We start from the raw sequence: 57,671 nt of genomic DNA, 5'->3' as shown, positions 1-57,671 counted from the left end.
TATCAGAAATCCTGCTGCCAGGATATACAAGCATTAATGGTAAAATTATTAAAAAATCAATCGTGAGAGTATAGCAGGCGATTTAACAAAGGAGAAGTAAACATGACATCGATTACGATTCCAGAGCTTGGAGAAGAGATTGAAAAAATCCTTCTGGTACAGTGGTATAAACAGCCCGGTGATTATGTAACGGTGGGCGATACGCTGGCCAAATTCAACAGTGATGGTATTGAATTTGACCTTTTTTCAGAAACAGAAGGTACGCTTAAAGAGTTATTTGTAACGGAAGACACGTTAGTCAAAATTGGTGATGTCATATGTGAGATGGACTCTGGCAGTTCATCGTCAGCAGAGCCGTCTGCAGAAGAGGAAGAACAAGAAGCTGCTGAAGACGAAAAGCCTTCCGAAAGTGTAACAATCCCAGAGCCAAACAGTGTGAAGGACAGCTCGATTCACTTAATAGACAAGAGTGACAAGCCGGTTTTATTTTCACCAGATGTACAAACGATTCCGGTTACGTCCATTTCCATGACATACAAGGAAGTAAAAGCGCTAATCAGCCATTTGTATGAAAGAGCAGAAGCAGACTTTTTCAAGGAGGGAACAGATTTCTTCCAAGATATTAAACAGATGCTTCGTTCCAGATGGGTATTCATGAATAATGTGAATGTTGTATACGATCACAATATTACAGCCCTATTTCCTTACAGAAAACATTATAAACTAGCGGATGAAGATTTTGACTATAAAAAGCATCTGGATGTGTCCGGTTTCGAAGGTGATGCGATGACTCCGGAAGAAACGGTTAAAAGCTTTGATACAACCGATCACCCTGTATTTCAAAAAATAGCCGCTTTGGATGATGGATCTACAAGTAAAAATCCGCCCGTTTCAAGGATATTTGCGAATACGGCCGCACATTCTTCTAAATCCATTGCCTTTAAATTTAATGAGTATGAGATGCAAAGCTTTGATGTAGTCAATCAAAAAACCGATTTGCAGGGGAAAGGCTTTTTCGTGCCGATCTTCCGTTTAAAAGGAGAGAATGCCTTCGGGACCGATGATCGGACCGCTGTTCATTTATGGCTGGAAAATGGATTGGTGCCAAGTGGATTAAGTGCGGAACGCCAGCACGAATATGAGTATTTGCTTGCACTGCATCAATTAAAGGATTTAGACCATGAAAATTTTGAAAAAGAACTGCCGTCTATCGCAATTGATTCCAAGGCGCTGTTTGAGAAGCTGTTAAACTCTGAAAAAGTAAGAGCGGAAGTAGATACATATGATGAAAAGATGCTGACAGATCCGAATCGAGGCCATTGGGACCTGTGGCCGGTCCTAGATGAAGAAAAGCCTTTAACGATAAAACTGAATGCTGAAATCATGGCCCGAAACCCGAAAATGGATATTCGGGAAGACGGCGTAGTGGGAATTGATTTCGGTACGAAAAGCACTGTAGTCGTCCATCAGGAAAAAAGTGACTTTACGCTTCCGATGCGTGTGGGAGTTGGCTACTTTAACACAGAAGTGCAGGACTGGCATTACGAAAATCCAACCGTCATTGAATTTATTGATTTAGAACATTTCCTAGAGCTTTACCGGGAAAAAGAAGGCAGGCCGGATACGAAATGGCAGGATGTAACGGTTTCCCATACGGCTTTTAATAGTTTAATGAACGGAAAGAGCGACCATTACTACTCTATCTTAAATAATCTTAAGCAATGGGCTGGAGAAAAGAAAAAACATCTGCGTCTAAAAGACAAAAGGGGATATGACGTGGTTCTGCGTTCCTTCTCGGATTTAACAGAGCAGGAAATCAATCCGATTGAGTTATATGCGTACTACCTCGGTTTGTATATTAACAACCAGCATAATGGCATTTATCTGGATTACATTTTGTCTTTCCCGGTCACTTACGAAAAAGCGGTTAGAGAAAAAATTCTAAAGAGCTTCCAGCGCGGATTGAAAAAGACCCTTCCTGTTTCAATTCAGCAGGATGAAGAAGTGATGAAAAAATTCCGCGTGACAAGCGGCGCAAGTGAACCAGCCGCCTACGCCATTTGTGCCTTGCAGGAGTATGGGTTTGAACCGGAAGAGGATGAAAAAACGTATTACGGCGTGTTTGATTTTGGCGGAGGTACGACCGACTTTGACTTTGGTATTTGGCGCGAAGCAGGCCCGAAGGAAACAAGATATGACTATGTGATCGAGCATTTTGCAGCGGGCGGGGACCGTTATTTAGGCGGTGAGAACCTGCTGGAGTTTTTAGCCTTCCAAGTGTTTAAAAACAACCAAAAAATGATGCGTGAATTGAATATCTCTTTTATTCTGCCGGCAGAATGTATAAGGTTCCCGGGAAGTGAGACGCTGATTAATGAGTCGCAGGAGTCCTATTTAAACATGAAGCAGCTGGTGGAAAAATTAAGACCTCTGTGGGAAAAACATGACCAGTATGAAGAGAAGTTCGAAAAAGGGATGATCCGGGCGGACCTGTTTGACAAAACCGGCCAGGCAAAATTGAATGTTGAACTTTTGGTTGATCAAAATGAACTCGAACAGCTTATTGAAGAAAGAATTGAAAAAGGCATTAAAAACTTCTTTGAGTCTTTACGGCGCGCTTTTGCCCGTCCGGAAATCGGCAAAGTCGATAAGGTCAACATCCTGCTTGCAGGAAACTCATGTAAATCGCCAGTAGTAATGAATCTGTTCAACAAATGGATGGAAAAGGAACAACAGAACAGTCAAAACTGGGGCGAGACGTCTGATAATTTATTTGAGGTTTTTCCGCCGCTCGGGACAGAGGCAGCTTATGCAAAACAGGAAGAAAAACATAAAGCGGTGAACCGGGATGTGTTAACCGCTCCGACTGGAAAAACAGGCGTGGCCTTTGGGCTTGTTCAAAGCAGAAAAGGCGGAAGCATCAAAGTAATTGACCGCAATATGGTCAATGATGAATCAAAGTTCAAGTACTTTCTTGGCAGAGGAAAAAAAGGAAAGTTCAAAACGGTCATTGATCAAGAAGAAAAGTATAATACGTGGCATTTGTTTATTGATGCGTCAGAAGAAGATTTTGAAATATACTATACAAGCCTGCCGGAAGCCGGCACCAGCCAGCTCGATATTAAGCAGGCTCAGCGTAAAAAGTTTCGTATTGAGCATGTAGATGATTCCGCTTTTGTGTTCATTCGAACCATAAGCCCGACTGTCATTGAATATGTGGTTGCGCATGAAGATGGGATTTTAAATGGCATTTATTTAAGTGACATTACGAGAGTCGAGTTAAGCTGATCAATTGAATCGTAATTAAAATGTAGAAAAAGCGCAGATATCCATCTGCGCTTTTTCTGTTGTTTCGATTTATACGTCCTTTATGTAATAGGCAGACTCTAAAATGCCGTGCATTTTTATGATGCTGCTACAGCTGCGAAGCCCGCCGCCGGTAAAGAAAGCTTGCCAGGCTATGAATTGATATTGATTTTATGGATCCCGTATAACCATGATTAGTACCAATATTAGTATTAATATTTTGATCAAACTAAATAGGATGATTGGTTGCTTTTAAAACGGTGCATAGACAGAAGGAAGCTCAACTGAATAACGGACCGAGTGTAGCTTTCCACCAAACTCCTATGTTACCCTAAATTTGGGAGGTTTTAATCATGAGAAAGAATCAGCTTACAGCTCTTTGTTTGATCATGTCCTTTCTTTTTTTTACAGCCTGTCAGTCCAACAACACTCAAGAAGCCGAAGAGTCAGACGCCCGTCTGACAGAAGAAGCTCCTGTCCAAGAACGTCCCAGTTCGGAAGGCGGTATTACGTTATCAACCGAAAAAGACCGGTATTCTTCATCAGTTGATACCATTGTAGTAGAAATCCGGAATGAGAGTAAGAAAGAATATATGACGGGCGCTCATGTTTTTCTTGAGAAAAAAGTGGAGGGCACGTGGTATAAAGTTCCAATGAAGGCGGACGTTTTTACAGAAGAAGCAATCCATCATCCTCCGGGCAAATCCTCATCCTTGGCCCTTCAAGTCAGTGACTTAAAGTACGAATTCACACCAGGCAAGTATCGGGCAACGATAAGCGGGCTTGCTGCGCCATTTAAAGTTATAGAATAAAGAACCAATATGGTTCTTTTTTACATGCAATGAGAGAAGGGGGCAGCTAAGATGCTGCACATAAAGAATGCAGAACAACTGTTGAGAAAGCAAATTGGTGAACATACAGATCCAGCAAAGGTGTGGGAGATCTTTAAAGAATTTTCACAGCTGGACGCAGAAAATGAATACGAAAAAGCCATTCTATTTCAATGCGGTGTTTTTGATTTTACGGGAGAAGCGCTTTTTTACTGCGGTTTTGTCCGGCAGTTTGCAAGAGAAGAAGGCGGAGAGCTGGAGCAGCTTCATTGTGAATTTGTTTTTGAACCGGTCCAGGAGCTTAAGGACCTCGAAGCTGAAACTTGGTACTTTGACTCAGAAGGAGATATAGAAGACTTTTTTAAGGAAGTGGAAAGCCTAAAAGAGTTTCAAAAGCCGTTCGAGTATAAACCACTTAAAATTAATATTTATCAAAAGCAGACTTAAGGAATAACAAAGCAGATGGGAATAGAAGTACTTTAGGCGTTTCAAGCTGTAAGTATATCAGGACGACGGAGGACACTTATACGAATATGTAAAGAAAACCTATGGATGTCAAAATCCACAGGCTTTTTTGAATAAAATAATAGTCCGCTAGCTGTTTTGCAGCAGTGCCTTAATCCGAAAAGCAAGCCGGAGGCACAGCGTTTGTTCGGGATCCTTTAAGCTGCGGCCAAGCAGCTCCTCGCATTTTTCCAGCCGGTAAATAACTGTGTTGCGGTGGATAAACAAACGCTTCGCGGTTTCGGACAGCTGGCAGTGTGACTCTAAATAAACTGACAATGTCTGCATTAACAGATCATAATCTTTTTTCGGTTCGTCCACGAGTGCCTGGAATGTATTGTGGTAAAACTGCTTCATTTGCTCGTACGGAATCATCCGCAAAATCTCGGATACTTCTTTTGGCTGGTAGGACTCTATAAATCCAGTGCTGCCGAGCATGGCCCCGTAATAAAGCGCATTTACGGCTTCCTTATGGGCTTCCGGAAGCCGCAGCAGCTGTTCGGCATACGTGCTGATACCAAAAGAAATCGTTTTTTGCAGCAGCGTTCCAACCGATGACTGGACTGCTTTTAAAAAAGAAACGAAGCTTTCTTCACAATTCTTCCAGTTTCCTTTCGCCTCCATCAGAATCACAAACTTATCCTCGGAAGCAAACAGCTGCATGTTTTCCCCTGTTCCCTGTATGTCTTCGTCAATCGTATCGTAAATCAGCTCGGATTCCCATTGGTGCTCGGCAAGAGAAAAACTTTTTTCTGATTGATCTATACGGCCGGCTGCACAGAAATAGCGGTTTTCGTTCGAGAGACCAAACTCTTTCGCACGGTTAAGGATTTCTTCAGACGAAGAAAAAGCCCCGTTCATAAAGTTTGTAAAAAATTCATTGCGAAGCCGTTGTGTTTTTTGTTTGAGCGCATTTTCTTTCATAAGCTCAAATGCAATCACGTTGGCAGCTTGCTCCACTGTTAAAACCGCAGAACGGTCTGTCGGCGGGATAAACCGATGAACAGCAAGATAGCTCGGCTGTTTTTTATGCGTGTAGATCGGAAACAGCGTAAAGGTTTTTTGGATGTCGCTGTCTTGAAGCGAAAAAGCGGTTAAACCGGCTTTTGGCAAATGAGCACCCATGCCGGCAAACAACGAGTAAAACGGATCTCCTAAATGGCCTGTGCTGTAAAACGGTCTCAGCTGGTGATTAAGCAGGGTGACCTGGTCCCCGATTAAGCCGGACAGGCTTTGAAGAATTTTATCGAGCCCCTGCCCGTTCAGAATCAAGTTAGTAAATTGCTGGTGTGTTTTCATCGCCTGGCGAAGTTCGGTTGTCCGCATATCCAAAATACAGCTTAAGGATTGATGAACAATATCTCCAAGGGATGTTTCAAAAGGTATATCAACCAGCGGGATCCCGTATTGATCCGCAAGTTCAACCGCTTCTTCTGGGATGTGATGCAAAAAGCGTTTCGTTTTAATGCCAAGGCCGGCACAGCCCTGCTTGTGCATTTCCTCCAGCAGCTCCGACAGGGAAGAAGGGTTGTCTTTTAAATGAAAAGCCGTCGTAACCAGCAGCTCATTAGGTTTTAAATAAGAAATGATATCAGGCGCGTCCATCATGTTAACCGTATTCACTTCACGGTCCAGTCCTTCCCGTCCTCCGGCCACAATCGCGCCGGAGAAGACAGGGAGATTCAGTAAATCTTTCATGAACATGTTCGTTCTCTCCTTGATGTTTGAATAGTTTGATCTTTTAGTTAGATTAAACAATAAAACGAGAGAACTTTCTACATTTTTATGAATGTTTTTCGTTTATCATTCGATTACAATAAAATCACACAAGAAAAGAGCGGGGGGATGGATATGATCAAAACGGATCCGCCTATCGAAATGAAAACGGCCTATGAAATGACGGAATGGCTGGCTCATTACGGGCAGACCGAAAGAGGCGGTGTTACCCGCCTTTTATACGATCAAAAATGGAAGGAAGCCCAACAGGCGCTTCAAAAAGAAATGGAAGCTGCCGGACTTGTTTCTTATTTTGATGATGCCGGAAATCTTTATGGGCGCCTGGAAGGGGCCGAAAAAACGGACGCTGTGATTTTAACCGGTTCTCATATTGATACAGTGGCAGATGGCGGTAAATATGACGGGGCGTACGGCATTGTGGCCGGTATACTGGCATTGAAGTCACTCTTTAAGCAGTACGGGCAGCCGAAGCAAACGATCGAAGTGGTGTCGCTTTGCGAAGAAGAAGGAAGCCGTTTTCCCCTCACATATTGGGGATCGGGAAACATTACAGGACTGCGGAAAGAGGAGCATATCCAGGAACTGAAAGACTCGTCCGGCACAACGTTTACAGAAGCGATGAATGCGGCGGGATTTGGTCTAGGACACTTCCGCAAAGCAAAACGGGATGATTTGGATTGTTTTATTGAACTTCACATTGAGCAGGGAGAAGTACTGGAGCGGGAAGGAAAAGCAGTGGGCGTTGTCAGCCACATTGTCGGGCAGCGCCGCTATAACGTAACGATTACAGGAGAAAGTAATCATGCAGGCACGACGCCGATGCCGTACCGAAAAGACGCGGTTTACACAGCGGCCGTGCTTACTCAAACGCTGATCGAGCAGGCAAAGAAAACTGACCCGGACCTCGTTGCCACGGTTGGCAGGATGGAGATTAAACCAAACATTCCAAACGTTATTGCCCGTGAAGTCGTGTTTTCAGTCGATATTCGCCATAGTGAGGAACCGCTGCTGGAATCGTTTAGCACTGCTATTTTCGAAACCTTTAAGCAAATCTGTCAGGTGCACCAGACAGGTATTCACATTGAAAACTGGATGAATGAAAAACCGGTGCCGATGTGTCAGAAGCTGAGTGCGCTGTCGACTGACATTTTAAAAAGAGAGCAGATTCCTTACAAAGTGATGACAAGCGGTGCAGGACATGATTCTCAAGTGTTTGGCCAGTATGTGCCGACCTCTTTATTGTTTGTGCCGAGCCACCGGGGAATCAGTCATTCACCGGATGAATATACAAAAGCGGATGACTTGGAACAGGGAGTCCAGCTGTTAATAAAGACGTTATATGAGTTAGCTTACTAAGGAGGAAAACAAGATGACGGGATATCGTGAATTAAATACACCATTACGTACAATCATGACACCGGGACCAGTTGAAGCAGATCCACGGGTGCTTCGTGCCATGAGTACACCGATTCTGGGCCAGTTTGATCCGGCTTTTACTCAAATTATGAATGAAACGATGGATATGCTGCGCCAAGTATTTCAGACAAAAAACCAATGGGCGTTTCCGATCGATGGAACATCCCGCTCGGGCCTTGAAGCGGTATTAACGAGTGTGCTGGCACCAGGAGATAAAGTGTTAATTCCGATCTTTGGGCGGTTTGGCCACCTGCTGACGGAAATTGCAGAGCGCAATGGTGCTGAAATTCATAACATTGAAACAGAGTGGGGCCAGGTATTTGACCAAGATGAAATTATTGAAGCGTTAGAGCGGGTAAAACCGAAAGTATTAGCTGTTGTTCACGGGGAAACATCAACAGGATGCATGCAGCCGCTTGATAAAGTCGGGAAAGCCTGCCGCGAAATGGGCATCATCTCTATCGTAGACGCAGTTGCGACCATTGCCGGAACCGAAGTGAAAGTGGATGAATGGCAGCTTGATGCGGTCATTGGCGGCACGCAAAAGTGTTTTTCCGTACCATCCGGTATGGCGCCGATTACGTACAATGAACGGGTCGAGAAAATTCTGGCTTCTCGCAAGAAAGTGGAAAGAGGCGTACGGACAGCGGAAGATGCAGAAAATGTCCTGCATCCTATTCAAAGCAATTATTTCGATTTAAGCCAGCTGCAGGACTACTGGGGACCACGCCGTCTGAACCACCATACGGAAGCGACGTCTATGCTTTATGCACTTCGAGAAGGCGCCCGTGTTGTGCTTGAAGAAGGCCTTGAAGCGCGTTTTGCCCGCCACCGCCTTCATGAAAAGGCGATTATGGAGGGAATTAAAGCCATGGGGCTGACGCTGTTCAACGATGTGCCATGGAAACTGCCAATGGTTACATGTGTGAACATTCCAGAAGGTATTGACGGAGAAGCTGTCCGGTCTATGCTGCTTGAGCAGTTTGGAATTGAAATTGCCAGCTCGTTCGGTCCGCTCCACGGAAAAATCTGGCGCATTGGCGCAATGGGATACAGCTGCCGGAAAGAAAACGTATTTGCTGTATTATCTGGCCTTGAAGCCGCATTGATCCGAAATGGTGCCGTTGTTCAAAGAGGAGAAGCACTGCAGGCTGCGCTAAATGTGTACGAGACAGCGGCTGCTGAAAAAGTTATGATGTAATAGGAAGCCGGCCCGTATCCATAGTTTGTTTATGGTGGAAGCCGGCTTCTTACTCTTTTGCTTGGAAAAGAAGGTGAAGATATGCGGGAATGGATGAAGGTAAAACATTGGACTGCAGGGATGCAATGGCTGTTTTTTCTTTTTACAAATACAGTCGTCATCCCGATTACGATTGGAAGTGCATTTGAGCTGGGGCAGGGGAAAATAGTAGCGCTCCTTCAGCTTTCTTTTATTTTCACAGGACTCGCTTGTATTGTACAAGCCCTGTTTGGCCATCGCCGTTCGATTATGGAAGGGCAGTCAGGTCTTTGGTGGGGCGTTATTTTAAGTATGTGCTACATAGCACCCGCACAAGGGATTCCTCTCTCAGTGCTGGGAGGCAGTATTTCAGCCGGCATTGTTTTATCTGGTCTGATCACGGTGCTGGTCGGCTTATCCGGCTTATCCGCTCATATCGCCAAATGGTTCAATGCCGGTGTCATGGCCGTCTTTACGTTTTTGCTGGCCGTCCGGCTGAATACTATTTTTTTGAAAGGGATGCTCGGGCTCCCCTTTAGCACTGGCGAAGCTGCGCCGCAGATTGATGTTCCTGTTTTTTTACTGTCATGCGCCATCGTCCTGTTTACGATTTTGCTTAGTGTAAAAGGACATTCCAGCATCAGTCGCTATTCACTTCTGATCAGCATTATCGCCGGCTGGATTGTATATGAAGCACTGTTTTCAGCTTCAGGAGAAACTGCCGGTATGAGCAGCGATCCTGCTTTTGGCTTGTTTCTTCTTGGGGATCTGTCTTTTGATGCGGGTATTATCATGACAGCTGTCATTGCTGGTATGCTGAATCTATCGAATACATTCGGTGCCTTAAAAGGAACCGACTTGATGTATCAGGATGAAACAGGGAACCGGCAGTACCGCCGTTCTTTCACGATTTCAGGTGTGTTTACTATGGTCTCCGGTGTCTTCGGCATGGTGCCATACGCTCCATACGTGTCGTCCATTGGTTTTTTGCATCAAACGCGCATTTTAGAGAGGCTGCCGTTTATTCTTGGAGGTATCTTCTTTATCATCATGGGGATCATTCCGGCGGTGGGCCATTTAATGGCACAAATGCCTTTAAGCGTTGGCAGTGCCGCGCTGCTTGTTGCGTATATGCGCTTGCTGCAAACCGCGCTCGGTTACTTTGCTCAAATCGAGATGACACCGGCCAACCTGTACCGGGTGGCTGCGCCACTGTTTATCGGTATTATTTTTCTATTTTTCCCTACGGAATATTTTCTTTCATTTCCGGCTTTTATACGGCCGCTCGTCAGCAATGGTCTGCTGATCGGGATTTTACTGTCGCTTGTGCTGGAGAACAGCCGCTTTAAGGAACGCAAGCGGAAACAAAGCAGACGTTTCAAACTTATTAAAGGGGAGGCGTATCAAAATGAATGATCAATGGAATGCGTTTGTCGACCAAGAAATCAAGCTTGTACCGACTGGAAAAGGAGCATTGGATGGACGTACCTTTGCGGTCAAAGATGTGTTTTCCATCAAAGGATATACAAGCAGTGCAGGCAATCCAGACTGGCTCCGGACGCACGAGCCGGCGGAGGAAACAGCAGATTCGATTCGAAAGCTGCTTGATGCAGGGGCGGCCCTTACAGGCACTCTTCAGACGGATGAGCTGATGTACAGCTTGAACGGTGAAAATGCGCATTATGGAACGCCGGTGAACCCGAAAGCGCCGGACCGCATTCCAGGCGGCTCATCAAGCGGCTCTGCTGCTGCCGCGGCGGCCGGGCTTGTTGATTTTGCCATTGGAACTGATACAGGAGGCTCGGTCCGCATTCCGTCCTCGTATTGCGGCTTGTATGGCATTCGGCCGACACATGGCGCTGTCGATATAAGCGGCGTGATTCCGCTGGCCAAAAGCTTTGATACAGTCGGCTGGATGGCACAGGATCTAAATTTGCTTGCTCAAGCAGGCGATGTCCTGCTTCCTGCTTCTGATAAAAAGAATCCATTCCAACGTATTTTAATAGAAGAAGAGGCGTGGGCACTGCCGGATATTGAAACGAAAGCGGCATTGCGACGTCTGCTGCCGGCAGCCGAAAAACAAACGGCACATGTGGAGCATGTACGGGTTGCAGAAGAAGGGCTAGCGGCCTGGACGGAAGTGTTCCGGACGATTCAAGCGCTGGAAATTTGGGAAGAACACGGTTCATGGATTACGAAAGAGCAGCCAGTATTCGGGCCGGGTATTGCGGAGCGGTTTCAAATGGCCGGCACCCTAAAGAAAGCGGAGTGCCAAAGCCAGCTCCATAAGCGTAAGGACATTCAGCAGCATATGGACGAACTGTTAAAAGATGATGCGCTTTTAATCATTCCAACGGCGCCAGGTCCTGCCCCGCTTTTGAATTTACATGGGGAAGCTGCGGAACAGTACCGTGCTAAGACCATGCAGCTAACCTGTATCGCGGGTCTTGCCGGCCTGCCTCAGATAACGCTGCCTCTGACAGAAGCCGGCGGCCTGCCAGTTGGATTATCCGTGATCGCTGGAAGACATCAAGACAGGCGGCTGATCCAATGGGCTTCTGCCTTTATCCAAGCATGCAGCGGGGAGGAAAACAAAAGATGAAACTTGCTGCGATTTACAATGAAGGCCACGAAAAAGCAGTACTGATTGAGCAGGAAACGGTGTATTTGATGAGCCATATAAACGAAGCTGCGGGAAAACAGTGGAGTGAAGACCTTCTTCTTCTTCTGCAAAAAGGGGAACTGGATGAGGTAAGGAACTGGTACCAGCAAGAAGGCCGTACTTGGCTTCAAACGCTAAACGGCTTTGCACTGGATGCTGTGTCATTTGCTCCGTTATTCCGCCATCCGGAAAAAGTATTCGGGGTCGGCATGAATTACATGGAAAAAGCATTAGAGTTATCGGGCAAGCCGCCGGAAGAAGAGCCGGTTATTTTTATGAAGCCAAATTCTAGTTTAATTGGTCCAGGTGAAGCGATTCAAATTCCGCCGCAGTCGCCCAATGTATCAGGAGAAGCAGAACTGGCTATCGTGATAGGCAAAACATGCGAAAATGTAGAAGAAGCTGATTTTTGGGATGTAATTGCGGGCTTTACCGCCAGTCTGGATATGACTGCAAAAGATATTCAAAATCAAAATCCCCGTTTTCTTCAGCGGGCAAAAAGCTTTAATACATTTTGCAGCTTTGGCCCGTATTTGATAACTTCGGATGAAGTGCCGGATCTGGCTTCAATCAAAGTTGAAACCGTATTAAATGGTTCTGTCTGCCATGAAAATGTGATTGCCAATATGATGTACTCTCCGGCTTTTATTGTATCGTTTTTCTCAAAAATCATGACGCTTCAGCCAGGGGATACGATTTTAACCGGAACACCAGGGTCGGCTATTATCCGTGAAGGGGATATGATCGAGTGCCGGATCACCGGGTTCCCCCATTTAACAAATCCAGTCAAAAAGCGTAAATAAGAAAATAAAAAAATAAGAAGCTGTTTCAGAAACCGGCGGAAGGGCCGTTTCTGGAACAGCTTTTTTCATTTGACCTGTCAAGAGACATGCCAGGTTCGACCACGCTCCCAACACATCACTTAAGAAGCGGGCTTTCCAGCTTGGAAAGTCTGTAAAGGTGGGGGTTCGTTTCTTATGAAGGGATGGGATCCTGGAGTAAAAGAAAGACGGGCAAGGTTAGGCCTGTTTAAATAAGCAGGGAGAATTCCCTCCTAACAGTTGACCGGGACAGCAGTGGGCATTATTGCTTTCCCGATCCATTCTGTTGATTAGTTTGATCTTTTGGTTCAGGTTTATTAAGTTTGCTGTTGGGGCTGAAGCCTTGGTAAAGAAGCCAGGCTATAACAACAAAAGATACGATAAAAAACATGAGAAAAAAGGTTGTTTGAGTAAAAATGATAACCCCTCCTAAAATTTTCTTTATTAGAATGGTTGCCAATTTAGGGGTGTTTATTCGTAAAAACGTAAAAAAGTCTTTTGCATGTCGGAGGAGGGTACTGACATCAATGAACTGACGCATTCGGACTGCCAGCCGAATTGTGTTTTTTTATTTCAGTAATCATTAGAAGGGAATTAACCTTTTTTAAAATTTTGTATAGATTTACTGGGAAATTAGTCAAGAGGAATATCAAAGACGCGTTGAACGAGAGGATTCGGAAAAAGGACAGTCACTGAGTGGTTTCAATTTCTATAGCGAACCGCCAAGAGTAGAAGTATAGGTTGAGATTCATCAGCCAGTGGCTGAAATAAAAGAAAAAAACTCTGACATTTCTAGAGATGTATAAAAAGGCTATTCATCTACTAGTTTAACGATGATACATGAAGTTTCTCCTCCATCTTCATCATCTTCAATCGTTTCATTTTGGGGGAATGCTGCTTTTCGTATTTCGGTGTTTTATTACACCGCTAATTTTTAGTAAAGCCTGTTCATCCTTGCTGAATGGAAGAGTAGTTTCAACATCTTTATATTAACACAGAGTTTGTTCTACATTCTAAATTCCAATTAAAGGGAAGTCAAAAAGTTTCCGGCACTTTTATATTTTAACTTTAATATAGCGTGTACTTTATTTTCTTCTCGACAGTCTATAGGAAAGTGATGAAACTTCTGGTGATAGTTGGGGATTGGATCATTTGATATTGGTGGCGAGGCAGCTTCACGGGATTTCTCGTTCCGGAGAAATCCTTTAGAGCAGGGGATCGGGCAGTAAGCTGCGGTAATAGAATATAAACAAGAGGAGTGGAGGTGGAAGCGGCGATCTTATGTTTGCAGGAACCATAGTAAAATTTGCGGGTTTTATGGGGAAATCCATGAAATGACCACCTTTTCACCCCTCATCTACTTTATGTTTTTCTTATTCAAAAAGGGGGAGACAGCCTTGGAGATTGGAGAGTGGAAAAAAGTCAAAATCGGTCATGTTACGGTCGTTGGATATGTCAGTCGCATTGGTTATTACCATAGTCAAATTGAGCTAGTAATCGTCGGCAGAATCAAAAACGGCATTATGCAATGGGGAATGCCGACCAGGTTACTATTTGGGGAGCATCGATTAGAACCGGTGGGCACACTGCTGGATGATTTACAGGATAAAACCACACTCATTGATATAGCCCTTATGACGAAAGACAAGGAATGGTTTGAAGAATTGACAGAAGGCTTAAAAAATGGCATATCGAAGAGCAATAATTGAGCAGAAGTGAGCCTGGAAGAATAAAAGTCTGCTGCGCTGAAAAGTTTGAATTAAAGTGGTCGGCCCACATGAAGATACAATTGCAGTGAAACAAGCTGATTATGCATACTATATCTCTTATGAAACCTATCAAACTGAGTATAGGTATTCTGTCAATAACATTATTGACATTTGCCATTTTGGGTACCTTCACTGGAAATTCCGTTTTTAGTGTCTTAGTGAGTAAAAGCAGCTTAGAGAAAAACTATTTAGTAGACAATGAATTTTATGCCCAAAAGCTGGCTGCTACAACAGATTCTCTTTTTAAAAGCATGTTACAAAATCTCCGTATAGAGTCACAAGAAGAGGAACTCCTGACGAAAAATACGCAAACGATCCAACATACACTAAACACCATATTAAATGCTACTCGTTTTTTTAACACAGTTTGGTTTATAGATGAAACAGGTCATGTTGTTGCAACAGCACCGCATATGGATTTGGAAGGCCAAAAGGCGAACAGAGCCGGCGCAAGGGAAGCGCTCAAAAAAAGAGTTCCTTTAATATCTGAACTTTATGCGGGTCTTAATGGTCATCTCATTATGCTCGTTTCTTTTCTGGTTTACGGTGAGAATGGAGTTTATACAGGGTTTCTTGTTGGATCAATCAATTTAGATGAGAATAACAGTCTATCTGATATACTTGGCGAATATCCACAGCATGAAAGCGGTTCATATATGTAGTTGATTCTAAGGGCAACATTATCTATCACTCGGGTCTCAGCAGAATTAGAGAGAGCGTAAAGGATAATGCAGTTATCAAGAAAGTGTTGAAGGGGAAAGGTCGAAGCCGGGAGGTTGTTAACTCAAAAGGTATAACGATGTTAGCTGGCTATACCTCCTCCAATTCATCAGCAGGGCATTGGGGAATTGTATCTCAAACGCCTAAAGAAGCTATTTTGGAACAAATTACTGAGCTGGAAAAAAGTGAGTTTGGTTACTTTTCCGTTTATTGTCTTGGTGTTAACCTACATCTTATTACAGAAACTTGTGAAGCCGCCTCTCTTTAAAGTTACTTCAAAATAAACGATAAACGAGCCGGAGCAGGATCAACATTCTGTTCCGGCCTGTTTTATAGGGATATTTGTTACTTTGCGAATCGCCGAGCGGCTGCTATGCAAAGCGCAACGGCAATATTCACTGCTACAAGTGCCCAGCCAACTTTCTCATGCAGAATGATAGAGGCAAGCAGCAGTCCAAAAAAAGGTTGGAGAAGCTGCAGCTGTCCAACTGCTGCTATGCCTCCCTGCGCAAGGCCTCGATACCAGAAGACGAAGCCGATAAGCATGCTGAATAAAGACACGTAAGCAAGGCTGAAGAGAGCAGGTTGACCGATGCCCGCCCATGAGTCGGGTGTTAAGTAAAATGATAACGGCAACATAAGGGGAAGCGATAGAACGAGCGCCCAGGAGATCACCTGCCAATTCCCCAGCCTGCGCGAGAGCCTGGCTCCCTCTGCATAACCGAGACCGCATACGATAATAGAAGCAAGCATAAAAGCGTCGCCGATCGGTGATGATTCCCCATCTTGAATGAGAGCAAATCCTGCAACCAGAAAGCTGCCTGCTGCGGAAAAGATCCAGAAGGCGGGTCGAGGCCGTTCACCACCCCGAATAACCCCGAAGATTGCTGTTGAGAGCGGAAGAAGCCCAACAAAGACAATGGCATGCGCGGACGTGACATATTGAAGGGCTAACGCAGTGAGAAGCGGAAAACCAACTACCACGCCAAACGCTACCATCACCAGTGGACCTATGTCGATGCTGGCAGGCCGCTGCTGCCGGAAGATGAGAAGGAGAACGCCTGCCAGCACGCCTGCTATTGCGGCGCGGCAGACAGTGAGGAACAACGGATCAAAATCCGCTACAGCTAAGCGTGTCGCAGGCAGCGAGCCACTGAAGATCAGTACGCCCAAAAAACCATTCATCCAGCCATTTGTTGCTTTGTTCATTGCCATTCACTCCAAATCATGTTTCTTCTTGATAGAATTCCTTTAAAGGACTAAACCATTTTTTATAGGTTGTCTTACCAAACCTTTCTTCATGGATTACAATAACTATAAACTGGAATTGACCTTTCATAAATAGCCAGTTTCCTTAAATAAAACCGTGCCAGTAAGGAGGAACTATATAAATGGATATCACGTTTTTTTTAAATCGAAATCTAGATATTCCGCTTTATCAGCAGCTCTATCGGCTTTTAAAAGAAAATATGCACGAGGGACATATTCAAAAAGGAATAAAACTCCCTTCAAAAAGGCTGCTCGCGTCACAGCTTTCTGTTAGTCAAACGACTGTAGAACGGGCTTACGAACAGCTTGCTGCCGAAGGCTATATTGTGAGCAAACCAAGAAGTGGCTGGTTTGCTGATTATGATGGTTCTGATTTTATTCATATTAAAATGCCAAGCACATCATCTATGAAGCCAAAAGCACAAGAAAATGAACAAATGATTGATTTTCACTATGGGAATGTGGATTCCGCTCACTTCCCACTTTCTGCCTGGCGAAAAAGTATGGTCAATAGTTTAGATCAATATGGGCATGTGCTCTATCGTCCGGGAGATGTTTTAGGAGAGCTTGAGTTAAGAACACTCATTGCAGAGCACCTGTATCAATCGCGCGGGGTCCGCTGTCTGCCTGAACAAGTCATCATAGGGGCCGGCAGCCCTGTTTTGATGCATTTCTTGTGCCAAGTCTTCGGCCCGAATAGTACCATAGGGTATGAGGATCCGGGTTCTTCGAGATCGAGAAAGATTTTTGAAGTCAATCATATGAAGATTCTTCCTATACCAGTTGATCATGAAGGACTCTGTATAGAGGAAATCCAAAAAGAGCGGCCAAGCCTTTTATATATAACGCCTTCTCATCAGTTTCCGCTCGGAACAATTATGACGATTAACAGAAGAATTGAACTGCTTAAATGGGCAGCCCAAAACCAAACATTTATTATTGAAGACGATTATGATGGGGAATTTAGATACAGCGGACAGCCGATCCCGTCCTTGCAAGGGCTTGATCAGCATAACCGTGTCATTTACATGGGCACTTTCTCTAAATCCCTTCTTCCTTCACTGCGTATCAGTTATATGATTCTTCCTGCACCTCTTTTGGAAAAAGGCAGTGAAATCACCTCTTTGTATAAGCAAACGGTGTCCTGCCACAGTCAACTGACACTGGCTGAATTTATAAAAAATGGCGGATGGCAAAAACACATCAACAGAATGAGAAAGCTGTACCAAAAAAAAAGGGCCATTTTATTAGAGGCCTTACAAAGCGAATTAGGAAGACACGTAAAGATTCGAGGAGAAAACTCGGGATTGCACATCTTGCTTGACGTAGACTCGCCATTTAGTGAAAAAGAGCTCATAGAGAAAGCAAGAGAGCATGGCGTGAAAATTTATCCTGCATCCGTTTTTTATAAAAAACAACCTCCGACAACTACAGTATTAATTGGATTCGCCGGGGTTTCTAAAGACAACATACGAGAAGGGATAAAAAAACTGAAAGCTGCCTGGGAAATATAAGGGGGCTTTCCGTTTTGATGGTCGTATAACACTGCTACAAAATAAACAAAGTAATAAAAGAATGGTTCTTCCTAATCAACAGTCCGTCTATATTGAATACATTTACTAACCCGGGCTAACATGAAAAGTAATCTTTTCTTAAAAGGGGGGGGTTTTTAGTACAGGCATGTAAAATAGCGTTTAGAATGTGTGCAAATTACCTCCCAAAATAACATCCTCTTTGACCACACTGCGACCACAAAGCATATGACTTCTTATTGTCTCATTTTCACTTTTTTATTTTAGGGATAATGCAGACAGCTTCGTTATTACCGTAGATGCTCATCCTCATTGGTACGAATAGATAGCTTTATTGGAGAATGTGTACAAATCACAGAAAAAAAAACACATATTTACTGATGAATTAAGAGTTTGAATATTGTAAAATCAAACTAAATATCATTGTGTCACAAAAAGTGACATGAGCGAAAGAAGGGACGGTAGATCGTCCGCTGTAAAAGACGAGCATTGAAATAAAGCTGGAGAGCCAGAGATAGGGGAGTGAGCAATGAAACAATTTGATACAATCATTCAAAATGGAAACGTGGTTTTCTCGAATGAGGTGAAAAAAACAAACATTGCGATTAAAGAGGGGAAGATTGCCGCGATCGGCGATACGCTTTCCGGCGAAGCGGAGTACATGATCGATGCAGAAGGCCAATACGTGCTGCCCGGTATGATTGATGTCCATGTCCATTTTAGTGACCCGGGCCGTGAATATTGGGAAGGATTCCATACAGGTTCTCAAATGATGGCTGCAGGAGGCTGCACGACCTATTTTGATATGCCGCTTAATGGGATTCCTTCTACAATTGACAAAGCCGCTCTCTTTGAAAAAGCGGAAAAAGGTAACCAGACGTCCTGGACCGACTTTGCTTTATGGGGTGGACTAGTGCCAGGCAACGAACCACATTTAGCCGAACTTGCAGAAGAAGGTGTGATTGGATTCAAAGCCTTCCTGTCTACAACAGGAAATAAGGAATTTGAAAACGTAGATGACGTAACACTCTTAAGAGGAATGAAAATCATCGCGGGGCTGGGCAAGGTGCTGGCTCTTCATTCTGAAAGCGGACCGATTACCGACTGGCTCAAAGAAGAAAAAGAACGGGCCGGAAAGGTATCAGCAGATGATTACCTGGAAACACGGCCAATAGCGGCTGAAGCAGAAGCGGTACAGCGTGCTCTTTATTATGCAGAAGTAACGGGATGCCCGCTTCATTTCGTTCATATCAGCTCCGCAGAAGCCATTGAGAAAATTGAAGAAGCAAAACGTAAAGGCATGAGTGTAACCGTTGAAACGTGCCCTCACTATTTAATGTTTAATCATCATGCTCTCCAGGAAAAAGGGGCTATTGCGAAATGTGCACCGCCGCTTCGCCTGCCAGAAGAGCAGAAAAAGCTGATTGAGCTTTTGATTGCTGGAAAGTTTGATATGATTTCTTCTGATCATTCACCATGTACAAGTGATTTAAAAGATCCAGCCACGTACAATCTGTTTCAAGCATGGGGCGGTATCAGCGGTGGCCAGTTTTCTTTGCTTTCCATGATGGAGCTTGCCCTGAAGTATAAGATTCCATTTGAACATGTGGCACAGTGGACGGCATCAAATCCGGCAAAACGGTTCGGCCTTTCTTCAAAAGGGGAAATTGCAGAAGGGTATGACGCCGATTTTGTGTTACTGTCTGCCGATGAGCCGTTTACAGTGACAGAAGAGAACTTTCTCGCCAAAAACAAAATCAGCTTGTATATTGGCCACACTTTCCCGTGTACGATCAAGAAAACGATTAACCGCGGACACGTTGTGTATGACCAAGGTACGATCGCGTCAAAGCAGCCAAGCGGGCAATGGATTAAGCCAACACAAGCCGAAGAAAAAGCAGCCAGCTCAGTTAACTGAGCCGGCTGTTTCTTTGTTCTGTTTATATTTATTTTAAAAACGGAGCTATATATCTTCCTCTTTTTACATAATGAAAAAGAAAGTAAGGGGGAAGAGAATTACTACTTCGGGAAAAATTTCTCAGCGGAGAAGTTTACTTTATTTTTGGTAAAAAGCCTACGCGGCAAAGGGATCTTTTGGTATAATGAGATCTTGAGTGTAAGAGAGAAAGAAGGAAGAATGGTCGTGGGGTATACGTATAAAAAACAGCTCTACCGGTTAGAGCGTTCCTATTTAGATTACGTGATGAGTGAAGGGTTTATTCGGTTGACATCGGAAGATGAACAAAACGGACCTGAGTTTCATATTGATCTGCCGAACTCTTTTAAAAGAAAAAAAGCAGGCTTGGAGAAGAAACATATACCTCCTCATATGCGTGTCACAGTCCAAACACTGATTGATACAACGGCTCTCCCGGCGGAAGAAGCCAGCCGCTGAGGGAATTAAAGCGGCAGCGCCAAACAAGCACACGATTCGAATAGCGGATCATGTGCTTGTTTTCGTTTCAAGGAAAATAGTGATCTGTTTCTTTATTCCGCTACCTTTTCAAGATTACCATTTCGCTCCATTTTAAACTTAACAGAAGGAGGAGACTCTTCGGAAAATACGACAAGCTTGCGAGCGCGCTCCATAATCTGCATAAGAGATTCATAATCTTCCTGCATAGAATTATACACTTCTTTCAGCTGATCGAGCTCCTTTGTGACGCTTTCAAGTTCAAGCTGGAGCCGCTTGTTTTCTTCCTGAAGGGAGGCAGTATTTTCTTCAGGTGTCATCGATGACAAATATTGAATGACATCAGCCATCGTCATATAGCTGTCTGAACTGCCGGAAGGAAGAGCTGCGTTTTCTGATTTCATATCTGCCCGCTGTTTGCTTTGAGCGCGCAGCCGCTGCTTTCTTTCTTTTTTGGCTGTTTCCATCGCTTGAATATAATGCTGGCGTACAACGGCATTCCAGCGAAATCCACATGCTGCTCCTGTGCGGTTTAATACTTCTCCTACTTCTTCAAAAGCTTTCAGTTGCGTACTTCCTTCCCGTACATGCTTTAACACCGTATTGGCTAGGAAAAGATCATTGTCTTTTGACCAGGCATCCTGACGAATATTCAATGTAAGTCACTCCATTTCGTTTTCATAGTTATAGTAAAATCTAACTGACTGGCGATAGATATGAAGAGTCTTTCCACTTTGGTGTTAGTTTATTCATAAAAAGGGCAAATTATTCTTCGTACATAAAATATACATAGGAAGAAGCAAAAGAAATGCCTTCGGATGGCGGCTGTTTTTCTAAGAGAAAGAGGCATTATGATGCGTGAAGGCAAGTTTAATGTAAAGCGGATATACATAGGGCTCTTTAGGCTCGGCAATCTCTTTCCATGAAGTGATGTTGACGACAGGGATGGAAATTCCTTTATAGGAGGTGACAGCTAAGGTTCCTTCTATTTCAATCCACATATCCTGTTTCAAGTGCACAGCTCTATCGAATTCTGCTAGAAAGCCGATCAGGCTGGCATCCGCTACGCAGTGTGTAATCAAAAAGCGCGATAAAATAAGCTGATTGGTTTGAAGGCTCTTTTCTTTGAAAACAAAGCCCGTCATTTTGAGCGTACGACCATTGTACTTTTGGGGATCTGCATTTATTTGCCCATAGTAAGGCTCAAACACCCCGTCGGTCAGGTGAATCACACGGCTGCGTTCAAGAGCATTGATCCTTTGGTCGAATTCTGCCTGCTGTACTTCTCTTCGGGCCACGGCTATTTCTTCGTGTTCCGACGGAAGGCTTTTATTTTCTGTTTGCAAAAGCAAACCGGCTCCTTTTTGGGCCGCGATTGTTGCATTCAATGTTTGGGGCGGCAATAGAAAGCCTGTCACCAAGGGAAAAGTTAAAACAGAATAAGAGATATATTTCCGCCTGGAATGATGATGGCAGTCATGCTGGCAGGACGGGCTGTGCTTATTTTTAGGGCTCCACAGGCGAAAAAATTGAATGAAAACAAGAAAGAAAAAAAGATAAGCGGCACATAAACTAAGCCACGCATAGTCAGGATTTACATATTTTGAGATGGTTCCGCTTGTGTGAAGATTCAGGAAAAAAAGAGAGAAAGCCGTTAAAGCGAGAGCCTTGAATACTTGATGGGGTTGAAATACCATAAAAGCCGCCTCCTTTATAGAAAAGGTAAAAAGTTTGTACAGAAAAAAACAATGACCGTGATCAAAACGAGTAAACTAAGAACAAAGGTGATCCGAAATACACTGAGAAGCATGAAGGTATTTTTTAAATCGATCATGGGGCCATAAATTAAAAAAGCCAAAATAGAAGAGGGAGGAAACAAATGGCGAAAAGAAGCGCCAATGAATGCATCTGCTTCTGAGCAAAGGGAAAGAACATAAGCAAGCCCCATCATCACAAGAGCGGCGGGGATTTTTTCGCCTCCCGTCTGGAGGAGAGACTGCGCTGAGACATACGTTTGAACAAACGCGGCAAGAAAAGCTCCAATCACAAGGTATTTCCCCATGTCGAAAAACTCATCAATTGAATGAGTCAGCATGCCCCATAAGCGCACACCAAAGGCGATTTTAGACGGTATGGCTGAAGCTTCTTGTTCTACAGGCTGCTCCTTCAGCTGATTGTGCTTGAAAAAAAGGCCGATCAGCAAAGAAATGAGAACTGCTGCGATAAAGCCCACTCCCATTCGCAGGCCAGCCATCTTCATATCCTGCCCGAAAGCCATATAAGTTGAAAAAAGAACGATCGGATTAATGAGCGGTCCCGTCAGGAGAAACCCCACTCCAGCGTGTATGGGCACTCCTTTGGCCACCAGCCTCCGGACGATCGGTACGATGCCGCATTCACAAGCTGGAAAGCAGGCACCGATAAGGCAGCTGGCCAAAACGGCTGTAAACCGGTTTTTCGGCATCCACTTTTTGATTTGTTCTTCACGAATAAATATCTGTATAAAACCAGCAATGAACACACCTATTAAAACAAACGGAATCGCTTCTATCAGGATACTTAAAAAAATCGTATTCAGCTGTAGAAGTGAAGAAGGAAAAGACGAAGAGAGATCTTCTTTTTTGAAGAAAGGCTGAAAGAATACAAATAATGCCGTACAAAGAAGGGTGAAAGACAGTGTGATCGTGAATGGATGAAGACGAATGGATGGAATCATAACTTTCTCCTTTTTCAGTTGAAAATAAAGGCGCTCTGTCCATCGTATATGTATGTATGGCGAAAAGAATTAGTACAGCCCCGTTGTTTTTAAAGAAGGGAAATAACAGTATCATACAGAAACTCAAGAACCGTAAAAAGATATACCGGGGTATAAAGCGGTATCTCTTTTATAAGCTCGAAATAGGGCAGAACAACTTTGTTAGCACTGTATGGAAGAACGAAAGAGGTAATCTTTCATTTCTTTCATTCTTCTTTTGTCGGCAGGGCTTCCTGGCTTTTTAAATAAAACGATGTTCCGTTCTGATTAGATTGAAGGCCGTAATCAAGATGAAGCAGCCGGGCAAATGCTTGATAACTTTTGTTTTGTGCTTTTGTGTACTTTAAATACTTATTTTCCTCTGTGTAAGCGGATAAAAGGAAGACAGGTGTTTGTTTCGGAGGGGGAGGGCCGCTGCTTTTTGGTGATGCCTGTTGCAATCATTTTTACCATTCGATCATTACCTCGGGAAATACCCCTTCTCCAATTTCATTTTTATGAAGGCGCAGCTTGAGTATGGACTGGACAAACAGCTGCTTGATTTTTTGAAAGAAAAACAACAGCAATACTAGCTTAAAATAGCATAAATGTACAAGGAGAAACTATCTTAAAAGATTAAAGATTTTGCTGTTTTTTGGGGGGGATTTGGATAAAATATATTTATAAATAATTAAAGGCAAACTAATCGAAAGGTTAGGACGCAAAGCTACGGATCTAAAATTCAACAGAATCATGATAGCCGGGCTGCAGAAATGGACGGTACCATCGCCATGAGTACAAACAGCGATTGGTTCATGTTTATTCAAGAAATGTCTCGCTTAACGAGCGATTATGAACGCTGTCAGGATAAACGAATAAAAGAACAAATAGTAAGCGATATTACGCTGTTAAAAGAAGCCATTGCGCTGCTTTCTTATCCAAAGAGATAAGTAACCTTGTTTTCTAGAAAAAATAGGCTCTGAGATTAGAGATGGAAGCATAAATATGAGTCAAAGAGGTACAATAGCGCTGATCGGCGGAACTGGAATAGTAAGCGGCATATAGCAGGTGAGGCTGTGAGACATGGCTACAGCGTCCGTATACTTGTGAGAAATCCCCGGAAAACAAATGAGCAAAACAGTAGTATCGACGTATTGGAAGGAACCGTGGAAAAAAAGGGATATAATCAAAACGCTGTTAAAAGACTGTCAGGCAGTCATCAGTACATTTGGTCAGCCGCCGAAGGCAGTATCGTTGTACAGCAATTTAACAAAACAAATTCTTCCGATCATGAGTAAGCTTCAAATCAATCGGTACATAGGCGTAACAGGCGGTTCGCTAACATTAAGAAATGACAAAAAAGCCTGCTCAATAAAGCTGGCGCTAAACTGTTTAAGGCAGTGTATGCTGAGATGCTCCAAGATAAGGAAAAAGGGGCAGATCGGCTTTTCCTAACGAAAGAGCTCCATTGGATACTTGTCCGGCTTCCATTTGTGAAAGAGCGTGAGAATTGTCAGCCAGCTGGAAGGGGAGCGGTATATCCATGAAGCTCCTTTTATTTCTAATTAGTTTAAAGCTGCCTCACTTACTTTAGAATTTCTCTTTAATTTAACACCAGGTGCTATAATTAGGTGTTATAATAGGCGTATATAAAAGTAAACGAGGTGCAAAAAGATGAATGGATCTAAAGCACGTATAACGGCCCTCGGTGTGTATGTCCCTGAGGAAAAATTAACCAATGATGATCTTGAAAAAATGGTGGAGACGAGTGATGAATGGATTTTTCAGCGGACCGGAATAAAAGAAAGACGAATAGCTGGAAAAGACGAATATGCTTCCCACCTTGCTTTTCGTGCTGTTGAAAACCTCGTAGAAAGATACAAAAAAGAGCTGCATGACATTGACGGTATTATTGTAGCAACTTCAACTGCGGATCACGCTTTTCCAAGTGTTGCCTCCCAGGTGCAGCACCACTTTCACATTCCGGCAACGGGTGCTTTTGATATTAATGCCGTTTGTGCCGGTTTTACTTATGCCCTGCATTTAGCTAATACAATGGTTACATCCGGCGTGCATAAAAAAATATTGGTTATAGCGACGGAAACATTGTCCAAAGTAACAGACTTCACCGATAGAACGACCTGTATACTGTTTGGAGACGGGGCCAGTGCTTTACTTGTAGAGTATGATCCGGATCAGCCAAGCTTTTGGGGTGTGCACATGGGTACAATGGGAGAAGGCGGCGGCCATTTGTACCGGACTGCGCTCGCAGGTTCTATCCATGGAAAAGCGCTGAATACAACCGGCAAAATGGTTCAAAACGGCCGGGAAGTGTACAAGTGGGCTACCCGCACGCTTCCCGAAGGCATGGAAGAACTGCTAAGAAAATCAAATGTCCGTGCAGAGGATATCGACTGGTTTATCCCGCACAGTGCGAATATGCGCATGATAGAATCGATTTGCCAAAAATCAGGATTTCCGCTCGGAAAAACATTAACGAGCATGAAACTCTTTGGGAATACATCGGCTGCATCTATCCCGCTCGCTTTAAACGAGGGAGTGGAAGAAGCAAAAGTGAAAGCTGGAGACACATTGCTGCTCTATGGATTTGGAGGAGGGCTTACTCATCTAGGCCTTATTGTGAAATGGAACGTAGAAGAGCCTGCTTACTAAGCAGGCTTTTCCTTTTACAAAGGAGAACTGGTTGTCATAATTGGATGAAGTTTTCCATCCACGGCGAACGATACCTTGCCTGTTTCCTCAGACACCACAAGTACAAGTGCGTCGCATCTTTCTGTTAGTCCAATCGCTGCACGGTGCCGCGTGCCTAACTTTTTACCGGACCAGTTTTGCGCGGATAGGGGCAGGGTATTCGCCGCTGAAAAAATTTGATTCTCACGAATCACCACCGCTCCATCATGAAGTGGGTTGCCAGGATAGAAAATAGATTCAAGCAATGAATGAGTCAGGGCTGCCTGCATGAGCGTTCCGGTGTGAATAAAAGGGTCCACCGCGTCTTTACGCTCAATCACGATTAGCGCTCCATGCCGCTGATTAGACAGGTGCTGAATGCAGGTGGAGATATCCAGATACTTATCTGTAAAAGGAGACAGGTAACAATTTAAATAAAAAGAAGCTGCCATTCTCTCTACCGTTTCAAATTGGTCTTTAATGGCTTCAAGTTTGCTTAAAGCACACCCATCGTCCGCTTTTAAGGTCTCGATACCTTCCTTCATATGAAAAACAATTTCTTCAAGCTGCTGGATTAAATTCAATTTTAATGGAGAAAAGTCACAATCGCTTTTTTTCATGGTCATCCACCTCATTTCAAGTCGTCGGACGTGCCAGCGGGTGCAAAGAGTATGTATAAAGAACGGGTTTTTTATTTATTCTGCGGGTTTATGTGAAAGTTATGTAACCATTTTCGTTTTTCTTAAATGGAATGAGCGGGTTTTTAACGAAAAGAACGGATTTCGCTTTAAACAGCTGTAAGCATTCAAATTGTTTAATGATGCCTGGAATGATATAATCTTACCCATTCAAATAGTGGAAAAGATCAGTATTTTGGGGAAAGGTAAGTCTATTCTTATTTATTTTCTTGATAAATGTAAGCGTAAACAAAAAGGGGCGGTACGTTAAAACTGTTATTAGTATGATATGTCGAAAAGTATGCTGACATAGCAGGTTAGCCAAGAAGTGCTGCCGAAAATGTTAACGTTAACATTTGGGTGAAGGATTGTAAAACGAAAGCTGAGATAGTAACGAAAAAGGAGAGTTTATCTATGGAAAAATCCGTCAGTCCGTATTCCTTTACAAATATGCTTATTTTTTTTATTCCGCTCGGTTTTTCGGCCAGCTTAACGGCTATTACCCATTTGATCATTAATGGGACATTAAGCAGGGCAGATCACGCCGAAGTGGTTATTGCCAGCTATGCCATCGCTCTTTCATTATTTGGAATTATAGAACGGCCTGTCCTGGTATTTCGCCAGACCTGTTCTGCTCTTGTGAAGAATGAAGCTTCTTTCCGGCTTTTAAGCAGCGTGTTTGTACAAGTTTCGCTTTTGATTTTTGTCGTGTGCGCTTTGATTGGCTACACGCCGCTCGGCCATTTTACATTTATTCATTTGTTTAATACGGATGAAACGATGCTGGCATCTGTCACGTCTACATTCAGGGTCATTACCTTTGTGATTTTCTTTTCCGGCCTCCGCTGTTTGTATCAAGGAATTATCATTAATCATTTCGAAACAAAATGGGTGACAATTGGCGTCGTGGTCCGGCTTTTTGGCATGTTTTTAGTGGCTTATTACTTTGTTTGGTCCGGCCATGTGAACCACAGCATTGTAGGAGCCATTATTTTTTTAACCGGTATGGCGATTGAGTGCATCATTAGCGTTTGGCGGGGCCATCGAATTGTCAAAAAAGAAATGAAAAGGAAGGAGCCGGCTGTAGAAAAACGAGACATTTACGCATTTTACACGCCGCTTGTTTTTTACTTGTCTTTTCAAACAGTGATCATTCCGGTTATTTATGCTTTTCTTGGTAATATTAAAGATGCCCAGACAGGCATGGCTTCTTTTGCGATGGCTCTCAGTATTACAAATTTAGTGCTTAGTTTTTTTATGTATACCCACCAAATCGTCTTGCAGTTTTTCAAAGAAAACAGGCGGTCTGTTATCCAATGTGTCATTGTGTTCAGCATTGTGCCTTCTTTGCTTCTGGCTTTCCTTTGCTACAGTCCGGCAGGCATCTGGTTTATGATGAATGTGATGGGCACAAACCTGGCCCTGGCGGAGTCTTCTCTGGCGGTCCTGCAATTTTTTATTTTAAAAACATTCCTTTTTCCCTGGGTGGATTTTTTTGGGGGCATTCTTATGCTGCATAAAAACACAAAAAGTATGGTCGCCCCACAGGTGTATAATTTAGCCGCTGTAACCGTCAGCAGCTTTTTACTCGTTCAGTTTGTGCCGCATTTAAACGGCAGTGCCGGTGCGATTGCTGCTTCACTCGGTGAATTGGTCGGGCTGCTTGTTGTAATGAGAGTGGTTTTTCATTTGCGGAAAAGAAAGAGCGGACATCCAGAGACCGCAGTTTAACCTTTAAAAGTAAAGGCTAAAGGTCTATAACGGCCGGAATATCGGCTGTCTTTATCTTAACTTAAACACGTTGTGAGGTGATTGGCACAAAACAAAACGGTAAACAGCGGACAAAACGCTAATTTTGTCGATTGTGTGACGACAAAGGTAGTTTTCTTCTTTATTGAATGAAGAAAAAACGTACTTTAAGATGGAAGTATGTTATTAACATTTGAAAGGAAGAAAAATAAATGGCTCAATCTAATATAAAAGTCGCTGTTCAAAAGTTCGGTAACTTTTTAAGTTCAATGGTTATGCCGAACATTTCTGCTTTTATTGCCTGGGGCTTGATCACGGCGCTTTTTATTCCTAGCGGGTTCTTTCCAAATGAAAGCCTTGCCAAAATGGTCAGCCCGATGGTTACGTATCTCCTCCCGCTTTTAATCGGGTATACAGGAGGGAAGCTTGTTCATGACCAGCGCGGGGCGGTTGTCGGCGCTATTGCGACCATGGGGGTTATTGTCGGTACAGACATTCCGATGTTCCTCGGTGCGATGGCAATGGGTCCGCTTGGCGGATATGTGATTAAGAAATTTGACCAATGGATTGAAGGAAAAGTAAAATCTGGTTTTGAAATGCTTGTAAACAACTTCTCTGCCGGAATTTTAGGCGGCCTGCTCGCGATTTTAGCTTTCCTGGCCGTTGGTCCAGCGGTAAAAGCTTTAACAGGCTGGCTGGTAGACGGTGTAGATTGGCTGGTTGCAACAGGATTGCTTCCTTTAACAAGTATCCTGATTGAACCTGCAAAAGTGTTGTTTTTAAACAACGCCATCAACCACGGTGTATTATCACCAATTGGGGTTGAACAAGTAAAACAAGCAGGCCAGTCGGCTTTGTTCTTGCTTGAATCCAATCCTGGACCAGGACTTGGCGTTCTGCTTGCATACTGTATTTTCGGAAAAGGCACTGCAAAAAAATCAGCTCCGGGAGCAGCAATTATTCATTTCCTCGGAGGTATTCATGAAATTTACTTCCCGTACATCTTAATGCGTCCATTGCTGTTTTTAGCCGTTATTCTTGGAGGCATGAGTGGTGTGTTCACGCTGGTTCTTTTAGGCGGCGGTTTGTTTGCGCCGGCTTCACCGGGCAGTATCCTTGCGATTGCAGCTGTAACGCCGCATAATGCAGGTGCGTTTATTGCAAACTTTGCCGCTGTGCTTGTCGCAGCATTAGTGTCCTTTGTCGTTGCTTCGTTTGTGTTAAAAACGAGCAAGCAGACAGAAGAAAACATTGAAGATGCAGCCAAAAAAATGCAAGAAATGAAAGGGAAGAAAAGCTCTGTTGCCGATGTATTTGCTTCAAATCCTGGAGAATTCCCGCAAGATGTAAACAAAATTGTTTTTGCTTGTGATGCAGGAATGGGTTCAAGTGCGATGGGTGCTTCGCTTCTTCGTAAAAAAGTAAAAGAAGCAGGCTTAAGTGTTTCAGTAACAAATACATCGATCAGCAACCTGCCAGCGGATGCACAAATTGTCATTACACAGGAAGAGTTAACGCCGCGGGCGCAAAACAAACTTCCGAATGCATACCATGTATCTGTTGACAACTTTCTGTCCAGCCCAGAGTATGAAAAATTAATTGACCGTCTCCAAAACGGCGGACATGACCCTATAGAAGAAATTGTGGAAGATGCGGAAGATAACGTTCCACAAAATGAGGATGGGCGAACAGAAGACGGTTTATTGTTAGAAGAAAATGTGTTCTTAAATCAATCTTTTGCTACAAAAGATGAAGCGATTCGTTTTGCGGGTAATGCTTTGTTTAAAGCAGGGTATGTAAAAGAAAACTACATTGAAGCCATGATTGAACGTGACCAAATCACATCTACTTATATGGGCAATGATGTAGCAATCCCTCATGGAACAGAAGAAGCGAAAAAAGAAGTGTTAAAATCTGGATTCACGGTTATTCAGGTTCCTCAAGGCGTTGATTTTGACGGCAACCTGGTCCGCTTGATTTTTGGTATTGCGGGCAAGGATGGAACACATTTAGAAATTCTGTCCGGCATTGCCGTAACATGCTCGGAAATGGAGAATATCGAAAAACTGGTGAACGCTCAAACAGCGAAGGAAATCATCGCTATTCTCAACGGTTCAAAAGAATAAGCTTTTTATTCAGTAGAAAAGTGCTTCGTGCGCTTTTCTACTTCCTGTTTTCTCAAGAAATAAGACAAAGGGGGTGGCAGCATGTTTATTACTTCGAGGGAAAAAGCCATCATTGAGCTTATCATTAAAACATCAGGGAAGCATACCGCTTTTTCCATTGCCTCTTCTTTAAATGTAAGTGTGAGAACCATTCAGCGCGATTTAAAATCGGTTGAAAAAATTCTAGAGCACTTTGATCTCCACCTGCAAAGAGATACAAATGAAGGATTGATCATTGAAGGCAGGAATGAACAGATTTTTCGGCTCATTCAGCACTTAACAGGCAGCCACCCAGTGGATCAAACACCGAAGGAAAGAAAGCTGCTGCTGCTCCTAGTCTTGCTTGAGGAAGCAGAATCTTTTAAGATTCAAGCTCTGGCATCTGATTTAGGTGTCAGTATCACCACACTATCCGTTTACCTGGATGAACTGACCGAGTGGCTCCAGCCGTTTCACATCCAACTGAGCCGGAAACGAGGCGTCGGGGTGGAACTGAAAGGAAGCGAAGAAAGCAAGCGTAAAGCGTTAGCCTATTGTTTTCTCATGGATTTTAATGAAGAAATGATTGAAAGCCTCTTTTTACTGGAAAAGGGAAAATACGAGCAGGAAAAAGTCCTCTATTATTTCCGTCCGCATTATATTCGTGCGATTGACCGGCTGGTGAATGAAACGATGAATAACCGGTATTCCCGCCTGGCGGACAGTGACTATATCGGGCTTATTGTTCATATTGGCATTACGATGCAAAGAACAGAAGCGGGCTTTTACCTGGAAGAGGAGCCGCTTTTGAGTGAAGAAACAGATGAACACAGCCAGGTAGTAGAGATATGTGCACAGCTTCAAGAATTCTTCTCTGTTTCATTTACGAAAGAAGATGTGGAGTATTTAACCACTGTTTTAAAGGGATCCAAGCTGCAGGAAGCGGCAGCTGTTCCTTATGACAGTGTGGTTTTGGGCCAAATAATCAAGCGTGTGATTCAAGATGTATCCGCTCAGCTCCACGTTGATTTAGCTCATGATTTTTCCTTGTTTCAAGGCCTTCTTGCCCATATGGAACCCGCTTTGTTTCGGCTTAAACAGCAAATGGGGCTTTTTAATCCATTAACAGAGGAAATCAAACGGAAATATCCGGTTTTATTTTTGGCGGTAAAAAACAGTGTAGAAAAAGAGTTCAAGGAAATTGAACCGTTTCCTGATGATGAAATCGCATTTATTGTCCTTCACTTCGGTTCGGCGCTGGTCATGCAGGAAGAAAACATTGCCCTAAAAGCGCTCGTCGTTTGCCCAACAGGGATTGGTGCATCGAGAATGCTGGCAAGCCGAATCAAAAAAGAAATTATCGAGATTGATTCAGTGGAAATCAAATCACTGAAAGAAATCGGGCAGCAGAACGTACATACATTTGATGTTATTATTTCCACCGTCCGCCTGCCGCTTATAAATACGGAATATATATTGGTGAATCCGCTGTTGAGCACGGAAGACATCACGGCAATTAAGAGCTTTTTGCAGAAAAATGTTGAAAAATTAACCAAAAATAAAAAATATAAAAAATCACTGCCGAAAGAGGCCGCTTCACCTGTAAAAGAAGAACAGCCTTTAACAGAATTGCTTAAGGAACTTAAAGATACGCAGCAAAGTATTGAAGCACTGATTGGACATTTCCGTGTATACCCTATCGCTCAGGCACAGGACTATGACCAAACAATTAAAGAAATGTTAGAAAAAGCAGAGCAGGATAAGCTCTTATCTAATGCACCGGTTGTATTCCAGGCGTTAAAGGATCGTGAAAGAAAAGGCGGTCTTGGTATTCCTAACACAGGAATGGGCCTCTTTCACTGCAGGAACGAACATATACACGGACTTATTTTTCAAATTGCGCATTTACATCATCCTTGTTTAATCAAAGGAATGGATGGAAATGAGATGTATATGAAAAGTTTGCTGCTGATGCTGGCCCCGGAACAATTAAGTGCAAAAGAGCAGGAAATCATCAGTTTACTGAGTACCAGCTTGATTGAAAGCAACGAGGCAATTATGATTTTTTCCTCTTCGAATGAAGAAATGATCCGTACAAAGATGGAATCGATTTTTTTAGATTATCTTCACACTAATTTGATAAAGGAATGATAAATATGAAAACAGCTGTACATTTTGGCGCAGGGAATATTGGGCGTGGATTTATCGGAGCACTTTTCTCCGATTCCGGCTACCATGTGACGTTTGTTGATATTGCCGATCAAACAATTGATCAGCTGAACAAAGATCAACAATATAGGGTAAAGCTGGCAACAGACCAGCAGGATGAAATGATCATTACGAACGTATCCGGCTTAAATAACATGAAGCAGGAAGAGGAAGTCATGGCTGCCATCCAGCATGCTGCCTTTTTAACAACGGCGATTGGACCGACGATTCTTCCTCGTATTGCGCCGTTAATTGCAAAGGCACTTACAGAAAGAGTGAAGACAAGCGATGAAAAGCTGTATGTTATCGCCTGCGAAAACCAAATTTCTGCAACGGACTTATTAAAAGGCTATATACTGGAAAATATGGACGAAGATACAAAAAGCCGTTTAGAAGGCAGAGTGTTCTTCTTCAATTCTGCTGTTGACCGTATTGTACCGATTCAAAACAACCAAGGGTCACTGGACGTTCTTGTAGAACCATATCATGAGTGGGTAGTGGAAACAACAGATGATATTCCTGCAATCGAAGGCATGAAGATCGTGGCAGACCTTGCGCCTTTTATTGAAAGAAAGCTGTTTACTGTAAATACAGGACACGCAGTAATTGCATATCTTGGTTACCTTGAAAACAAATCAACGATCGATCAAACACTCGCAGATGAAGCCATTGAAAAGCAGGTACAGGCGACGTTGAATGAAACCGGCGCTTACTTAATCAAGCAATACGGCTTAAATGAAGAAGAGCACCAGCAATATATCCAGAAGATCATTGACCGTTTTAAAAATGCTTATTTAAATGATGGTGTAACAAGAGTAGGGCGTTCTCCAATTCGCAAGCTTGGTCCAGATGATCGCCTTGTCCGCCCGGCTGTTGAAGCTCAAAAAGCAGGTCTTTCCTATACAAACTTAGCGAAAGCCATTGCAGCAGCTCTGCTGTTTGACTATAAGGAAGACGAAGAAGCAGTAAAACTGCAGGAAATGATTCAAGAGAACGGGGTAGCTTCAGTACTTAAAGAGGTAAGCGGACTGGATGAAAACAGTGAGATTACCCAGGAAGTGCTGCGTCAGTATGAACTGCTTCAAAAATAAATAACCGTTTTTTAAAAGCAACGTTTAAAAGCCCGGAAGAATACTCTTCCGGGCTTTTAAATTATAAATAGATCTTTTTTCTAATGATTTTATTGTGTTAAAAGAAAGGGCTTCTTAACTGAAACAAACACTTGAAAAAACAGCTGTTTTTGGAAAATGAGAAGTGCTTTTTTGTTGACAAAATGTCAACACTTTAATATAGTCCAGTAGTGTTTTATTTTAAAAGACCGAGTATTTTAAAGTCTGAAGGGGGAGCTTAAAGTGGGAAATGAGTTAAAAACGAATGAACTTGGTGTGCTATTAAAACAGCTATTAAAAGAACATTCTTTATCGATGAGAAAACTCAGTGAGATTACCGGCATAGATACTGCAACCATTTCACGCATCATTAGCGGTAAAAGGAGAGCAACACCCGAACACTTACAAACATTATCTGATTGTCTAGGTATTCCAAGTGCTGACTTATTTACCGCTGCTGGTTATACCATTAATAAAGCAAAAAAAGACCACCAGTCAGACATTCACGCTTCTCTCGACAGTATTCAAAGCATCCTTGCCACCTCTAATCTCTATGATGGGACATTTACGATTGAAAGTGTAGAACAGCAATTAAAACAATATGAACAGGAGCTGCAGAGTGAAGAAGCCAGAAATACTATTCTTAAGAGCTTTAAAGAAAAAATAAAGAAAGTCGGCAGTGGCGGCCCCTTTATCGGAGAGTTAGAGCAAATGTTTAAACATTATAGACTGAAAAAAGGGACACCTGCAGACCTTGCTGTTATGGGCAGTGTACTAATGTATTTTATTGTCTCTTTGGATGTAATCCCTGATTATATTTTTCCAATTGGATATTTAGATGATGCCATCTCAGTAAAACTTGCGTTAAGCCTCTTATCAGCAAAGACAGGGAGCTAAACCAAAGAAAATAAATATAGGTGATTTAAGAAATGGAGAAAAGAGAAATAGCTATTAGAAAAAGAAAACGGATCAGAAACCTTTTACTGCTTATTTTTTTGTTATTGGCGCTTGTCATGGATTATTGTATTTACCAATACCAGAAAGGGTTATCTGAGGCAGAGGATGGCAGCTACAAAGAAGATCAAAAAACATTTGATGAGTTCGAGGGCAGCGAACCGCAATTTGGTGAGATGAATATTTTACTGATTGGAAGTGATTCGAGGGGTGAAGAGCATTCACGCGCTGATACTTTAATGATCGCCCACTATAACCAAAATACTCATAATATGAAGATTGCTTCCATTATGAGAGACACATATGTAGATATTCCCGGCCATGGGATGCAGAAAATAAATGCTGCTTACGCGTTTGGAGGTCCGGAATTAATCAGAAAAACAATCGCAAAAAATTTTGAGGTAGATGTTCATTACTATGCTGTTATTGATTTCAAAGGGTTTTCAAAACTAGCAGATATAATGGCGCCTAATGGAGTCGAAGTAGATATACCATATAAAATGTCTTATGGAATTGGAACAACACTTCAGCCCGGCAAGCAAGTGCTGTATGGCGATGATTTATTGGCCTATGTGCGCTTTCGCCATGATCGTTTAAGTGACTTTGGAAGGGTGGAAAGGCAGCAGGAAGTGATGTTTAAGCTAAAAGAACAGGCAGTGAGCATACATAACTTAGCGAATATCCCAAAGTTGCTTGGAGCAGCGGATCCGTATATTGATACAAACGTAGACACACGTGCCCTGTTATCAATCGGCAAAGGGTTGGTTGCAGGGAAATCAAAGGAAATGGAGAGCATTCGGATACCTCTTCAAGGTTCATATGAGAATGAAAGCGTAAGTGTCGGGGAGGTACTTAAAATTGATTTAAGTCAAAATAAGCAGAGTTTACAAGATTTTTTATCGTTAAACCATAGCTAATTAAAAGCGAATAGGGTTATATGATCGGAGAGAAAACTAAACTTTTGACAGAGCCAGAACCAGTTTAGTCAAATTAATGTTGTAAACATCACTCTTTGAGGCATGCTTTCGGAATAAGACTTTAAATGAGCACTTAAATGTATAAGGAGATTTTATGAATTACAATCTATTTCAATTAATAAATCAGTTCGCCGGACGCTTTCCTGTATTAGACGGATTGATGGTGGTTATATCACAAGTATCTTTGCATATATATGCATTAATATTAATAATTATGTGGTTTTATAGGAAAGAAAACTATAAGCACACAGTCGTTTTTGCAACAATGACTGGAATCGCAGGGTTGGTTACAAACTTTATCATCAGCCACATTTATTTCGAACCCCGCCCTTTTGTCACACATGATGATGTTCAGTTACTCTTCTATCATGCTGCTGATGCTTCTTTCCCAAGTGATCATACAACAGGCGCTTTTGCATTATCGCTATTTGTTTATTTATGTCACCGTAAGATTGGCTCCGCAATGATCATATTAGCGGTATTTACTGGGATATCCCGCATTTATGTCGGGCATCATTATCCATATGATGTTTTGGGGAGCATAATGATAGCTTTGACAGCAAGCTTATTTATTTTTAAGATTCGTAAATATTTGAGCTCTATACCTAAGACTTTGATTTTTATGTTCAATCGAATCCCCTTTGTGGCTGAGCGTTCTCAAGGCGAAAAGAAAGAGTAATGAAACATTTAAAGTAAACGACTTTTAACAAATATGAAAAATAACGATGACCAGACAGAAAACAGAATTTCTAAGTGTAATGTGAGGAAATTTGATAGAGGGAGTTAAGAAAACATTAAGTAGGCGTGGGTCGTTTAGAGATTTTACTGAAGATAATTAAAGGAGAATGGATATTGGACAACCTTAAGATGACTATACAAAATTTTTTTATTGAAATGCTTAGTTCCCTCCCGCCAGAAATAATGGTCATGATGATTTCGGCTATACCAGTTATAGAGGTGAAGGGAGGCTTGCCGATAGGGAGTCTTCTAGGATTATCATTTAATTCTTCACTTTTTTATAGTGTTATCGGAAACCTGCTTCCTGTTCTCCCGATTTTATTGCTGTTTAGGCCAATGAGTCACTGGATGATGAGAATAAATGTATATCAATACTTTTATAACTGGCTGTCCAAAAGGACGGAAAAGAAGGGAGATAAAGTAAGAAAATATGGAGCGTTAGGGCTGGTCTTATTTACCGCTGTACCACTGCCTACAACGGGGGCTTACAGCGCCTGTTTAATATCATTGTTATTTGCAGTTCCAACTAGGAGGGCGTTTGTGTCCATTAGTTTAGGCGTGATTATAGCTTCGGTTTTAATTGGAGTAGTCAGCTATCCTTTATTTTAAAACGTTGTATCCTTACATTTACATATTAGTATGAGAGTCATCTGTAAAATGAATGTAGTGATGGAGAATAAAAAAGGCTTTAATGACCGTTTACACAAAAGGGAAGTCATTCTCCACATGGTCATGTTTACCCCTGGTGTGTTACCGAGTTCAAATATCTATTTTCACCGGACAAGCTTTTTGGCTATGGTGCATTGTAACATTTTTAGCAATGAAGATAGACACTTTAAGAAATAAAGGATAGCAATAAGGATGAAAGGAGCGGCGGCAGAAAAGTAGACCGCCTGGCAATGAATGAAGATTAATTTTTATCGTACTAGCTTCGCTTTGTTATCAGTATTCATCTTGTCTTTATGTATATTAAGTGCATATAATGACAAATTGCCTTTAACAATAGATCAACTAAAAAAGGACTTAATCGGTGAAAGCATCTATATTAATGATGATTTTATAGAAATAACAGAGGATAACCTTGCCTATCTTTCAATAAAAGAAATCAAAACGAAGAGTAACAGCAGCCGTGTATTAGCAGACATTTGGCTTGAAGAACTAGGTGAAGAAGCTGGAGAACGAAATAAGCAAAAGCGAAAAAACCATATTCATCGTGTATATAAAGGAGAGTTAAGGATCGATTATGAGCGATTTGAAAAATATGCGCCCTGGATGATCATGCCACCAGTACCTAAAAGCGCTTTTTCTTATGAGGAAACAGAAGTACCGAACTTTATTGATCCTGTTCCCCCCTTAGAAAAATCAGAAGAAGGCATTTTACACGATCTTCAAACTCAGTATACAGGAAGTGTAATGGTTAAAGGCAGCGGGCCATTCGGCCATTTAGCGCAATATGTTTCATTTGACAGGACGAATTCGGAAAGAACAAGCATTGCTCCTGTAAAGAAAGTTCATTCGTTTAGTTCGGGTATAGCGGGAGAAGGCAGCTTTTCTTTAGAACGTATCATGCCAATTGAATTATCGTTTGACTTTGATGTAGAAAACGCTTCTGATATGTATGAGCAAAACGGCTCTTATCGGATCTCTGGCAGCATGAATGTTATTTACACACTGCTTGAAGACGACGAAGCGGGAGGAACGAGCTGGATGATCACGGATGTAGACACAGAAAATGCAAATTTCACAATTGAGAAACTCTAGTCTCAAATAAGAGACCGTATTATGAGTACGAATAGTTTGAGCAACTTTAACGTGTAACCTCCTATTCAGTTTATGCAAGCGTATAAAAGCAGCTAAGAAACATAGAATACAGCTTTGAGAAGATGTTGAAAAAGCATATTAGAAAAAATATGTGCAACCAAAAAAGAATATACGCTATACCATTGAACACTTATGAAAAGCTGCATTCAGATGAAGGTTTGGGAACTGCTCTGTCCAAAGCTTAAAAGCCCGGAAGAAAGATTCTTCCGGGCTTTTTGTTATTTGTATGAAACGGCTCATTAATGAACCAGGCTGTACAACGCTTTAATGTGTGACAAGTAACGGACATTACTTGCTTCTTTCATAAGCGTTGCCGGCAATCCTTTAAGTGCTGTGTTGTTCGCACCAATTGTGGCAACAGCATCTTTACGGCCAAGGCTGGCAAGCGTACCAGAATTCACTGGCTCGAATGTATCCATTTTCTTGTCTGTCAGGTAAGCGAACAAGTTGTAGCCAACAAGTTCACCCATTTGCCAAGCGTTTTGTGCAGTCGGCGCATAAGGGCGTCCACCGTCAGCAGGGAAAGCTACCGCGCTGTCGCCTGCTACAAATACGTCTGCATGTGATTTAGATTGAAGGAATTCATTAACCGTTGCTTTGCCGCGGTCCACTTCAAGGCCAGATTCACCCACGATTGGAAGTGCTGCAACGCCGCCAGTCCAAACGAACGTATTCGCTGTAATGCTTGAGCCGTCTTTTAGCTCAATTTTATTTCCTTCTACTTTTGTAACAGGAAGACCTGTCAAGAATTCAACACCGCGCTTTTGAAGGCTTTCCGTTGCACGGTCAATCAGAGCGTCCGGCAGTACTGGAAGAATCTTCGGGCCCGCTTCTACAAGCTTGATTTTCAAGTCGTTGAAATCAACACCATATTGTTTGGCGATTTTCGGGAAGTTGTCAACAATTTCCCCAACAAGCTCGACGCCTGTTAAGCCGCCGCCGCCAATAACGATTGTAGCATCTGCTTCGCTTTTCGTTTCGGCATATGCACGAATACGCTCTTCGATATGGTTGAAAATTTTGTTCGCATCTTCTACAGATTTTAATACCATGCTGTTTTCTTCAAGACCTGGAATGCCGAAGAAACCGGTCTGGCTTCCAAGGCTCACTACAAGCGCATCATACGATAGAGAAGAGCCGTCTGCTAATTTAACTTCTTTATTATCTACTGAGAAAGATTCTACTTTCGCAATTTTAAGTTCAATATCTTTTCCTTTGAAAAGCTTTTTCAATGGAATCGCAATAGCTTGCTCTTTCAGTGTTCCTCCGGCTAGACGGTGCAGCTCCGTAATGATTTGATGAGTAGGGAACTGGTTCACTACTGTTACTTGTGCTTCATTTTTGCTTAAATATTTACGAACAGTCAGGGCAGAAAGCACGCCGCCATAACCTGCACCTAAAATCACAATATGTTTTGACATCGTTTATTCTCCATTCTTACTCATTAAGTGGTAAAAGGCTTATTTTTGATTTGCGCGCTCGTTGCTCACTTGAAGGAACGCATTTGCAAAACGGAATAGTTTTTGGGCCTGCGGGTCTTTCAGCATTTTCATTAAACCAAACAAGCCAATTACTTCATTGCTTTCATCTGCACGGTCTTTTGCTTCAATAGCAGTAGCCGCAAGGTTTTTTACAGTATGTGTAACCGGTTCTGCAAGTTCTGTAACCGCACTAACCGTATCATTTTTTAACACTTCGTCTGTTGCAACAGATTGCGCAAAATCATATGTTTTTGTTAGAATCGTCGTCAATTCTGTTAATTTAGGAAGGTGTTCAACTAAAGCTGTTAATGATTCTTGTACTTCAGGCTTTAAGAGCTGATCAAGTACGTCTAATTGTTCCTGGCTCACAGTCAATGTTTCAGACTTTGGTTGAGTCATTGTTTCTGGCATAACCCATTCTCCTTTGCCATAGCTGTTTGCTATGTATGTATTCTCCAAATCTCTAAAAGTTTGTGAAGTTTTGCACAAACGATTCCGTGCGAAATCTCTTTTAACACTATCAGTTAAACTTCACTCCCTTATTATAGCGCTTTATCGTTCCAAAATTCCAGTTTAATTTTCATTTATTCTAAAAAAATTGCTGATAATTCTATGGTGAATATCGACCAAGTCAGTGAGGCCAATTGCGGCAAAGGGCTTAAAGATCAAGTTACTGCAGACAATGAAGTGGAGACACTATGCTGTAGTCCTAGTACTGCTTAAATTCATTTTATGCCTCCTGGCCGTTTATATGATGAAGCCAGCGAAGATCATTAGAAAAACAATGGAGGATGAGAAAATGAAAGACACATGGCAGGGCAAGCAAGCAGAAATCATTAATAAAGAAAAAGGCATCAGCGAGTACGATGTGTTTATTGATGTGAAAAGGTCAAGTCATGAAAATAGCTAAGCGGAGCGATGAGATCGAAATGCAAACAATGTGAAGCAAAAGCAGCCTGAAGAAAGAATGATTGCAGCCCAGTGTATAAATCAGAATGCTGCCGCATATGAAAAGCGTAAGCAGGAAGAAAGAACAGCGGGAAGCTTTCCAATATGCCATTTTAAGGGGGAAGGATCATGAGAGAAGGGGATTGGGTTTGTGTCCGCTTTGATTTTCACACATATTTTGGCTACGCAAACAAATTGTACGATGGCCAAGATGCATTTCAAATGTGCATTTTAAAACGGGTTGATAAAAAGGGTAGTCAGCATTTCCATCTAGGAAAATACAAAATGCTATATCAATCGCAAGCTGAACTGATCGAAGTTGAGCATTCAGCAGATGATTATGCCACTTTGATCGATCTTGCTTTAATGAATCGTGATCGGGAATGGTTTAATGAATTAGTTGGGAGGGCTTCTTTAAAGACAGAAGAGCCTCTTGATAAGCAAGAGCATGATTGGATCCTCCAAGGTATGAAAAAAATAAACAAGATAATAGCTGCTGGCTTTGCGGCTCTTGGACAAGCCTTGAGAAATGCTTTTAGTTTTATCAGGGAGAGGTTCACAGGAGTAGTTGATGTGATAAAGCTTTATAAAGATAAATGCCTAGAACGTATCAAGCAACTAATTGAATTACGCAAGGACTGGTGGATCAAAGTGGATACAAGGGAACACAATCAGGTACTGGCGGGGTAACAAGCAAAAATTCGTAACGAGCAGGTGTGGACGGAATGAATGCGATCAAGCTGATGAAAGAAATGACGTTTTCATCGAGACAACTAAATACAATTTGTGCATAATTCAAATTAAATACAATACAGGGCATTGACTAGACTATGCATGCATCATAGCAATAACCAAGCGGAAGCAGCGCTGGCGTTTAGAAACCCATCCAGTGCTGTTAATTCGTATGTTTTATTCTGTGCATGTATTATTTTTATGACTGGCATTCTTATCTGTAAGACGAGGCACTCGTTTAGGCGGGTGTCTTTTATTATTTGAAAGTGTATAACAACAAATGCCTTATTTTTAATAAACTGTTAACCTCTTTAAGTTACTTGAATACTTTTAAGTGTAATGGGGAATGTATTCAGAACTAACATTATTATGTTGTATTCAGTAATTGGAGGGGTTCAACAAATGGAATGGTTAAGGCAAGTTGATTGGCGTACAATCACAACTTACACAAATAGTATTTTTATCATTAATAAAGATAAACCCGAGGAATATGTAGTATTGCTGCATCACAACAAACAAGGTTTTGAGGATATTCAAGTATATGTAGATTATGATCAGGATTCAGAGACAGTAGCTTATTACAGAATAATTGAAAGAGTAGCAGATAAAAAAGGAAATCTCATTTTACTTGCTGAAAAAGAAGAGTAAAAAAGCAATTTGGAAAAGAATATTCTAAAAAAGAAGGCGGATGCAGATGCTCATTACATAACCTCAACCACATTTTTTATTAGGAGATGCTGGTACGTTTCCCCCATTTTATCTACTTAACCGGTTCAATGGTCGTTATATAAACCGCAGGTGGCCTGGTCTTCTAAGATTACTAAGCCCTAATCATTTAAAAAGGAAAGAAGTTATGTGTGAAGGTGAAAAGTAACGATTAAAGACTTCCTGCGGGATATTTTTCTTTACTCAAAAAAACCTATTAATCGAAATTAATAGGTTCTTCAGTAACATTTAAAGTAGCTTTTACAATGGTAACGTCTTGAAAATTAACTTGAGAATTCAATGTAAAGTCATCTGGCAGGGCAGATATGTATTTTAAGAATTCAGCAGCATGTGCAGGGGATTTAAAATGGGTACAGTCCAATATATCACTCGTCGTATGAACAGATCTGCTTCCTTCGAAGGGGGGAATCATTAAATATACGTCTTCGGATTTTAATACATGAGTTACTTTGCCCACTAGTTGATCCTCCTTTATTCTAAAATCTTTTAATACCCGTAATAGGCTGTGAAAAAACCTTTTTTCACAAATATAATGTATATGTGAAAGAGTAAAAAATAGAACCCTGCAAAGAGACAGGGCTGGATAATTTTCTTTATACCGCAATGGAGGTATTCCCGGATGTTATCGCCGATGCTTAAATCAATCTCTTGCTTTATATCCATGCTGCGCACCCTTTGAAGGCGCTGGAACCTTCTAATACAGAGCAAGGCGGTACGAGGTAGAGAGAAATGAATTCCACTCGTCGTTAGCAGGAAATGAATTCCGGATATAAACGAATCCCTGGCCATTATGCTTTATATATTTGCTTATTTTTCTAATGGTGAGCAGGGAAATTTGGTTAAACAAGGTGTGAAGAGGCATATTGAATTACCCCTAGTTACTCACCACGTTCGTTGAACGTTGTTCTATGAAAAAGAGAAAGGCACTGAACGGAAAGACTTGTGCCTGACTTGCTGCGGCAAATTATTATAAGACGAAACAGCATTAACTTATCATCAATGGTACAAAAAGTATTACTGTGAGGAATGGACAAGCGAACATGCTCTGGATGATAACTTCCGAAGCTAGTATGAAGCGTATTGCAAAGATGAACGGGGACAAATGGGAACTTAATGTTTATTTAAAACTTGCAGATGATATAAGAAAAGAGAACCATATCCTAGGTTCTCAATAAGAAAGTTCTTAACTTTATTTTAAGATAATCGCCAAGCGGGGATTAATGAGTGAAAGCTAAAAAAGTAGCTCATTATAACGTGAAACACTGAGTAGAGAGCTAATGTTATCAAGTATGTGAAAAACCAAATATGTAAGGGTTTATGTAAAAATAAGAAAAGTAAAAGCATACCAACCGGAAATGGTACTAAAACAATTAACCAAATTGGGGCTCCAAGTGCTTCAGTTAAAGCACCCAAAGAAACAACAGAAAGACCGATTATAAGAGCCTGCCAAATAGCCATACCGCTACTAATTATGCGACTGCCAATAAAATAGGACAAAGCTGTTAGTAAGATAGCTAAAAGAAAATGAACAAAATAAATCATGATAACTACACCCCTTCCTTAAACTTAGTCAAACTATTTTACCGTAAATAGGGGATTCAGTTTGTAAAATATATGTAAATAAATATAAAAACAGGAAATAAACCCATAAGTCTTGATCATCCGGACTTATCTTAAAAAAGGAAGATTCAACAATAGTAGCAAGACAGCCGGTGGTGATCGGCGGCGTATATAAACGTTTTGGTAGTGGTGGCTATATCGTTCAAACAGTTGCAATAAACCTGGCTAAAAAGTAAATTGAGTTGTATTGCAAACATGAGAAAGCCGGACTTATTGGTGAGTGGACGTTAGATGAATTTTTCGGAATGGTTGAAATGGAGTTCACAATGCTACACCGTTCCGCCTTCTTGAAACGAAGCAGGGGAACAAAATTTTTATGGAACGGCGGGCTCATTAAAAATAAAACTTAAAGTGCTAAAAGAATTTTTATTAATAAAAGGCAACAATAGGTCAATTTCTGCGTTCCAGGCTTACTACATGTGGGATTTGTTTGTATTCTTAAATTAAAAAAGAGTAATTCACACATCGTGAAATACTTTATAGTTAAAAAGGCACCTGGAGGAGAACTTTTTAAATGGTTCCAACAGCCAGTTTATGTTTATTGTATTGAATAGTAACAATAAACGGACTCATCTCAACAGCATTTAAGATTAGACCACGGTCAGTATGTTGTCGAATAAATAAAGGAGAAGGAGCTGTTTAGCTTCCTTCTCCTAATGGGCCTGATTTACATTATTTTGCTCTTTCACCATTGACTTATACCTTTTGAAAATCATCTTCTGATTAAAGAATGAACAGAACGGACGAAGGATTTAAAGTGTTATCGGGTGAGGGATAGTGGTGGCTAGCCTATAAATCCTTGGATGACTTCAGCGGCTTTATCTACATCATTATAAAATTCTGTCTTGTTAGTCTGGGACCAGGTTACTTGGATTTTCTGGGTTTCTTCTGCAAATTGAACGTGCAATAAAGGTTCTTCATTCCTGCTGAATGTATGAGTAATATCAATATCCTTAAAAAAACATATTGTCTCCAAGGTTTCTTTAATATGATCGAAAGATATTTTATGCTGCCTCCTTTCTTAATTAAAGGAAAGTGACTGATAAAAGTAAAAAAAAACCAGTAAAGTACGCTTATTACAATAACATAGATTCAATCCTGTTGCTTAATTAAGGGTCCAACAAAGATAAAATATTGGTCACGTGTATAGGAAGTTAAACTGAAAAACAGAGGTGTAAGTATTACACCATAATATTTATGCTTATGTGCAATATAAAAAACAGCCAGGCAGGACCTGACTGTAGACATGAAGGCGATTCTTAGCAGTATGAAGTTGAAAGGAATAATACCAGTATAAACCGTTTGAGAAATACTTATACAAAAAACACGGAAGTAACAACATGACTTATCGCAATGTCAGACATGGCCGAAAGAAAAAATGGACGCTTATTGGGCAGAGCATCTCACGTTCAAATGTCCTGGCTACCTTAAAAAAGCAGAAGAAAAGGATACCGAACGTTTTAATAAAGCTAAAAACAAAACAGTGAGCCCGTAGTTGCTGATAAGACCAAATAAAGGACAAATCGAGGCTCTTATGAAACAAGGACTGACAGATCAGCATATTATTAAACGCTATCCCCATTTGCCGGCAGAAAAGTATTGGGGGACGAATGAAAGGTGTGAAGCCGAAAAGCCCGCTGCCAAATAAAAAAACAAAATTCGTTATCCGTTGATAAGGCCTTAAAATCTTGCTTTTTCGTCTTCAAGATAAACGATAGCCACTCTTTTTCTTAGTATTCCCCTATTAAAAGCAGTACAGGACAGAAGAACGTTTATTCATAAGCCGTCATTTTTCACTTTGATTTAAAAACCATTCCCCTTTTGCGATATGGGCTACCTGGCCGCCTACTTGAATGTCTATAGTGGTACGATGTCTTCTTGCTTTTAAAAATAGTAAAGAAGGCCTTTTTATTTCATATCCCTGCTCTACGCGGATATCAATTTTCTCATTGTCAAAATAACGGTATTGAACTAAGTAGGCTGCTAAACATCCGTTTGCACTTCCTGTAGCAGCATCCTCTGGGATACCGTAATAAGGGGCAAAGTCACGAACGTTTAAATGATTTTCTGCGTTGTATGTTTCCGGGGAAAATGCCAAAATAGCTTTTGCTTCGGTTTGTTCAATCAGCTGATAGTATTTTTCTTGATTCACGTGTATGTTTTTTATGGCATGCAAGGAGGTGACAGGCACAATAATAACCGGCAGGCCGGTAGATACCTCTTGAACAGGAAATCTGACATTAATGTATACTGGGTCTATATTTAAAATATCTGCTATTTGATCAGCATCGATTATTTTTCCGAAAGAAGGTTTATTTTGTTTCATCCATACAATCTCTTTTTCATGATCAAATGTAACGGGTATTTGACCGCTTTTGTATTGCAAGACAATAGAATCTGCCGGTTCTTTGACCATTTCTTTGTTAATCACAAAAGCTGTGCCGAGCGTTGGATGTCCGGCAAAAGGAATTTCTTCGTTTGGAGTGAAAATTCTAACGCTGTAGCCATCCGTCGTTTCTGTATTTGATAAAATAAACGTTGTTTCTGAAAAATTGATTTCTTTGGCAATTTTCTGCATTTCATCAGTGGAAACACGTTCTGCTTCTTTAAAAACAGCCAATTGATTTCCTGTATATTTGCCTTGAGAAAAAACATCGACGATAGAATAAGGAATCGTTTTCATTGGTCCCTCCAGTATGATATGTATTTTTAAAGATTATCATATATATTCCATCATTATGTTACTGTACCATGAATTTTTTACGCTATTAAAAATGCTTCATTGACCAGGAAGGCTTAAGAAAAGGTTGCCGGCAAGCCTCAATATTCGTTAATATTGCTCCATTTTTACAAAACCTTTCAAAATATGGCTTTTTATGTGATTTTTCGCCGTGAAGACTTCATAAAACCCGTACAAAATAAAACAAAAACCTTATATTGTTTCCGCTTCCTTATCAGATTATAATGACAGAAAGTAGATAATTTTTTAATAACAGGGAGCGTATTCAATAATAAATTGGAGAAGAGAAATGGAGACTAACTTTATTACCAATCTAGCAGGAATGCATAAGAATCATGCCTTTCTTCAATCGATGTTCGAAGAGTTAAGATTATCCATTTGGTATAGGGGCGTAGAGGATGCTTCTTTTTGGGTTTCCAGTGAGGCTGCCCGTATTTATGGATACCCGCAAAAAGAGTTAGAAAACAGGCCTTCGCTGTGCCAGGAATTCGTGTTTTCAGAAGACCGCCATATCGTTGAATGTCACAGAGAACAGTTGTTATTAGGCAGTCCGTCTACGATTGAATACAGAATTACCCAATCTGATGGGACAGTAAGATGGGTGCAGGAAGAAGCAAATAGCTTAAAAGATGAGCATGGAAAAGTAGTGTTATATACAGGTATTGTTCTCGATATTACAAAGCAAAAAACGGCAGTCCATCAGCTGGCCGAATGGGAAGAGCAGTATCGTCAATTTATTGAGCTGTCTTCCAGTTCAATTTTTTTATGCCAGGCAGAAACCGTTGTATATGTAAATAACTCAGCTTTAAAAGCGATGGAAGTTTCTTGTGAAAAAGAGCTGATAGGAAAATCACTTGAAGACCTCTTTATGCCGCAAGGAGCAGGCGCTTTGAAAAATCAGCTGGATAAAGTTATAAGGGGGAAGGAGCCCTCCGTTCGCAACATGGAAGTGAGAATGCATAACGGAAAACTGATGTACGTTGAGCTAGGTACAGTCCCTGCTTTATTTGATGGAAAATTAACGGTAATGTTAGTCGGAAAAGAGGAACCGGAAGAGAATGGGCGGCATGATACTTGCGCTCAAATGGGCATCCACATGCAATCTACAGAAAAGGGGCTGCTGGAAGAGTCCGGCCTATTCTTTTCTGAGAAAATCCCTTCACCTGTCCATCACTCCATTGAACTGGTGCAAAGCAGGGGAAAAGGCCAAGTAATAGAAGCCGAAAAGTCTATTAAATATGAAGATTTTTATGATTATTTAACAGGTTTGCCGAACCGAAGCGGACTGCATGCACGTCTTTCTGATGAAATTTTGAGAGCGTCTTCACTAAACAAAAGCTTTGCGGTTCTTCTTTTAAATCTTGATCGGTTCAAGGTAGTTAATGACACACTGGACCATACAGCAGGAGATCTTCTCCTAAAAGAAGTCACCATCCGCTTAAAATCCTCCATTTACGATAATGATATGATATTCCGCCAAAGCGGTGATGAATTTCTTATTGTGCTGCGAGATGCGGACCGGGCGGTTGCTTCCAATGTGGCAAAGCGTATTTTGGATGCTCTTTCAGCCCCCTTTACCATTAAAAACCACCGTATTCTTACATCTGCCAGCATCGGCATCAGCTTATTTAAAGAAGATGGAGAAACGGCTGAAGACTTAATTAAGCATGCTGATTCGGCGATGTGCCAAGCAAAGAAAGCAGGGAAAAATACCTACAAGTTTTACTTTTCAAAGGGCGGCGGCTTTAAATTAAATCCATTAAAAATGGAGATAGATCTTTATAAAGCGATTGAACGTGATGAATTGTCCCTGCACTATCAGCCAAAGGTCAACTTGAAAACGGGGAATATTGTAGGGTTTGAAGGGCTTCTTCGCTGGAATCATCCGGATTGGGGATTGCTGCCGCCCGCTTCCTTCATTCCTTTCGCTGAGGAAACCGGATTAATTATTCCCATTGGAAAATGGGCTTTATACCATGCATGCAAACAAAATAAACAGTGGCACCAAAAAGGCTATTTAACAGTGATAGCTGTTAATTTATCCGTGAGACAGCTGAGACAGCCGGATATCGTTGCTACTGTGGCAGACGTTCTGCAGAAAACAGAGCTTGATCCCCGTTACTTGGAGCTTGAAATTATCGGAAGTATCGCAGAAGACACTGACCGCATTCTGTCAGCATTAAAGCAGCTTAAAAATTTAGGCGTGCAGATCAGCATGGATGACTTTGGGACAGAATTCAGCTCACTTCATTATTTAAAGCAGTTTCCGGTTGATACGTTAAAGATTGACCAGTCGTTTATTAGGGAACTTCGGCATAACCCTGATGAAGAAGCTATCGTAAAAAATATTATTTTAATGGCCCATAATTTAAAATTAAATGTAATCGCCGAGGGAATTGAGACAGAGGAACAGCTGCTGTTCTTACAGCAGCATTTATGCGATGAGGGCCAGGGGTATTTCTTCAGCCCGCCTCTGCCAGCTGATGAAATAGAAAATACCTTTTCAAAAGTCCAGCAGTTGATGAAAAAGCACGGGCTTCCTGATGATGTAAATGAACGTATGTGGGTCCGGGAGTTATTAGACAGGGCAAAGCAGGAAATGCAGGAGACCATTCGTCTTCAGCAAGGAATGACTTTTAAATTTAAAAAAATTCATGACCAGTTTATTCATACATTATGTGATGGAGAACTGCTGTACCGGATGGGGTTGACGCCTTCTCAAGTAGTTGGAAAGGTATTGTATGATTTTATGCCTCCTAAGGCTGCGGCTGACAAAGAAAAATCATACCGACGGGCCTGGGAGGAAGAAGAGGTTGTTACGTATGAAAGCACGATCAATGGGATTGATTACCTCAGTGTTTTATGCCCCGTCAAGAAAGGCGGAAAAGTCGTCGAGGTCATTGGTTCAGCGGTCGATATCACTGACCGAAAACAAGTTGAAGAGGCACTGCAGGAAAGCGAAGAAAAATACCGGCTGATCGCCGATAACATGACCGATCTGATTTGTCTGTTAGACAGCAGTGGTCACGTTGTATACACTTCTCCTTCGCATGCAACGGTTCTAGGTTATCCTCAGGAAGAACTAGGCGGAGACAAAACCATCGCAAAAATGCATCCTGAAGACGTTGAGTTTTTTCAGGAGGAGGTAAAGCAGATTATTGAAACGAACCATTCTTCACAAGTAGAATTTCGTTTTTTACACGCTGATGGGCGCTGGCTGTTAATAGAATGTGTCGGCACGCCCGTTTTAGGAGAAAATGGAGCAGTTGAACACGTCGTTATGGTAGGAAGAGATATCACCGAAAAAAGAAAAGCAGAAGAACTGCTGTTAAAGTCAGAAAAATTAACCGTAGTAGGCGAGCTTGCTGCTGGTGTTGCCCATGAAATAAGAAACCCCCTTACGTCGATTAAAGGGTTCGTTCAACTGCTGCAGCAGGGCATGATTAAAGAAGAATTTTTCGAAGTGATTATGGCGGAGTTTGACCGGGTGGAGTGTATTATTAAAGAATTTCTTACACTTGCGAAGCCGCAGGAAATCCAATTAAGAAAGATCAATATTAACAAGGTGCTGGAAGACGTTGAGACGCTGCTGCGATCTGAGGCCCATTTGCAAAATGTACAGATTCTGCATGAAACAAAGCAGTTTATTCCTTCATTTATGTGTGATCCCAACCAGATCAAGCAAGTATTTATTAACTTACTTAAAAACAGCATTGAAGCAATGCCGGACGGCGGGATTGTCCATATTCAATCCTCTATAGAAGGGCCAAATGTATTGATCACCATCACAGATAACGGAATGGGAATTAAAGAAGAACGCATTCAAAAATTAGGAGAGCCTTTTTACAGCAATAAAGAAAAAGGAACCGGATTAGGTTTAATGCTGTGCTTCCGGATTATCCGACAGCACAAAGGCACGATTGTCTTTAAAAGCAAAGAAAATGAAGGTACCACTGTAGAAGTAAGGCTTCCGCTTTTTGATCGAGCTTCAAGTTAAAAAAGAGTAAGGGTATCAGATAAACAAGGGTGGAGAACATAATGCTTAAGGCCGGGCACGGCAGTGGCCGGTTTAATCTTATGTCAGGTTTGTTTATAGAATGGAAGGAGTACAAAAACCCTGATGATTAAAAGGGCAGGAGAGATGGAATCATGAAGATTGGAGATATACTTGCGATGACTAAAAAGGTGCCGCTCGAGGAAATCGCAAAGCAATATTTAACAATTGGCAAAACTGCGGCAAGACAAGCCCTTAAAAATGCCGGTTGCTACTGCAAAAAGGGAACCCGGGGCTGGCACCACGATAATCTCCCTCAAGTGGCAGAGCGGTCAATTTATGAGTTTATAGAAACGCGAAAAGCAAAACCGATGTTGGATAATCAAACAGCAATCAAAGCATTGATGGCCAGGGCTGATGCCCAGATCAAAGCGGAAGCCGCGGAGACAGACAAAGAAGAATATTATCAGCTTGACGCCATTGACCGTATTTTGTTTCGTGAGCAGCTGGAAAGAGACTCCAAAACGTATAAGGGCTTTTATTGGGATGCAGATATCATCGAATTCATCAACACGGTCGAGGAGAAAGACCAAAGTGAACTGATGAATGAAATCGTTCGCAGTGTATTGGTCAAAAAAGGATTTTTGTAAACGGATTCTAGCAAGAGAGGCAAAATCGCTCCTTTTATATGCCCGGACTGTTTGAAACAGCCGGGCTTTTTAGGGCTGGCTGGTCCAAAAGGAAGATAGGGGAGTTTCCCCCTCAAGATGGAGAGATGCCCGATACGAAAAACACTTCCTGACTCTTATTATCAAAGTCAGGAAGTGTTTTTTTATTTGTAGTTGTTTTTTGCTCGTTAAAGCTCAGCTGCTAAGACAATATTTCCAAGCGGCTACGCGCTGTCTGATGTCGGTTCAAGGGTGATGGCGATCATTTTCCAGTCGCCATTTTTTGCTTCAGTCATAGCATGGGAAACAGCGCCGTTTCCATTTTCATTAGGGGGGGAACGTACCGGCCCTCACTTTATTGCCGCCTTCATCAATTAGCCAGACCTGATACACTTCTGTTCCCAAAAGGCTTTTCAGTTGTTCTGCTTGAAGAATAACTGAATCAGCTTGATTCTCACTGATCATAGCCGCTTTAGCAGATCCATTAATCCTTCTGTAGCAGCAAGCTGAATATCCCTTGTCAGACTGGCCGTTGTTCAGCAGGAAGTCAATAACGCCGGTTGGTTTGAGCCTAGTATTAAACCGGGGAATGTCGGCAATGCCGTTTTAGCCGGTTATGTCGACAGTAAAACGGATCCGGCCGTTTTTTTAAATCTTAAAAAGCTTAAAAAGGCGATATGGCGTTTTTTGGATTGGGTTAACAAAGTGCCGAGATCCCATTTCGCCAGGCTTTTCTCGTTTTTTGATAGGCTCTTTGTTTATCAAGAAGAGCGGAATTATACTGCTGGCGGCAGAGGCTGATCCATGAGCGAAGGGTGCTTTTTTGATCTTTTATTGTAAAAATTTGGAATATAAAATTCAGTATCATTTCAGATAAATGCCATTATTTAACAAATACAGTATACCATAAAGGGAACGTATGTTTCTGAAACTAATTAACAAAAAAAGCGGTCATTCATCTCCCGCTAATTGCGGAGCAATTTAAAGGAGTCTTCTGGCTTGTCATGCGGTAAATATACCATGGGAATAAATAATCGCATAGATGAAATTTTCCGTTTTAAGGAGAAAGCAGAAAGGCAGTTTGCGTAAAGCAGAGGCTTAATTTAAAAAAAGAAAGCGGCGGACCATATATAAGCGTCCCTCTTAACGAAGGGACGCTTAACAGCGAGAAGTGGAAAAGTCTGAATAAAGAGATAACTCGGTGCGAAAAATGAACAAAAGCGATGGGCTTAATAAAAATGCTAAATCAAGTGTTATGTATAAGAGGATAGGCAGCCGTTGGTCGGAAAATTATGGTAATTATGAGAATGATGCTTATTTTTCACTTGCTGCGCGCCGGCTGCTCAAGTTCCCATTTCGTTTTGATAAACGCAACAAACTGGCGGATTTCTTCCTCTGAAAGAACCCGGCCATCAACAGACAGCGTATAATTCGTCAGATGATTTAAGTCAATCATTTTTTCAGCCTGGGAGTTAGGCGGCTCTGTATAAGTACCGGGCTCATCTACGCGGCCTAAAATATAATCCACGGATGTATGAAACAAATCAGCCATAGCCGCAATGGCTTCGAGTGAAGGCCGGCGATAGCCCGATTCATAACCTGCATATGTGCTTTTGGCCATGCCAAGTTGATCGGATACATACTGCAGCGACCAGTTTCTTTCTTTCCGCAGGGCCATTAACCTGTTTAAATTCATCATCACCGCTCCTTTATCTTTCCGTTTATTATATCACGTTCATAAAATAAAAAGTACGCGAATTGAGAACTTTTTAGTCTTGATTTCTTCGATATTACCCCATATAATACAAATGTGTACGCGGAACGAGAACATTTTTAAAAAGAATACGCTTACAAAAAAGTGGTTTTTCTCTCATTAAATAACATGAATTAGTGTATGAAGGGCGTGACTTGTATTGAAACGACTACTATTACTTACGACAGGCGGGACCATTGCTTCTTCGGAAGGAAAAAATGGCTTAGAGCCGGGAATGAATTCAGAAGATTTTTTAAACCACGTACCGGGACTGGAGATTCCGTATGAGCTCCACACGAAAGAGCTGCTAAATATAGACAGCACAAATATGCAGCCGGAAAACTGGGTACAGATCGCCGAGGCTGTGAATGAAACATATGATCAGTACGATGGCTTTGTGATTACGCATGGGACAGATACTATGGCGTATACATCCGCTGCGCTGTCTTATATGCTCCAAGGCTCTGCCAAGCCGATCGTACTGACAGGATCTCAAATCCCGATTGCTTTCGAAAAAACAGACGCGAAGCGCAATATTGGAGATGCCATTCGCTTTGCCTGTGAGGAAATCGGCGGAGTGTACATTGTGTTTGACGGCCGTGTGATTCAAGGAACACGGGCGATCAAACTGCGGACCAAAAGCTACGATTCGTTTGAAAGCATTAATTTCCCTTATGTGGCCTCTGTTTCTCAGGAAGGTGTGGAATATAACCAGAATCCTAGGCCAACACTAGAGCAGGCATTAACATTGGATACGTCTCTTTGTACGGCAGTAGGTGTTATTAAATTATATCCAGGCATTGAGCCCGGCCTTTTCGATGCGCTGAAAGGCCTTTATAAAGGAATTATTATAGAAGGGTACGGAAGCGGCGGTGTACCGTTCCAGGGGCGAAATATTTTAGAAAAGGTCAATGAGCTGGCCCATCAAGGAACAGCGGTTGTCATTACCACCCAGTGTCTTGAAGAAGGAGAAGACATTGATGTATATGAAGTCGGCCGGAATATCGATCAAAGTGTTGTGATCCGGGCAGGAAATATGAATACTGAGGCGCTTGTACCAAAATTGATGTGGACGCTTGGTAAAACAAATGATATTAAGCAAGTGAAAAAGTGGATGGAAACACCGATTGCTAACGATTTAATGGTTTAAAATTAAGAATGAAAGCGGGAACTAATGTGGAAAAAGAAAATGCGTATCGTATAGAAAGGGATTTCCTCGGTGAAAAAGCGCTGCCGGCCAATGTATATTATGGCATTCAAACACTGCGGGCGGTTGAGAATTTTCCGATCACCGGCTATAAAATCCACGAAGAAATGATTCGGGCACTGACGATGATTAAGAAAGCAGCCGCAGCTGCCAATATGGATGCAGGGCGCCTGCATAAAGAAAAAGGCGCTGCTATTATCGAAGCGGCCGAAGAAATTCTTGCCGGCCAATGGCATGACTATTTTATTGTCGATCCAATTCAAGGCGGCGCAGGTACGTCCATGAATATGAATACGAACGAAGTCATCGCCAACCGGGCTTTAGAACTTATGGGGCATCCCAAAGGAGCCTATCACGAGTTAAGCCCGAATAGTCATGTGAATATGTCACAGTCAACAAATGATGTATTTCCAACAGCTATTCATATCTCAACCTTGAATTTATTGGAAAAGCTTCTTGTGACAATGGAGCGGATGCTGGCTGCCTTCCACAGTAAGGCAGAACAGTTTGACCATGTGATTAAAATGGGACGCACGCACCTCCAGGATGCTGTGCCAATCCGTCTCGGACAGGAATTTGAAGCGTACAGCCGTGTCATTGGACGTGATATTAAGCGGATTGCCCAGGCTCGTCAGCATCTTTACGAAGTGAATATGGGAGCAACTGCTGTCGGCACTGGCTTAAATGCAGACCCTTGCTATATTGAAAATGTGGTCAAGCACCTGGCGGAGATCAGCGGCCTTCCTCTTGTAAGTGCTGAACACCTGGTGGATGCAACACAAAATACAGATGCATACACAGAAGTATCAGCAGCTTTAAAAGTATGCATGATGAATATGTCCAAAATCGCAAACGATTTGCGGATTATGGCTTCTGGCCCGCGCGCTGGGCTGGGTGAAATCATGCTGCCGGCCCGTCAGCCAGGCTCATCCATCATGCCGGGTAAAGTCAATCCGGTTATGGCCGAGCTGATTAATCAGATTGCTTTCCAAGTAATCGGAAATGATCATACCATTTGTCTTGCTTCAGAAGCAGGCCAGCTTGAGCTAAATGTTATGGAGCCGGTGCTCGTTTTCAACCTCCTGCAATCCATCAGCATTATGAACAATGGATTCCAAAGCTTTACAAGCTACTGTGTAGAGGGAATTGAAGCGAATGAACAGCACTTAAGAGAATATGTCGAGCAAAGTGTAGGAGTCATTACCGCCATCAACCCTCATCTGGGCTATGAAACAACGTCTCAGATCGCACGGGAAGCTGTACTGAGCGGAAAATCCGTACGTGAGCTTTGTCTCCAGAAAGGACTGCTGACAGAACGGGAGCTGGATCTTATTTTAAATCCGTACGAAATGACAAAACCAGGTATTGCCGGAAGTGAATTGATCGCACAAAAGTAAGTGAAAGTGCATACAAGCCGGTAAAAGGGGACAGGAGAACAAGATGAAGACAATTAGACTGCCGTTTATGTGGGAAATCATTGTAACACTTGGATTGTTTCTAGCCATTGTTTTTTCTTTTACAGCATTATATGATCTGCCGATTCAATTAGCTTTATTTATTTCATGGTTTTTAGTGATGGTGCTTGGCACGAGACTGGGACATCGCTACCAGGAGTTGCAGGGAGCGATTACAAAAGGGATCTCCAACGGACTGGAAGCTGTTTTGATTTTAATCGCGGTAGGTGCACTGATCGGTACGTGGATTGCCGGCGGAGTCGTTCCTACACTGATCTACTATGGTCTCGAAATGATTCACCCGAGCATCTTTTTGCTGGCAACGCTTCTGATTTGTTCAGTCACGTCGTTAGCGACCGGTACATCATGGGGAACGGTAGGAACAGCTGGTATTGCGATGATGGCCATTGGTGAAGGGCTTGGCATGCCGCTTCCACTTGTAGCCGGTGCAGTGCTTTCAGGTGCGTATTTTGGAGACAAGCTTTCACCGCTGTCAGACAGTACAATTCTCGCTGCCTCTATGTCAAAAGTAGAGGTCATGGCCCATGTGCGTGCCATGCTGTATCTAGATATACCGGCGTACCTGATTACCGCTGCTCTTTTTACAGGGGCTGGATTTATCTATAGCGGCAAAAATACAGACCTTGAAAAAGTCGAGTTTTTAAAAAATGCGCTTCTTCAAGAGTTCGATATCCATATCTGGATGCTCGCGCCGGCTTTGTTCGTTATTTTAATGCTTGCCTTTAAAAAGCCGTCTTTGCCTACTATTGCAGCGGGATCGCTCCTGGGGGCAGTCTGGGCTGCCGTTTTCCAGGGTATGTCTTTTATAGATGCGGTAGCGACAGCGTACAGCGGCTTTAGTATCAGCACGGGCATTGAATTTACCGATCAGCTGTTAAACCGCGGCGGCATCGAAGGGATGCTCAGCTCTGTCGCTGTGATTATTTTAGGTCTTGGATTTGGCGGACTGCTTGAGCATTTAGGAATCTTGAAAGTCATCGTTTCCTCTTTTGAACGCTTACTAACATCGGCAGGAAATGTAACACTTTCCACGTTGATAGTAGCGTTCCTGGCAAATGTCTTCGGATGTGCCATGTATGTATCGCTTATTTTAACACCAAAAATCATGGCGGACAGCTACGATAAACTGCATATTGACCGAAGAGTACTGGCGAGAAATTCTGAAGTCGGCGGAACGCTAACCTCTGGAATGGTGCCATGGTCAGACAACGGTATTTTCATGGCCGGCATACTAGGTGTGTCGACATTCGCTTATGTACCATTTATGTGGCTGAGCTTTGTATCCATCCTGCTCGCTATTATTTACGGTTATACAGGTAAATACATCTGGTATGTAAAAGATCCAAAGGCGAAGGTACAGCCGATCGATCAAACTTCTTCAATGTCATAAATAGAGAAGAAAAAGTAAGGAAAAAATGTATCATATGACCTGCAGTCTGATTTTGTTTTGTTCAAAGTCAGACTGCTTTGTCGTGTAAAAACAATTTGAAAATTTTTAATTGAAACCACTCATAAAGAAATAAATGTTCTCAATAATTGGAGGTAATTATACGCATGGCATATAACAAATTAATTCGCACACTGATGATTGAAATTCCATCTGTTCCAGGCAGCCTTGGAAAAGTAGCCACGGCAATCGGTTTAAATGGCGGGGATATTGGGGAAGTAGAAACGATTAAGGTAGGCCCGGCTTACACACATCGGGACATCACGGTACAAATTGAGCGGGAAGAGCAATTAAAAGAAATTATCGAAAGCATCAATGAACTGGAAGGATTCCGCGTGCAGGCGGTATCGGACGAAGTGCTTCGCGCCCACGAAGGCGGCAAAGTGCAGATGAAAAGCCGGGTGCCAATCCAGACACTCGCAGACTTGAGCCGCGTATACACACCAGGGGTTGCGGATGTATGCAAAGTGATTCAGGCAGAGCCGGAAAAAGCAAAAATCTATACAAACATCGGCAACAGTGTGGCCGTTGTCACAGACGGAACGGCCATTTTAGGGCTGGGTGATATCGGCCCGGTTGCCGGCATGCCGGTGATGGAAGGGAAAGCAGCGCTGTTTGATCAATTAGTGGATATTAACGCGATTCCGATCCTGCTCGATACGAAAAACCCGGATGAAATTGTCCAAACAGTGAAGCATATCGCACCTGGCTTCAGCGGCATCCTGCTGGAAGATATCGGTTCGCCGCACTGCTTTGAAGTAGAAGAGCGGCTGAAAGCGGAACTCGATATCCCGGTTATGCATGATGACCAGCACGGCACAGCGGTTGTGACACTGGCAGCTGTCATCTCTGCCTGCAAAAGTGCCGGCGTAGACTTGAA

Annotated in this window: 51 protein-coding genes and 1 riboswitch (1 of these 52 running past the window's edge); of the genes, 35 read left to right on the top strand and 16 right to left on the bottom strand. The window is 42.2% G+C overall.

The annotated features are described in order from the left end of the window. The 4 genes from L2D08_RS12860 to L2D08_RS12845 form a co-directional block, all read left to right on the top strand. Positions 1-74: the final stretch of a hypothetical protein gene (locus tag L2D08_RS12860; RefSeq protein WP_242234225.1), read on the top strand. It extends 619 nt beyond the left edge of the window; the window shows 74 of its 693 coding nt (coding positions 620-693); its start codon lies beyond the left edge, outside the window; it ends in the stop codon at positions 72-74. Between the two features lie 28 nt (positions 75-102). Then, positions 103-3,288, top strand: a complete 3,186-nt coding sequence (locus tag L2D08_RS12855; protein WP_242234224.1) for a biotin/lipoyl-containing protein — start codon at positions 103-105, stop codon at positions 3,286-3,288. A gap of 371 nt (positions 3,289-3,659) precedes the next feature. Continuing rightward, positions 3,660-4,118 carry an immunoglobulin-like domain-containing protein gene (locus tag L2D08_RS12850; RefSeq protein WP_242234223.1) on the top strand — a complete coding sequence of 153 codons (459 nt, stop codon included), beginning with the start codon at positions 3,660-3,662 and terminating at the stop codon, positions 4,116-4,118. Positions 4,119-4,169: 51 nt separating this feature from the next. Further along, positions 4,170-4,583: a hypothetical protein gene (locus L2D08_RS12845; protein ID WP_242234221.1), complete on the top strand. Its 414-nt coding sequence runs from the start codon at positions 4,170-4,172 to the stop codon at positions 4,581-4,583. A gap of 147 nt (positions 4,584-4,730) precedes the next feature. On the opposite strand, the gene L2D08_RS12840 is transcribed toward L2D08_RS12845, so the two are convergent. Further along, a complete protein-coding gene (locus L2D08_RS12840) occupies positions 4,731-6,344 on the bottom strand; it encodes a PucR family transcriptional regulator (protein WP_242234220.1) in 1,614 nt (537 codons plus the stop codon). Between the two features lie 147 nt (positions 6,345-6,491). Here L2D08_RS12840 and allC point away from each other — a divergent pair, with 147 nt between their 5' ends. The 8 genes from allC to L2D08_RS12800 all read left to right on the top strand — a co-directional run bounded on the left by allC (position 6,492) and on the right by L2D08_RS12800 (position 15,252). Further along, the gene (gene allC, locus L2D08_RS12835) at positions 6,492-7,733 is read left to right on the top strand and encodes an allantoate deiminase (protein WP_242234218.1); all 1,242 of its coding nucleotides are present in this window, start codon (positions 6,492-6,494) and stop codon (positions 7,731-7,733) included. A 13-nt stretch (positions 7,734-7,746) separates the two neighbouring features. Beyond that, a complete protein-coding gene (locus L2D08_RS12830; RefSeq protein WP_242234217.1) occupies positions 7,747-8,994 on the top strand; it encodes a pyridoxal-phosphate-dependent aminotransferase family protein in 1,248 nt (415 codons plus the stop codon). Between the two features lie 81 nt (positions 8,995-9,075). After that, positions 9,076-10,428, top strand: a complete 1,353-nt coding sequence (locus tag L2D08_RS12825; RefSeq protein WP_242234215.1) for a uracil/xanthine transporter — start codon at positions 9,076-9,078, stop codon at positions 10,426-10,428. Continuing rightward, complete coding sequence (locus tag L2D08_RS12820; RefSeq protein ID WP_242234214.1) at positions 10,421-11,614, top strand: amidase; 1,194 nt, start codon at positions 10,421-10,423, stop codon at positions 11,612-11,614. The genes L2D08_RS12825 and L2D08_RS12820 overlap by 8 nt, the downstream gene beginning before the upstream one ends. Next, entirely contained in the window at positions 11,611-12,477 is an 867-nt protein-coding gene (locus L2D08_RS12815) for a fumarylacetoacetate hydrolase family protein (RefSeq protein WP_242234213.1), read from the top strand. The genes L2D08_RS12820 and L2D08_RS12815 overlap by 4 nt, the downstream gene beginning before the upstream one ends. A 1,415-nt stretch (positions 12,478-13,892) precedes the next feature. After that, positions 13,893-14,204, top strand: coding sequence for an IDEAL domain-containing protein (locus L2D08_RS12810; RefSeq protein WP_242234211.1), 312 nt, complete (start codon positions 13,893-13,895; stop codon positions 14,202-14,204). Positions 14,205-14,323: 119 nt separating this feature from the next. Then, entirely contained in the window at positions 14,324-14,926 is a 603-nt protein-coding gene (locus L2D08_RS12805; protein ID WP_242234209.1) for a PDC sensor domain-containing protein, read from the top strand. A gap of 137 nt (positions 14,927-15,063) precedes the next feature. Further along, positions 15,064-15,252: a hypothetical protein gene (locus tag L2D08_RS12800; RefSeq protein WP_242234208.1), complete on the top strand. Its 189-nt coding sequence runs from the start codon at positions 15,064-15,066 to the stop codon at positions 15,250-15,252. A gap of 77 nt (positions 15,253-15,329) precedes the next feature. Here the strand turns inward: L2D08_RS12800 and L2D08_RS12795 are convergent, their stop codons facing one another. Continuing rightward, a complete protein-coding gene (locus L2D08_RS12795) occupies positions 15,330-16,193 on the bottom strand; it encodes a DMT family transporter (RefSeq protein ID WP_242234207.1) in 864 nt (287 codons plus the stop codon). Between the two features lie 182 nt (positions 16,194-16,375). Between L2D08_RS12795 and pdxR the strand changes: the two genes are divergently transcribed. From pdxR to L2D08_RS12780, 3 genes are all read left to right on the top strand, one after another. Further along, a complete protein-coding gene (pdxR, locus tag L2D08_RS12790; RefSeq protein WP_242234205.1) occupies positions 16,376-17,767 on the top strand; it encodes a MocR-like pyridoxine biosynthesis transcription factor PdxR in 1,392 nt (463 codons plus the stop codon). 547 nt (positions 17,768-18,314) lie between these two features. Then, positions 18,315-19,703 (top strand): allantoinase, encoded by a 1,389-nt coding sequence (locus L2D08_RS12785; protein ID WP_242234203.1) that lies wholly within the window; start codon positions 18,315-18,317, stop codon positions 19,701-19,703. A 225-nt stretch (positions 19,704-19,928) separates the two neighbouring features. Beyond that, positions 19,929-20,180, top strand: a complete 252-nt coding sequence (locus L2D08_RS12780) for a hypothetical protein (protein WP_242234202.1) — start codon at positions 19,929-19,931, stop codon at positions 20,178-20,180. Positions 20,181-20,272: 92 nt separating this feature from the next. On the opposite strand, the gene L2D08_RS12775 is transcribed toward L2D08_RS12780, so the two are convergent. The 4 genes from L2D08_RS12775 to L2D08_RS12760 all read right to left on the bottom strand — a co-directional run bounded on the left by L2D08_RS12775 (position 20,273) and on the right by L2D08_RS12760 (position 23,393). After that, positions 20,273-20,854: an RsfA family transcriptional regulator gene (locus L2D08_RS12775; protein ID WP_242234201.1), complete on the bottom strand. Its 582-nt coding sequence runs from the start codon at positions 20,852-20,854 to the stop codon at positions 20,273-20,275. A 177-nt stretch (positions 20,855-21,031) separates the two neighbouring features. Next, on the bottom strand, positions 21,032-21,895 hold the full coding sequence (locus L2D08_RS12770; protein ID WP_242234200.1) for a TIGR03943 family putative permease subunit: 864 nt from the start codon (positions 21,893-21,895) through the stop codon (positions 21,032-21,034). A gap of 14 nt (positions 21,896-21,909) precedes the next feature. Further along, a complete protein-coding gene (locus tag L2D08_RS12765; protein WP_242234199.1) occupies positions 21,910-22,914 on the bottom strand; it encodes a permease in 1,005 nt (334 codons plus the stop codon). 245 nt (positions 22,915-23,159) lie between these two features. After that, positions 23,160-23,393, bottom strand: a complete 234-nt coding sequence (locus L2D08_RS12760) for a hypothetical protein (protein WP_242234198.1) — start codon at positions 23,391-23,393, stop codon at positions 23,160-23,162. A gap of 225 nt (positions 23,394-23,618) precedes the next feature. Further along, a riboswitch (cyclic di-GMP riboswitch) is annotated at positions 23,619-23,705 on the top strand. On the opposite strand from L2D08_RS12760, the gene L2D08_RS12755 reads away from it, so the two are divergent. Both L2D08_RS12755 and L2D08_RS12750 read left to right on the top strand, forming a co-directional pair. Then, positions 23,706-23,882 (top strand): hypothetical protein, encoded by a 177-nt coding sequence (locus L2D08_RS12755; RefSeq protein ID WP_242234197.1) that lies wholly within the window; start codon positions 23,706-23,708, stop codon positions 23,880-23,882. A 126-nt stretch (positions 23,883-24,008) separates the two neighbouring features. Beyond that, positions 24,009-24,230, top strand: coding sequence for a hypothetical protein (locus L2D08_RS12750; protein WP_242234196.1), 222 nt, complete (start codon positions 24,009-24,011; stop codon positions 24,228-24,230). A gap of 94 nt (positions 24,231-24,324) precedes the next feature. Here L2D08_RS12750 and L2D08_RS12745 read toward each other — a convergent pair whose 3' ends face one another. Further along, positions 24,325-24,477 carry a hypothetical protein gene (locus tag L2D08_RS12745; protein WP_242234194.1) on the bottom strand — a complete coding sequence of 51 codons (153 nt, stop codon included), beginning with the start codon at positions 24,475-24,477 and terminating at the stop codon, positions 24,325-24,327. 129 nt (positions 24,478-24,606) lie between these two features. On the opposite strand from L2D08_RS12745, the gene L2D08_RS12740 reads away from it, so the two are divergent. Beyond that, positions 24,607-25,605, top strand: coding sequence for a ketoacyl-ACP synthase III (locus L2D08_RS12740; RefSeq protein ID WP_242234192.1), 999 nt, complete (start codon positions 24,607-24,609; stop codon positions 25,603-25,605). Between the two features lie 14 nt (positions 25,606-25,619). Here the strand turns inward: L2D08_RS12740 and cdaS are convergent, their stop codons facing one another. Further along, positions 25,620-26,243 carry a sporulation-specific diadenylate cyclase CdaS gene (cdaS, locus tag L2D08_RS12735; protein WP_242234191.1) on the bottom strand — a complete coding sequence of 208 codons (624 nt, stop codon included), beginning with the start codon at positions 26,241-26,243 and terminating at the stop codon, positions 25,620-25,622. Positions 26,244-26,714: 471 nt separating this feature from the next. Here cdaS and L2D08_RS12730 point away from each other — a divergent pair, with 471 nt between their 5' ends. From L2D08_RS12730 to L2D08_RS12690, 9 genes are all read left to right on the top strand, one after another. Then, positions 26,715-28,031, top strand: coding sequence for a multi antimicrobial extrusion protein MatE (locus L2D08_RS12730; protein ID WP_242234190.1), 1,317 nt, complete (start codon positions 26,715-26,717; stop codon positions 28,029-28,031). 230 nt (positions 28,032-28,261) lie between these two features. Further along, entirely contained in the window at positions 28,262-30,175 is a 1,914-nt protein-coding gene (locus L2D08_RS12725) for a PTS mannitol transporter subunit IICBA (protein WP_242234189.1), read from the top strand. An 81-nt stretch (positions 30,176-30,256) separates the two neighbouring features. Beyond that, positions 30,257-32,344, top strand: coding sequence for a BglG family transcription antiterminator (locus L2D08_RS12720; RefSeq protein WP_242234187.1), 2,088 nt, complete (start codon positions 30,257-30,259; stop codon positions 32,342-32,344). 5 nt (positions 32,345-32,349) lie between these two features. Next, on the top strand, positions 32,350-33,492 hold the full coding sequence (locus L2D08_RS12715) for a mannitol-1-phosphate 5-dehydrogenase (RefSeq protein ID WP_242234186.1): 1,143 nt from the start codon (positions 32,350-32,352) through the stop codon (positions 33,490-33,492). A 261-nt stretch (positions 33,493-33,753) separates the two neighbouring features. Further along, a complete protein-coding gene (locus L2D08_RS12710; RefSeq protein WP_242234184.1) occupies positions 33,754-34,407 on the top strand; it encodes a helix-turn-helix domain-containing protein in 654 nt (217 codons plus the stop codon). A 32-nt stretch (positions 34,408-34,439) separates the two neighbouring features. After that, a complete protein-coding gene (locus L2D08_RS12705) occupies positions 34,440-35,381 on the top strand; it encodes an LCP family protein (RefSeq protein ID WP_242234183.1) in 942 nt (313 codons plus the stop codon). A gap of 154 nt (positions 35,382-35,535) precedes the next feature. After that, positions 35,536-36,120 (top strand): undecaprenyl-diphosphatase, encoded by a 585-nt coding sequence (locus tag L2D08_RS12700; protein WP_242234181.1) that lies wholly within the window; start codon positions 35,536-35,538, stop codon positions 36,118-36,120. Between the two features lie 173 nt (positions 36,121-36,293). After that, on the top strand, positions 36,294-36,788 hold the full coding sequence (locus tag L2D08_RS12695) for a COG2426 family protein (RefSeq protein WP_242234180.1): 495 nt from the start codon (positions 36,294-36,296) through the stop codon (positions 36,786-36,788). A 381-nt stretch (positions 36,789-37,169) separates the two neighbouring features. Continuing rightward, positions 37,170-37,940: a hypothetical protein gene (locus L2D08_RS12690; protein ID WP_242234179.1), complete on the top strand. Its 771-nt coding sequence runs from the start codon at positions 37,170-37,172 to the stop codon at positions 37,938-37,940. Between the two features lie 299 nt (positions 37,941-38,239). Here the strand turns inward: L2D08_RS12690 and L2D08_RS12685 are convergent, their stop codons facing one another. Next, the gene (locus L2D08_RS12685) at positions 38,240-39,421 is read right to left on the bottom strand and encodes an NAD(P)/FAD-dependent oxidoreductase (RefSeq protein WP_242234178.1); all 1,182 of its coding nucleotides are present in this window, start codon (positions 39,419-39,421) and stop codon (positions 38,240-38,242) included. A gap of 39 nt (positions 39,422-39,460) precedes the next feature. Next, entirely contained in the window at positions 39,461-39,892 is a 432-nt protein-coding gene (locus L2D08_RS12680; protein WP_242234177.1) for a helical membrane plugin domain-containing protein, read from the bottom strand. A gap of 666 nt (positions 39,893-40,558) precedes the next feature. Between L2D08_RS12680 and L2D08_RS12675 the strand changes: the two genes are divergently transcribed. Together L2D08_RS12675 and L2D08_RS12670 are read left to right on the top strand one after the other, a co-directional pair. Beyond that, positions 40,559-41,119: an IDEAL domain-containing protein gene (locus L2D08_RS12675; RefSeq protein WP_242234176.1), complete on the top strand. Its 561-nt coding sequence runs from the start codon at positions 40,559-40,561 to the stop codon at positions 41,117-41,119. A 444-nt stretch (positions 41,120-41,563) separates the two neighbouring features. Then, the gene (locus L2D08_RS12670) at positions 41,564-41,809 is read left to right on the top strand and encodes a hypothetical protein (protein ID WP_242234173.1); all 246 of its coding nucleotides are present in this window, start codon (positions 41,564-41,566) and stop codon (positions 41,807-41,809) included. A gap of 274 nt (positions 41,810-42,083) precedes the next feature. Here the strand turns inward: L2D08_RS12670 and L2D08_RS12665 are convergent, their stop codons facing one another. The 3 genes from L2D08_RS12665 to L2D08_RS12655 form a co-directional block, all read right to left on the bottom strand. Then, positions 42,084-42,344, bottom strand: coding sequence for a hypothetical protein (locus L2D08_RS12665; protein ID WP_242234171.1), 261 nt, complete (start codon positions 42,342-42,344; stop codon positions 42,084-42,086). 737 nt (positions 42,345-43,081) lie between these two features. Further along, complete coding sequence (locus L2D08_RS12660; RefSeq protein WP_242234169.1) at positions 43,082-43,429, bottom strand: hypothetical protein; 348 nt, start codon at positions 43,427-43,429, stop codon at positions 43,082-43,084. Between the two features lie 1,864 nt (positions 43,430-45,293). Then, the gene (locus L2D08_RS12655; RefSeq protein ID WP_242234168.1) at positions 45,294-46,190 is read right to left on the bottom strand and encodes a PhzF family phenazine biosynthesis protein; all 897 of its coding nucleotides are present in this window, start codon (positions 46,188-46,190) and stop codon (positions 45,294-45,296) included. Positions 46,191-46,536: 346 nt separating this feature from the next. Here L2D08_RS12655 and L2D08_RS12650 point away from each other — a divergent pair, with 346 nt between their 5' ends. Both L2D08_RS12650 and L2D08_RS12645 read left to right on the top strand, forming a co-directional pair. Continuing rightward, entirely contained in the window at positions 46,537-50,244 is a 3,708-nt protein-coding gene (locus L2D08_RS12650; protein ID WP_242234167.1) for an EAL domain-containing protein, read from the top strand. Positions 50,245-50,396: 152 nt separating this feature from the next. Beyond that, positions 50,397-50,891 (top strand): hypothetical protein, encoded by a 495-nt coding sequence (locus L2D08_RS12645; RefSeq protein ID WP_242234166.1) that lies wholly within the window; start codon positions 50,397-50,399, stop codon positions 50,889-50,891. Between the two features lie 345 nt (positions 50,892-51,236). Here the strand turns inward: L2D08_RS12645 and L2D08_RS24475 are convergent, their stop codons facing one another. From L2D08_RS24475 to L2D08_RS12635, 3 genes are all read right to left on the bottom strand, one after another. Continuing rightward, positions 51,237-51,398, bottom strand: coding sequence for an anti-sigma factor (locus tag L2D08_RS24475; protein ID WP_375337584.1), 162 nt, complete (start codon positions 51,396-51,398; stop codon positions 51,237-51,239). 208 nt (positions 51,399-51,606) lie between these two features. Next, positions 51,607-51,777: a helix-turn-helix domain-containing protein gene (locus L2D08_RS12640; protein WP_242234165.1), complete on the bottom strand. Its 171-nt coding sequence runs from the start codon at positions 51,775-51,777 to the stop codon at positions 51,607-51,609. 453 nt (positions 51,778-52,230) lie between these two features. Further along, positions 52,231-52,605, bottom strand: coding sequence for a helix-turn-helix domain-containing protein (locus L2D08_RS12635; protein WP_242234164.1), 375 nt, complete (start codon positions 52,603-52,605; stop codon positions 52,231-52,233). A gap of 217 nt (positions 52,606-52,822) precedes the next feature. On the opposite strand from L2D08_RS12635, the gene L2D08_RS12630 reads away from it, so the two are divergent. From L2D08_RS12630 to L2D08_RS12615, 4 genes are all read left to right on the top strand, one after another. Continuing rightward, positions 52,823-53,812, top strand: a complete 990-nt coding sequence (locus tag L2D08_RS12630) for an asparaginase (protein WP_242234162.1) — start codon at positions 52,823-52,825, stop codon at positions 53,810-53,812. 8 nt (positions 53,813-53,820) lie between these two features. Continuing rightward, positions 53,821-55,266: an aspartate ammonia-lyase gene (gene aspA, locus L2D08_RS12625; RefSeq protein WP_242234160.1), complete on the top strand. Its 1,446-nt coding sequence runs from the start codon at positions 53,821-53,823 to the stop codon at positions 55,264-55,266. Between the two features lie 43 nt (positions 55,267-55,309). Further along, a complete protein-coding gene (gene nhaC, locus L2D08_RS12620; protein WP_242234158.1) occupies positions 55,310-56,734 on the top strand; it encodes a Na+/H+ antiporter NhaC in 1,425 nt (474 codons plus the stop codon). A 164-nt stretch (positions 56,735-56,898) separates the two neighbouring features. Next, a partial coding sequence (locus tag L2D08_RS12615; protein ID WP_375337583.1) for an NAD-dependent malic enzyme occupies positions 56,899-57,671 on the top strand: 773 nt, incomplete at its 3' end.

Source organism: Domibacillus sp. PGB-M46, assembly GCF_022668875.1.
Lineage (GTDB): Bacteria > Bacillota > Bacilli > Bacillales > Domibacillaceae > Domibacillus.
Note: the sequence above shows the minus strand (reverse complement) of the source record. Positions and strands in the feature narration are given on the sequence as shown.

Coding starts and splice junctions, on each gene's coding strand:
- L2D08_RS12855 (WP_242234224.1), top strand. CDS start 103: ATGACATCGATTACGATTCCAGAGCTTGGAGAAGAGATTGAAAAAATC.
- L2D08_RS12850 (WP_242234223.1), top strand. CDS start 3,660: ATGAGAAAGAATCAGCTTACAGCTCTTTGTTTGATCATGTCCTTTCTT.
- L2D08_RS12845 (WP_242234221.1), top strand. CDS start 4,170: ATGCTGCACATAAAGAATGCAGAACAACTGTTGAGAAAGCAAATTGGT.
- L2D08_RS12840 (WP_242234220.1), bottom strand. CDS start 6,344: ATGTTCATGAAAGATTTACTGAATCTCCCTGTCTTCTCCGGCGCGATT.
- allC (WP_242234218.1), top strand. CDS start 6,492: ATGATCAAAACGGATCCGCCTATCGAAATGAAAACGGCCTATGAAATG.
- L2D08_RS12830 (WP_242234217.1), top strand. CDS start 7,747: ATGACGGGATATCGTGAATTAAATACACCATTACGTACAATCATGACA.
- L2D08_RS12825 (WP_242234215.1), top strand. CDS start 9,076: ATGCGGGAATGGATGAAGGTAAAACATTGGACTGCAGGGATGCAATGG.
- L2D08_RS12820 (WP_242234214.1), top strand. CDS start 10,421: ATGAATGATCAATGGAATGCGTTTGTCGACCAAGAAATCAAGCTTGTA.
- L2D08_RS12815 (WP_242234213.1), top strand. CDS start 11,611: ATGAAACTTGCTGCGATTTACAATGAAGGCCACGAAAAAGCAGTACTG.
- L2D08_RS12805 (WP_242234209.1), top strand. CDS start 14,324: ATGAAACCTATCAAACTGAGTATAGGTATTCTGTCAATAACATTATTG.
- L2D08_RS12800 (WP_242234208.1), top strand. CDS start 15,064: ATGTTAGCTGGCTATACCTCCTCCAATTCATCAGCAGGGCATTGGGGA.
- L2D08_RS12795 (WP_242234207.1), bottom strand. CDS start 16,193: ATGAACAAAGCAACAAATGGCTGGATGAATGGTTTTTTGGGCGTACTG.
- pdxR (WP_242234205.1), top strand. CDS start 16,376: ATGGATATCACGTTTTTTTTAAATCGAAATCTAGATATTCCGCTTTAT.
- L2D08_RS12785 (WP_242234203.1), top strand. CDS start 18,315: ATGAAACAATTTGATACAATCATTCAAAATGGAAACGTGGTTTTCTCG.
- L2D08_RS12770 (WP_242234200.1), bottom strand. CDS start 21,895: ATGGTATTTCAACCCCATCAAGTATTCAAGGCTCTCGCTTTAACGGCT.
- L2D08_RS12765 (WP_242234199.1), bottom strand. CDS start 22,914: ATGATTCCATCCATTCGTCTTCATCCATTCACGATCACACTGTCTTTC.
- L2D08_RS12755 (WP_242234197.1), top strand. CDS start 23,706: ATGGACGGTACCATCGCCATGAGTACAAACAGCGATTGGTTCATGTTT.
- L2D08_RS12745 (WP_242234194.1), bottom strand. CDS start 24,477: ATGGATATACCGCTCCCCTTCCAGCTGGCTGACAATTCTCACGCTCTT.
- L2D08_RS12740 (WP_242234192.1), top strand. CDS start 24,607: ATGAATGGATCTAAAGCACGTATAACGGCCCTCGGTGTGTATGTCCCT.
- cdaS (WP_242234191.1), bottom strand. CDS start 26,243: ATGAAAAAAAGCGATTGTGACTTTTCTCCATTAAAATTGAATTTAATC.
- L2D08_RS12730 (WP_242234190.1), top strand. CDS start 26,715: ATGGAAAAATCCGTCAGTCCGTATTCCTTTACAAATATGCTTATTTTT.
- L2D08_RS12725 (WP_242234189.1), top strand. CDS start 28,262: ATGGCTCAATCTAATATAAAAGTCGCTGTTCAAAAGTTCGGTAACTTT.
- L2D08_RS12720 (WP_242234187.1), top strand. CDS start 30,257: ATGTTTATTACTTCGAGGGAAAAAGCCATCATTGAGCTTATCATTAAA.
- L2D08_RS12715 (WP_242234186.1), top strand. CDS start 32,350: ATGAAAACAGCTGTACATTTTGGCGCAGGGAATATTGGGCGTGGATTT.
- L2D08_RS12705 (WP_242234183.1), top strand. CDS start 34,440: ATGGAGAAAAGAGAAATAGCTATTAGAAAAAGAAAACGGATCAGAAAC.
- L2D08_RS12700 (WP_242234181.1), top strand. CDS start 35,536: ATGAATTACAATCTATTTCAATTAATAAATCAGTTCGCCGGACGCTTT.
- L2D08_RS12685 (WP_242234178.1), bottom strand. CDS start 39,421: ATGTCAAAACATATTGTGATTTTAGGTGCAGGTTATGGCGGCGTGCTT.
- L2D08_RS12680 (WP_242234177.1), bottom strand. CDS start 39,892: ATGCCAGAAACAATGACTCAACCAAAGTCTGAAACATTGACTGTGAGC.
- L2D08_RS12675 (WP_242234176.1), top strand. CDS start 40,559: ATGAGAGAAGGGGATTGGGTTTGTGTCCGCTTTGATTTTCACACATAT.
- L2D08_RS12670 (WP_242234173.1), top strand. CDS start 41,564: ATGGAATGGTTAAGGCAAGTTGATTGGCGTACAATCACAACTTACACA.
- L2D08_RS12660 (WP_242234169.1), bottom strand. CDS start 43,429: ATGATTTATTTTGTTCATTTTCTTTTAGCTATCTTACTAACAGCTTTG.
- L2D08_RS12655 (WP_242234168.1), bottom strand. CDS start 46,190: ATGAAAACGATTCCTTATTCTATCGTCGATGTTTTTTCTCAAGGCAAA.
- L2D08_RS12650 (WP_242234167.1), top strand. CDS start 46,537: ATGGAGACTAACTTTATTACCAATCTAGCAGGAATGCATAAGAATCAT.
- L2D08_RS12645 (WP_242234166.1), top strand. CDS start 50,397: ATGAAGATTGGAGATATACTTGCGATGACTAAAAAGGTGCCGCTCGAG.
- L2D08_RS12640 (WP_242234165.1), bottom strand. CDS start 51,777: ATGATACTGAATTTTATATTCCAAATTTTTACAATAAAAGATCAAAAA.
- L2D08_RS12635 (WP_242234164.1), bottom strand. CDS start 52,605: ATGAATTTAAACAGGTTAATGGCCCTGCGGAAAGAAAGAAACTGGTCG.
- aspA (WP_242234160.1), top strand. CDS start 53,821: ATGAAAGCGGGAACTAATGTGGAAAAAGAAAATGCGTATCGTATAGAA.
- nhaC (WP_242234158.1), top strand. CDS start 55,310: ATGAAGACAATTAGACTGCCGTTTATGTGGGAAATCATTGTAACACTT.